Raw genomic sequence first — 55,260 nt, 5'->3', positions numbered from 1 at the left:
GCTCCACCTGGGTCCACTCGCGTTCCGCCGCCAGCGAGGTGAACTGGTCCCTGACCTCGGCGAACGGCACGGGCGTGGCGGAGTAGTTCGAGGTGACCCGGTTGATCTCGGCGAGCGTCTCGGCGCGGCGGTCCATCTGCCAGCGGCCCAGCCCGACGCAGGCCGCGGCAAAAATCGCGGCCAGCAACAGATACCCCAGCCACTTGCTGGAGAAGAGAAATCGGTACATTCAGCTTGCCCTGCCTGCCGGGTTCAGTGCCACGGTGTCCTTCCAGAGCCCGCGGGTCTGCAGATAATCCTCGAGCCAGGCCCGGTGCTCTCCGCAGGCGAGCCAGATCTTGCGCCGTTCGGGGGTATGGATCTTCGGGTTGTTCCAGAGCAGCTGCCACTCGGCTCCGGCCCGGCAGGCCTTACGCGAGCACACCGCTTCGGTGGTGCCCGGCGTCGGGCTCCCGCTCCCGCTCCCGGCAAGGTCAAACAGGTTCATGAAGCAGCCCGCCCGTGGTCGCCTTCATCGTCAGCAAGTCCGTCCTCTTCTTCGATCAGTTCGCCCTGCAACAGGGTCATGGCAGCATCTTCAGACGCGTCGGTCGCCGGGGCTGCGGAGGCTCCCGGCGCATCCAGTTCGGCCATCGGAACATAGTCCAGCAGGGAGTCACTATGAACCTCCGCCGTGTCGCCGCCGTTCGCGATGATCACAGCAATCCACGGCAGAAACACGGCCCCGATGACCGGGAGGATCTTGAACCAGCCGTCCACGACGAAAATCAGGATCAGGCACACCATGCGGATACCCATCGCCACGGCGTACTTGATCATCCGCTGGCGCATCTCTTCGGAGTGCGCGGCGGCGGCGTCCGTGATGCTGTGAACCTCGGCATCACCGGACGGTACGTCCGGGCTCCCGGGCACAGGTACACCGGGTCCGTTTTTCAGTGTCACGGCTGTCAGATCACGCTCCCAAAGGCTTACTCCAATTCTCTCACCAACGGGAGAGCCGCCCAAACGCGGCCGGCGCCGGGCGCTAAGATCGGAGGCAGGAAAATCCCGTCCCCACCGCGGCACCGCCCCGCCGCAGAATTCCGGAGCCCCACCATGTCTGAAACAGCAACCACCGGCCGCAGTGTCCTGATCACCGGGGGAAACCGCGGCATCGGCCTCGCCATCGCCGAGGCCTTCCTCGCCAACGGCGACAGGGTGGCCGTCACCTACCGCAGCGAGTCCTCGCTCCCGGCAGGCATCCTCGGCGTCAAGGCCGACGTCACCGATGAGGCCTCCGTGGACGCCGCGTTCACCGAAGTGGAAGCCGCCCATGGCCCCGTCGAGGTGCTGGTCGCCAACGCCGGCATCACCAAGGACACCCTGCTGATGCGCATGAGCGAGGACGATTTCACCTCGGTCATCGACACCAACCTCACGGGCGCCTTCCGCGTGATCAAGCGCGCCTCCAGGGGCATGATCCGGGCACGCAAGGGCCGCGTGGTCCTTATCTCCTCCGTCTCGGGCCTCTACGGCGCGCCCGGCCAGATCAACTACTCGGCATCCAAGGCCGGCCTCGTCGGCATTGCCCGCTCGCTAACCCGCGAGTTGGGCGCCCGCGGCATCACCGCGAACGTCGTGGCACCCGGCTTCATCAACACGGACATGACGGCGGAACTGGCCGAAGCAACCCAGAAGGACTACCTCTCCAAGGTTCCCGCCGGCCGCTTCGCCGAGGCCTCCGAGGTCGCCAACGTGGTCCGCTGGATCGCCAGCGACGAGGCCGCCTACATCTCCGGCGCCGTCATCCCGGTCGACGGTGGCCTCGGCATGGGCCACTAGCCCAGGCTCCCAAAGCTGCCGACGACGGCGGGAGCCGGAGCCGCGCGCTGTCCGTGCACCCGGCGGGGCGTGCCGGCCACGGTAGGACTTTCAGCCCTTAGCGCGGACCCTGCCGGCGTGTGTAATGGGTCTACAGCCCCTGACCACACCTCGGCAGGGGCATGGAAGCAGGAGGACAATCGTGGCTGAACTGAACAAGTGGGTCCCGTCGGACGTGCTGGATCCGATCAAGCGTTTCCTTGACGGGGACCTGACCATGACACCGTCCATCAAGGTCGAACAGTTTGTGGACGGCACCACCCTGGTGGTGCGGGCGGAGGTTCCCGGGATTGATCCCGACAGGGACGTCGACGTCTCCGTGAGCGAGGGTATGCTGCACATCCGGGCAGAGCGTGAGGAGAAGACCGAGCACAAGAGCAAGGACGGCTACCGCTCGGAATTCCGCTACGGCTCCTTCTCGCGCAGTGTTGCGCTGCCGCCAGGTGCCAGGGAAGAGGACATCACCGCCACCTACAAGGACGGCGTGCTTGAAGTGCGGGCACCGGCCCCCGTGGCAGCCCCCGACGCGACGGCCAAGAAGATCCGGATCGACCACATGTAGCAGTCGGCGCGGCCGGGCGGCGGACCACATCGGTCCGCCCGCCCCCGGTGTGCCACTAGGTGCCCTGCCCAGGCCCCAGCTGCCGCCACGCGCCTGAGGCCGTCGGCCCCGGCGTCAGCCCGCCGCCGCACGGGCCTCCCGCAGCCAGCCGGCAACCTCGGCGTCGAGCTCGCGCTCGTCATGCAGCTCCAGGTGGTGCATCCACACCCCGGGCGACGGGTTGACAATCTCCTTGAACCTGGCGGAATCGATGCGCCGGGGGAGCGCGATCGACAGCACGGCAGGCACCCCGGAATCCACGTACCGCCCCGGCCACCACAGGTACGCAAAACCGCGTTTCTCCCGGAAGGCCACCTGGCTTTTTGTTGCGCGGACCGCCGGCGGGGCGGGCACGGCCAGCAGCCTTCCGACGGCATGGAACAGCTCCAGGCCCCGGGGGGAGCCGCTGAAGACCTGCTCCGGGGTGGAGTCCTCACTCACGCCCCGCGGCACCGGGCCCCCTGATGCCCGGCCTTCTGCCCGGCCTTCCGGCACACACACCGCGCGGACGTTCCATGCCCGCGATCGTACGCCCGCGGACCGGGCGGGAACTAGCCGGCCGCGGCTTCTTTGTGGAACCCGGACAACGGAAAACAACGGCACCGCTGGCATGATGGATTGCAGACTCACCGTTTTTGGACGTTTGGAACAAAGGAGCTCGTATGGGACTGCTGGACAACAAGACTGCTATCGTGACCGGTTCGTCGCGGGGCATCGGCGCTGAAGTCGCCAAGATCCTCGCCGCCGAGGGTGCCGCCGTCGTCGTGAACTACCGCCAGAAGGCGCCCCGCGCCAACAAGGTTGTTACGGAGATCGAGGCGGCCGGCGGCCGAGCCGCCGCCGTCGGCGCCGACCTCACCACCCAGGAAGGCGTCCAGGCCCTGGCCAGCGCCGCGATGGAGAACTTCGGCTCGTTGGATGTCCTGGTCCTCAACGCCTCCGGCGGGATGGAATCCGGCATGGAGGAGGGCTACGCGCTCAAGCTCAACCGTGACGCGCAGGTGAACATGCTCAACGCTGCCGTGCCGCTGATGCCCGAGGGGTCCCGGGTGGTCTTCGTGACGAGCCACCAGGCGCACTTCATCAACACCGTGCCCACCATGGAGAACTACGAGCCCGTGGCCCGCAGCAAGCGTGCCGGCGAGGACGCACTGCGCGAACTCGTTCCGAACCTGGCCGAGAAGGGCATCTCCCTCGTGGTCGTCTCCGGCGACATGATCGAGGGCACCGTCACGGCCACCCTGCTGGACCGCTCCAACCCGGGCGCCATCGAGGCCCGCCGCGCCGAGGCCGGGAAGCTGTATTCGGTCACGGAGTTCGCCGCCGAGGTCGCCAAGATGGTCACCGCCGACGTCGAATCCGGCCACACCGAGTACGTCGGCGGGTCCGACTACTTCGACAAGAGCAGCAACTAACAGGCATCCGCGCGGGGCGCAGTACCAGGGCGTCGCGACGCGCTCATAGCGCAGTAGAACGGTGAAGGCCGGGGCAACCGCCCCGGCCTTCACCGCTGTTCCCGGTTGCCGGGAAAGGACTCAGACGCCGGCGATGTGCCGCACGGCGTCGAGATAGGGGATGTTCACGACGGCATCCGCAACCGCACGGACGGCCGGTTTGGCGTTGAACGCCACGCCGATTCCCGCAGCGCCCAGCATGTCCAGGTCGTTGGCGCCATCGCCCACAGCAATCGTGTGCTCCATCGGGATGCCTTCCCTGGCTGCCCATTCACGCAGATACTTTTCCTTCGCCGCCCGGTCAATCACTTCACCGATGACCTTTCCGGTCAGCGCACCGTCGAGGATTTCGAGTTCGTTGGCGATCCAGTATTCGAGTCCAAGGCCCTCCGCGATCGGCTGCAGGATCTGGTTGAAGCCGCCGGAGATCACCGCCACCACATGGCCCGCGGCGTGGAAGGCGGCCACGAGTTCCGCCGCACCGAGGCTCAGTTTCACCTCGGCGCGGACGGCATCGACGACGGCGGCCGGGAGGCCGGCGAGCACCGCCACCCTCGCGTGCAGGCTTTGCGCGAAGTCGAGTTCGCCGCGCATGGCGGCCTCGGTGACGGCGTGGACTTCCTCGCGTTTGCCGGCATGGGCGGCGAGGAGTTCAACTACTTCCTGCTGGATAAGGGTGGAATCCACGTCCATGATGAGGAACTTCCGCTGCGCGCGCCGGAGGGCGGCGGGGACGATCGCCGTGTCCACTCCGGCCGGGCCGTGATCTGCCGCTGCCCGGCGCAGTTCCGCCAACGCCGTCCCCCCGTGCTCCGTCCCGGCGGCCAGGTCAACGCTGCCGTCCGCCGCATAGACCTCGAAGCGGGCATCTCCGGTGCGGGTTTCCGCGTCCAGCGTTACTCCCGCCGCTGTGAGCAGCGAACGGAGCCGCTGCACCTCGGAATGGGTCAGTTTGGGGGCATAGCTCACGGCGGTCACGAACAGGTTCATGGCTGCAATCCTAGCGATCGGGCCGATGCGGGCCCGAATTCGTTGCGGTCCGGTGACGCCGGGGCAGGCGGGCGGCCGGCACGCTGCGCGGGCTTGACGCCGTCCCGGCGTTCCGGTTATCAGTCGTCCGCTGTTTTGTCCTAGTGTCTACTTCTATGAGTGATGTTCTTGAAATGGCCGCCGTCAGTGTTGTACGTGGGGCAAAGACCCTGCTGGACAAGGTCGACTGGCAGGTCAAGGAAGGCGAGCGTTGGGTGATTCTGGGCCCCAACGGCGCCGGCAAGACCACTTTGCTTCAGCTCGCGGCCGCCCGGATCCATCCCACCAGCGGCATGGCCGGCGTCCTGGAGGAGATCCTCGGCGCCGTCGACGTCTTTGAACTCCGGCCCCGGATCGGCCTGTCCTCGGCTGCGCTAGCCAACCAGATCCCGGAGCACGAGAAGGTCCTCAACGTCGTCGTAACGGCCGCCTACGGTGTTACCGGTCGGTGGCGCGAAGGTTATGAGAGGGACGACGAGCGCCGCGCCTTCGCCCTGCTTAATGAGTGGGGCATGGGACCGCTGCTGAACCGGCCGTTCGCCTCGCTGTCCGAGGGGGAGCGCAAGCGCGTCCAGATCGCCCGTGCCCTGATGACGGATCCCGAGCTCCTGCTCCTGGACGAACCCGCTGCCGGACTCGACCTGGCCGGCCGCGAGGACCTCGTGCACCGGCTCAGTGAACTCGCCCGCGACGACGCGGCCCCGGCCATCGTCCTGGTCACCCACCACCTCGAAGAGGTCCCCCCGGGCTTCACCCACGCCATGCTGCTGCGCGACGGCGGCGTGGTTGCCCAGGGCGCGATCGAAGGCGTCCTCACGGCCGAAAACCTGAGCCTGACGTTCGGGCTGCCGCTGGACGTCAGCGTCGCCGCCGGCCGGTACACGGCCACCGCGCGACGCTGACCGGGCCGCTGACCTGGCGTGGAGTTCCTCAATAGTGTCCTCATTTTCTTCGCCGGGCTTTGGGCCGGCACCATCAACAGTGTGGTCGGTTCCGGCACCCTGGTGACCTTCCCGGTGCTGATCGCCCTCGGCTACGCACCGGTCACGGCCTCCATCAGCAACGCCATGGGCCTGGTTGCCGGGAACGCCGCCGGCGCCTGGGGCTACCGCAAGGAGCTGAAGGGACGCGGCAGGCAACTGCTCAGGCTGCTGCCCGCCTCGCTGCTGGGCGGCATCTCCGGCGCCTACCTGCTGCTGCACCTGCCAGAGAAGGTCTTTTATTACGCCGCCCCCGTCCTGATCGTGCTGGCGCTGCTGATGGTCGCCTTCCAGCCCCGGCTGCAGCAGTGGGTCCGGGACCGCGAACAAAATCCCGAACACGCCATCCGGGACCGCCGCCACGGCGTGATCCTCGTGGTCCTCGTGTACTTCGCTGGCGTGTACGGCGGCTACTTCGTCGCGGCGCAGGGCATCCTGCTGGTCGGGATCCTGGGCATCTTCATGACCGGGACCATCCAGAACGCCAACGCCATGAAGAACATCCTCGTCCTTGCCGTCAACGTGGTGGCGGCAGCCTCCTACCTGCTGTTCGCCTTCGGCCGGATCGACTGGGCCGTCGTGGGCTTGATCGCCGTGAGCTCACTGATCGGCGGCGTGATCGGCTCCAAGGTGGGCCGCCGGCTGTCCCCGGTGGTGCTGCGCGGCGTCATCTTCGTCCTGGGCCTCGTCGCGCTGGGGTTCATGATCGCCAACCTGTTCAAGTGACCCGATCCTGTGACCGCACCGCCTCCCGCTGAAACGACCCGCCCGTGACCTTCCACCGCCTTGAATCCGCAGATGACCCCCGGGTCTCGGACTACACGCAGCTGACCGACGTGCACCTGCGCAAGCTCCGGGAACCCGCCGAGGGCATGTACATCGCCGAGTCCTCCCGGGTGCTCCGCCGGGCCCTCGCAGCGGGCCACACGCCACGGTCCTTCTTCCTCGCCGAGAAATGGCTCGCGGACCTCTCGGACATCTTTGCGCAGTACCCGGACGTCCCCGTGTACATCGGTTCCGCCGCGCTCCTCGAGGAGATCACCGGCTTCCACCTCCACCGCGGCGCGATGGCGGCCATGCGGCGCCCGGAACCCGTGCCGCTGCCCGAGCTTCTCGCCGGCGCCCGCCGGGTCGCCGTGCTGGAGGACATCGTGGACCACACCAACGTCGGCGCGATCTTCCGCTCCGCCGCGGCCCTGGGCATCGACGCCGTCCTCGTCTCGCCGCGCTGCGGGGACCCGCTCTACCGCCGCAGCGTCCGGGTCAGCATGGGGACGGTGTTCCAGGTGCCCTGGGCCCGGCTGACGGACTGGCCGGGGGACCTGCAGGTGCTTCGCGGGCAGGGCTTCACCGTGGCCGCCCTGGAGCTCACGGACGACGCCGTCGACCTCGACGCGCTGGCGGCGCGCCGGCCGGAGAAACTCGCACTGGTGCTGGGCACCGAGGGTGCCGGGATGAGCGCGGACACCCTCGCCGCCGTCGACCTCGCCGTGAAGATCCCGATGCGCGCGGGCGTTGACTCGCTCAACGTCGCGGCGGCGTCCGCCGTCGCCTTCTGGGAGTTGCGCCCGAGGGGCTGAACCGCTGCCCTGAACCGCTGCAGGGGACAGCGCCGCTGGTCACGCCGCGAAGGCGCTGACTTTCCGCTATGATTGATAGCTGGCCGTCCGGTGCATTCCGCCGGCCATCCCATTCATACCTGGCAACTGGCAAAATCCAGTTGTGCGAACAAAGGTCCAATTATGAAGTCTAATACTCACCCGAAGTACGAAGCTGTTGTTTTCAACGACCTGGCTTCCGGCGTCAAGTTCCTGACCAAGTCCACCGTGTCTTCTAAGAAGACCATCGAGTGGGAAGACGGAAACACGTACCCGATTATTGACGTCGAAATCTCCTCCGAGTCCCACCCGTTCTACACGGGCAAGCAGCGCATCATGGACTCTGCAGGCCGCGTCGAGCGCTTCAACGCTCGCTTCAAGGGCTTCGGCGGCAAGAAGTAACTACTTCTCTCCAAGGTCTTTTGGAAAAGCCCGCACCGGTGACGGTGCGGGCTTTTTGCGTCCGCCGCCGGTGCGCGTGGCAGGATTAACGCCATGACAACCCAACACCCGGTTCCCGGTTCCGGCAGCGCCGACGACGGCGGGGCCCGCCGCCACGGGGAGTACAAAGTTCCCGGCGGCAAACTCGTCGTGGCCGATTTCGACGTCGCCGACGGCGTCCTCACCAACGTCTCGCTCAGCGGCGACTTCTTCCTGGAGCCGGACGAGGCGCTGCTGGAGATCAACCGGGCGCTCACCGGCCTCCCGGCGGATGCAGGGGCGGCAGACATCTCCGCCGCGGTGGCAGCGGCCCTGCCGGCCGACGCCGTGCTGTTCGGCTTTTCCGCCGACGCCGTGGCCGTCACCGTCCGCCGCGGCCTCGCGAAGGCCACCGGCTGGGCGGACCACCACTGGAACATCATCGCGCCGTCCGTGCTGCCCACCCACCTTAACGTCGCGCTGGACGAGGTCCTGGCCGAAGAGGTCGGCGCCGGACGCCGCAACCCGACGCTGCGGTTCTGGGACTGGGAGGAACCGTCCGTGGTGATCGGCAGCTTCCAGTCCGTCCGCAACGAACTGGACCCCGCCGGCGTCGAACGCCACGGCATCAGTGTGGTCCGCCGGATCAGCGGCGGGGGAGCGATGTTCATGGAGGCCGGCAACTGCATCACCTACTCGCTGTACCTCCCGCAGACCCTGGTGGACGGCCTCAGCTTCGCCGACTCGTACGGTTTCCTGGACGCGTGGGTGATGGCAGCCCTCGAGAAGATGGGGATCAGTGCCTTCTATGTGCCGCTCAATGACATCGCCACCGAACACGGTAAGATCGGCGGCGCCGCGCAGAAGCGGCTCGCCAACGGCGGCATGCTGCACCACGTCACCATGAGCTATGACATCGACGCAGACAAGATGGTCGAGGTCCTGCGGATCGGCAAGGAAAAGCTCTCCGACAAGGGCACCAGGAGCGCCAAGAAGCGGGTGGACCCGCTCCGGCGCCAGACCGGCCTCGCCCGCACCGAGATCGTCGCGGCCATGATGGGGGTCTTCGCCGAACGCTACGCCGCGACCCCCTCGGAGCTCACCGAGGCCGAGCTTGCCACCGCGCAGCACCGGGTCGAGGCCAAGTTCGGCACGCCGGAGTGGCTGCACCGCGTCCCCTAAGCCCCCGCCACCTTCGTCGATTGCTCCGTAACTGCCGTTTAGAGCCCCCAAAAGGGCGGTTACGGAGCAGTCGATGCAGGGTTCGCGGCCAGGGTCTGCGCCGTGAGGGAACGGTGCAGGTGGCTGCGCTGTTCGATAATGATGCGGCGCAGCGCCCGCGGGGCGTCCGCGTGTTCAGCCAGCCAGTTGTCCGTCCGGACGATGACAGGGTGTGTGTCTGGAGTGCCGCCGTCCAGGTCCTGCCCCGCGGGGTAGAGCCCTCGGACGATCCGGCTGCCGATTTCGATACTGCGCCCGGCCCAGACCTCCTCCAGGCACTCGAAGTACCGGTCAATGAAGCCGCGCAGCAGCGGTGCCGGGCCGGTGTTGAAACCGGCGATGGTCGCGCTGAGCAGCTGGTTGGAGAGTGAGGTGCCGTGCACCGCTTCGGTCCAGGCCGCCTCCTTCACGGCAGCCTCGGGGCGGGCCGCGAGGGCGGTGGCGTGTCCCGATTTTCCGGCGGCGGTGTTGTCGCGGGCCAGCTCCCCGTCGAGCTGCGTAACGGTGGCCTCCCCGTTGGCGGCCAGGGCGTGCCAGAAGTTCCAGCGCAGCTCCGCATCCACGGCCAGTCCCTCAAGGACCGTGCTGCCGGCCAGGACGCCGCGGACCAGGTCCAGCCGGCTGCCGTCATAGCGGCTGGCGGCGGCGACCGTGCGCACCCACGCCAGCTGGTGGTCGGAACCCGGCGCGGCCCGCCGGAGCTCATCTGCCGCGAGGGACAGGAAACCGTGGCGGACAGCGGCCCGCTCGGCCACGGGGACGTACCGTTCGATCGCCGTGGCCGCGTTGCCCAGGACAGTGAGCAGCACGCCGATGCCGGATTCCGCGGACCCGAAGCGCTTGACGGCGTCCACGTACAAGGACGACGGGGTAACGGCGTCCCGGGCCGAGTCCCAGAGGGCGGTCCAGCACAGGGCCCGGGCCATCGGATCGCTGAGCGCGCTCAGGGACGCCCGGACGGTGGCTTCGGAGCGCGGGTCCAGCCGGACCTTGGCGTAGCTGAGGTCCTCGTCGTTGACCAGCAGCAGGGCCGGCCGCGCCTTCCCGGACAGGGCCGTCACCTCGGTCCGGGCCCCGCTGACGTCGGTCTCGATACTGTCGGTGCGGACCAGGGCGCCGGCGTCGTCCATTCCGTACAGGCCGATCCGCAGCCGGTGCGGCCGCGGCTCCTGCCGGCCCGTCGTCGGGTCCTCGGCGTCCTGGATGATGGTGACCGCGGCGAGGACGCCGTCGTGCTCCTCGATCTCGCTGGTGAGGGTGGAGATGCCGGAGGTTTGCAGCCACTGGCGGGCCCAGTCCGAGAGGTCCCGGCCGGAGGCGGCGCTGAGCGCGGCCAGCAGCTCCGCCAGGGTGGTGTTGCCGTAGGCGTGGTCCTTGAAGTACTGGCGCGAGCCGGCCACGAAGGCCTCGAACCCCACGTAGGCGACCAGCTGTTTGAGGACCGAGGCGCCCTTGGCGTAGGTGATGCCGTCGAAGTTCTGCTTGGCAGCCTCGAGGTCGGGAATGTCGGCGACGATCGGGTGGGTGGTCGGCAGCTGGTCCTGGACGTAGGCCCAGGCCTTGCGGTTGTTGGCGAAGTTCACCCAGGCGGTGGCCCAGTCCGTGGTGCGGTCCACGCCGAGGGTTCCCATGTAGTCCGCGAAGGATTCCTTGAGCCACAGATCGTCCCACCACTGCATGGTGACGAGGTCGCCGAACCACATGTGCGCCATCTCGTGCAGGAGGGTGTTGGCGCGGGCCTGGTACTGCGAATCGGCGGCCCGGGAGGTGAAGACGTAGCTTTCCGTGAAGGTCACCAGCCCGGGGTTTTCCATGGCGCCGAGGTTGTATTCGGGCACGAAGGCCTGCTCGTATTTCCCCCACGGGTACGGGAAGTCGAAGAGTTCGTTGAAGAAGCCCAGGCCGTTCCTGGTGAGGGTGAAGAGGGCCTCGGGGTCGAAGGACGGCGCCATCGAGGCGCGACAGTAGAGGGCCAGCGGCACGTCCAGCCGGGTGCCGTCGTCGAGCGTCCTGCTCCAGGAGTCCTCGGCCTTGAAGTACGGGCCGGCCAGCACCGTGGTGATGTACGTGGACATCGCCTTCGTCGGGGCGAAGTCCCAGCGGCTCGTGTCCGGGTCGCTGGTGAGGCGCGTGCGCTGCGTTTCGATGCCGTTTGAGGACACCTGCCACGCCGAGGGTGCCATGACGTGGAAGGTGAATTCCGCCTTGAGGTCAGGCTGTTCGAAATTGGCGAAGACCCGGCGGGCGTCGGCGGGCTCGTACTGGGTGTAGAGGTAGCACTGGCCGTCGGCCGGATCGAAGAAGCGGTGCATGCCCTCGCCGGAGGTGCTGTAGAGCGCCGTGCCCGTGACGGTGACCTGGTTGTCCGCCTGCAGGTTGTCCAGCCGGATCCGGGAGCCGTCCACGACGTCGGCGACCGCGAGTCCCTTGCCGTTGAGGAAGACGCTGTGCACCTCGCTGCCGATGAAGTCCAGGAAGGTCGAGGCCCCGGGTTCGCCCGCGGAGAAGGTGATCACACTGCGGCTCGTGTAGCCGGCGACGTCCGGATCCGCAGCCTGCCGGACGTCCAGGGAGACGTCGTAGCTGTGGGTGGTGATCAGGGCTGAGCGGGTTGCGGCTTCATCGCGGCGCAGGTTCTGGTTCGACACCCCGCTATCTAATCATGAGGAACGCGGCGCCCAGCCCCAGCCCGGCGATCAGCAGCCAGGACGCCAGCGCGGCCAGCAGGGCCCGCGCTCCGGTGTGCAGCAACTCGCCCACCCGCACCGCCGACCCGAGGCCAAAGAGCGCCATTCCCAGCAGCACGTCCTGGAGGACCGCGGCGGCGTCGAGGATGCCGGGGGAGAGCCAGCCCGTGGTGCGCAGGGCTGCCAGCGCGACGAAGCCGAGCACGAACAGCGGGACGATGGGCGGCCGCTTCAGTCCGGTGCCGGCGTCAGCGGTGCTGCGGTGGTGCAGCCCGGCGGCGGCGACCATGGGGGCCAGCAGGATCACCCGGGTGAGCTTGACGACGACGGCGACGGCGAGCGCCGACCCCCCGGCGGTCTGCGCGGTGGCCACCACCTGGCCCACGTCGTGCACGGACGCCCCGGCCCAGGCGCCGAAGACTGCGGGGCTGAGGCCCAGCGGCCGGATCAGCAGCGGCAGCACTCCGATGGCGAGGGTGCCACACAGGGTCACGAGGGCCACCGGGAGCACGGTGTCGTGCTGCCGGATCCGGCGGGCCGCGGCCATCGCCCCGATCGCGGAGGCCCCGCAGATGGAAAAGCCGGTGGCGATCAACAGCGCTACCGGCGGCGGCAGGCGGAACAGCCGGCTGATGCCGTAGGTTCCGGCGAAGGCGGCCAGGACCACGCCCGTGATCAGCAGCAGCGCGGCCCAGCCGAGTCCGAGCACATCGACGAGGCTGACCTTCAGGCCCAGGACCACGATCCCGGCGCGCATCAGATGCTTGCCGGCGAAGTCCAGGCCCGGCCGGCCCCGGCCCGCGGTCCATCCGGACAACCCCGGGACATTCGCGGCGAGGAGCCCGAACGCCACGGCCAGCGTCATGGCCGGGAGCACCGGCACCATGCTGTGGACGGCGAGGGCAAGCACGACGGCGGCGGCCGCGGACAACAGTCCGGGAAGCAGCCGCGGCAACGGATTAGCCCGGAGCAGCGGTGTGAGCGTAAACGGTGGCACGTGTCTACCTTGACGCAACCGCCGGGAAAAACTGTCACCGCCACGGCGGCCGCCGCCGGGAGCGCGCCGAAATGATTTCGCAACAAAAAGGTGATTGTCTAGTGACATGTCTGACCTATTCCAGGATTACTCAGTGGCCGCCGAACGCTCCGGTGCCTACGACGAGATGTTTACCCCCGAGCAACAGCCACGGCAGTCCTACGGGCAGGTCGCCGAAGCCCTGCGTGAACTCTCGCTGGCTGATGTCACCGCCCGCGCCGATTCGATGGCCCGGACCTTCCTGGACCGCGGTGTCACGTTCGACTTCGCCGGGGAGGAGCGTCCCTTCCCGCTGGACATCGTGCCCCGGGTCATCCCGGCCGATGAGTGGACCGTGCTGGAGAAGGGCGTGGCGCAGCGCGTCCGGGCCCTGGAGGCGTTCCTCAATGACGTCTACGACAAGATGACCGTGGTGGCCGACGGCGTTATCCCGCGCCAGCTCGTCACAACGAGCGCCCACTTCCACCGCCAGGTGCACGGCTTCGAGCCCGCTGGCGGGGTCCGCGTCCACATCTCCGGCATCGACGTTGTCCGCGACGCCGCCGGGACGTTCCGGGTCCTGGAGGACAACGTCCGTGTCCCCTCCGGTGTCAGCTACGTCCTGGAGAACCGCCGCGCGATGGCCAAGGGCCTGCCCGAGGCCTTCGGCCAGCAGCTCATCCGGCCGGTCGAGGAGTATCCCCGCCGGCTGCTGTCCGCCCTGCGCAAGACCGCACCGACCGGCGTCGACGACCCCACCGTGGTCGTCCTGACCCCCGGCGTCTTCAACAGCGCCTACTTCGAGCACACGCTGCTCGCCGGCCTGATGGGCGTGGAACTCGTCGAAGGACGCGACCTGATCTGCCGCGGCAACCGCGTCTACATGCGCACCACCGCCGGTGAACAGCGCGTGGACGTGATTTACAAACGCATCGACGACGAGTTCCTGGATCCGCTGCAGTTCCGCGCCGACTCCATGCTCGGCTGCCCGGGCCTGGTCAACGCGGCCCGCGCCGGCGGCGTCACCATTGCTAACGCCGTGGGCAACGGCGTCGCCGACGACAAGCTGGTCTACAGCTACGTCCCGGACCTGATCCGCTACTACCTCAATGAAGAACCCGTGATCGCCAACGTGGACACCTTCCGGCTCGAAGAAAAAGCAGCCCGGGAAGAAGTCCTGGACCGCCTGGACGAACTGGTGGTCAAGCCCGTGGATGGTTCCGGCGGCAAGGGCCTGGTGATCGGCCCGGACGCGACCAAGGACGAGCTGGAGGCCCTGCGCAAGCGCGTCATCGCGGACCCCCGCGGCTGGATCGCGCAGCCGGTGCTGCAGCTGTCCACGGTTCCCACGCTCAGCGGCGACAGGTTCGGCCCGCGGCACGTGGACCTGCGCCCCTTCGCCGTCAACGACGGCGACGACGTCTGGGTCCTGCCCGGCGGCCTGACCCGGGTGGCGCTCAAGGAAGGCTCCCTGATCGTCAACTCCAGCCAGGGCGGCGGCTCCAAGGACACCTGGGTGCTTGCGGATTCCCCGGAGGTTCCGGTGGAGGCCCTGCCGCGCCCGGCCATCACGGTCCGCGAACGGGTCTCGGTCTGGCCCGTCGAGAGCAACTGGCGCGACAGCCAGAAGGAGCAGCAGCAGTGACCCGCGGCGCCGTGTCGATCATTGCTCCGCTGACCTATTCTTTTCAGATTTCCGATGCGCTGGAGGTAACCGCGAATGCTTAGCCGTATCGCCGAGTCATTGTTTTGGATCGGCCGCTACGTGGAACGGGCTGACGGCACTGCCCGGATCCTCGACGTCCACCTTGAACGGCTCAACCACCTGCCCATGGAGGAACAGCGCAGCGTGGCGCAGGAACTCCTCGCCGTTATGGGCGCCCGGGCGCAGAGCGAGGATTTCGGCCTCCCCGAACTCCTGAATGCCCTGGCGTACGACAAGCAGAGCGCCACGTCCATTGCCGGTTCCCTGGGCGCCGCGCGGGAGAACGCCCGGCGCGCCCGGGAAACCGTGTCGTCCGGGCTCTGGGAGAGCCTGAACACCACCTACTACGGGCTCAACCAGCACCGCAAGGACGTTGTCGGCACCTACCGCTTCTGCAACTGGGTGCTGGAACGCACGGCTATGGTCAGCGGCCTCGCGGACACCACGGTGAGCCACGACGAGAGCTGGCAGTTCCTCGTGCTGGGCCGCTCGCTGGAACGCGCCGACATGACCGCGCGGATGCTCTCCACCCGGGACGTCCTCTCCGCGGGCATGTCGTGGGTGAACATGCTCCGCTGCGCCGGCGCCTACGAGTCCTTCCTGCGGACCCGCCGCGCGGCCTTCGGCGACCAGCACGCCGCCGAGTTCCTGCTGCTGGACCGGTTGTTCCCGCGGTCCATCGTCTATGCGCTGCGCGACGCCGACGAGTGCCTCGCCATGCTGGACCCGTCGGCCCAGCGCGTCGGTTTTATCAACGACGCCCGCCGGATCGTGGGCCAGGCCCGCACCTTCCTTGAGTTCCACCGCACCGATGACCTCATGTCAGAACTGCCGGAGCACATGGAGCGCGTGCAGAAGGCCGTCTCGCAGGCCTCGGACGCCATTTCCCGTAAGTACTTCAATCAGGCAGACGAACTGGCCTGGGTGGGAGAAGTTTCATGACCCGGCTGAGCATCATCCACAAGACGGCGTACAAGTACAACAAACGCGTCACCCTTTCCTACAACGAGGCCCGCATGACCCCGCTGACGGATCCCCAGCAGGTGGTGCTGGAGTCCTCCCTGAAGGTCTCGCCGTCCCAGGCCGCCCTGAGCAGCTACCGCGACTACTGGGGCACCCGCGTCACGGCCTTTGACATGCAGATGCCGCACGAGCACCTTGAGGTCCTGTCCACCACCACCGTCGAGGTGCACCGCTCGGAAAGGATCCCGGCGGAGGCTGACATCGTCGGCTGGGACGTCCTGGACGTCCCGGAGACCCTGAACAAATTCAGCGACTGGATCCCGCAGTCGCAGCTCACCGGGCCGGGCGCCGAAGTGCTCGGGATCATTCCCGGCGTCGTCGAGGGCCGCAACCCGCACGAGGCCGCGCTGGCGGTCTTTGACTGGATGCGCGGCGAAATGACCTACATGAAGGGCTCCACCGGCGTCACCACGAGCGCCGAGCAGGCCTGGAACCAGCGCCAGGGCGTCTGCCAGGACCTGGCGCACCTGGCCATCGGCGCGCTGCGCAGCCGGGGCATCCCCGCCCGCTACGTGTCCGGCTACCTGCACCCGCGGTCGACGGCGGAACTCGGCGAGACGGTCGCCGGGCAGTCCCATGCCTGGCTGGAATGGTGGGACGGCGAATGGCGCAGCTGGGACCCCACCAACCACAAGCCGGCCGGAGACTTCCACGTGACCGTGGCGAGAGGCCGTGACTACCGCGACGTGCCCCCGCTCAAGGGCATCCTGTCCGGCGGCGGCGGCTCCGCCCTCAGCGTGAGCGTGGAGATCACCCGCCTGGCCTGATTCCCCGATGCGCTATCACTTCCCGCTGTTCTGGGGCCCCAGAACAGCGGGAAGTGATAGCGCATCGACGGTTAACCGGGGGCTATTCGAGTCCGGAGCGGGTGGCGTCGTCCAGCGGTGTCCACCAGGTCAGCGGCGGGGCAACCTTGAACCGGCGACCCGTCACGGTGTCCGGGGTGATCCTGACGAAGTGCTCCTTCTTGCCGGCCTGCCACGGGAACAGCAGCAGCCCCACGGTGTCCAGGAGCTCCTCCTGGTTCTGCACCGGTGCGGCCTGCCCCTTGATCACCACACTCCAGGCGATGCCGCGCTCGGCGTCCACGCCGTCGGCCTCCACCGCCACTGGGGTGTCTGCCGTGGCCGCCTGGAGTTTAGTGCCGTCCGCCGTGCGGAACACCAGGGTACCGTGGTCCACCTTGTAATTAATCGGGAAAATGTCGGGATGGTCGTCCGCCCAGACCGCGAGCCTGCCGACGGAGACGCCGCGTAACAGACGCCAACATTCGTGGTGGTCGAGGTTCTCAACTTCAGGTGCCTGCTGGTTTTCTCCCGGCTTCGGATCAGTACTCATCCGGCGAGCCTACGTCAGGCACGCCACCGCGGGGTAGGGGATAAGGTCACAATCGGAAGCAACATCGTCCGACGTTTAGGGCCTTTGCCCCCGCTTCGGGGTATTCTGGCATCACTATCGTCAGCGCGGACGATCGTTGTGTTTGTTGTATCGAATTGGGGCCATGAGCATGTATTCAATGGGGGAACGACCGGACCAGACCGCCACTGAGCCACAACCCATGATCGACGGGGTCCTCAGGGGCTTCGTTTCCAGGGCCGAGGAATTGCTCCAGTCCCAGGAACGGATGGCCGGGCTGCTGGAGGCAGTCGTCGCCGTTGCCGAGGACCTCAGCCTCGATGCCGTGCTGGAACGCGTGGTGCAATCCGCTTGCCGCTTGCTTCATGCCCGTTACGGCGCCTTGGGGGTCATCGGGGACGACCACGCGCTCAGCCACTTCATCACGATCGGCATCGACCAGGAAATGGCCCACCGGATCGGGCCGCTGCCCACCGGCCACGGAGTCCTGGGCCTCCTGATTTCCGATCCCCGCTCCCTGCGGCTTCATGACCTGCACAAGCATCCGGAGTCCTACGGCTTCCCGGCGAACCATCCCCCCATGAAGTCTTTCCTCGGCGTCCCCGTGCGGGTCAGGGACGTCGTCTTCGGGAACCTCTACCTGACGGAAAAGGAAGACGGCAGCGACTTCACCGCCGAGGACGAGGGCCTGGCCGTGGCCCTGGCGGCCGCCGCGGGCGTCGCCATTGAGAATGCCCGTCTCTACGACGACGCCCGGCGCCGGGCCCGCTGGCTGGAAGCCTGCATGGACGTCTCCGGGCTGATGCTCAGCAGCGACCGCGACTACACCTCCGGCGGGCTGGATCCCATCGCAAGCCGGGCCTTGCAGGAATCCGGGTCGCAGCTGGCTTTGCTCGTGGCGCCCGCCACCGACGGGCGCGGCCATATCGTCGCCGGCGCCGCCGGCAAGCTCAGTCCGCAGTTCTCCGGCCGTACGCTGAGGCTCGATTCGCCGATGCTGGAAAGTGTCCTGGACGGCGGCGAGCCCGTGGTGCTTGAGAACGCCTCCGCCCTCTTCGGCGAGATCGACGGCGGGATCACCGGCCCGCTGCTGGCGGTGGCCCTGAGCACGCAGGGAGCGCACCACGGGCTCCTGCTGCTGATCCGGGACCCGAACGCGCTACGCTACGCCCGCACGGACATCGAGATGGGGGCCGTCTTCGGTTCCCATGTCGCACTCGCCCTGGAACTCGCCCGCGTTCACCGGCTCCGCGAGGAGCTGCTGGTCTTCACCGACCGGGACCGGATCGCCCGGGACCTTCACGACCTCGTGATCCAGCGGCTGTTCGCGGCGGGCCTCAGCGTCCAGAGCCTGACCCGTTTTACCAAGGATGAGCTTGCCACCGAGCGGATCCGCAACATCACCAACGAGCTTGACGAGGCGATCCGGAGCCTGCGGGACACCATCTACTCGCTCAAGAGCAGCAGCGGCGAAACGGAACTGCTCAGCGGACGGATCCGGCGGGTAACGCGCAGCTCGGCGAAGTCCATGCCGTTTACGCCGCGCCTGATCATCACCGGACCGGTGGACGCCGTCACGCCGGATAAGGCGGACAATGTCGTGGCCGTGGTCTCAGAGGGGCTCAGCAATGCCATCAGGCATTCCGGCGCGGACACCATTTCCGTGTCGGTGGGTGTGGTCAAGGGCCGCGTGACGGTCGTCATCACGGACAACGGAGCCGGCTTCGCCGAACCCGAAAAACGCCGGGGACTCGCCAACCTGGAGGACCGCGCCCGGATGCTGGAGGGCGAATGCACCATCACCAGCGCGCCGGACGCCGGCACGAGCCTTGAGTGGTCGGTGCCGCTGTAAGCCGCAGGGCACCGGCGGCGCGGCCTTCACGACATCAGCTGGCTGACCCTGCGGTTAGCGGACGCTGCGGCTAGCGGACACTTTGCGGGCGGCTGGTCTCGGCATGGCTTGCGGGCGGCACCGGTGAGGACGGCCCGGCGATGAAAACAGCGGCCTGGGTCCGGCGTTCGAAGCCCAGCTTGGCCAGCAGGGACGAAACGTAGTTCTTGACTGTCTTCTCGGCGAGGAACATTTCCGCAGCGATCTGGCGGTTCGTGAGCCCGCCGCCCACCAGTTCCAGCACCCGGCGCTCCTGCGGCGTGAGGGAGGACGTCCTGGGGTCCACCTCTTCGGCCTCGACAAGGCTGTCAACGATGCCGGCGGCGACCCCTTCCGCGAAGAGCGACTCGCCGGCGGCCGCCCGGCGTAGTGCCCCGATCAGGTCGGTGCCGCCGATTTCCTTGAGCACGTAGCCGCTTGCGCCCGCCAGCACGGCGCCGCGCAGGGCCTGCTCGTCATCGAAGCTAGTCAGGATGATGCAGTTCAGCGACGGGTCAACCGAGCGCACGTCCCGGCAGACCTCAATCCCGGTCCCGTCCGGCAGCCGGGCATCCAGAACACTGACGTCGGGATGGAGGGCGGGTATACGGCGGGCCGCCTCGACGGCGGAACCCGAACTCCCGACCACCAGGAAGCCCTCACCTTCGAGGAGCTCCTGCAGTCCGCGCCGGACGAGCTCGTGGTCATCCAGGATGAAGACACGGATGACGGCCGGCGCCCCGTCGGGTGCAGTGAGACCTGCGTCTGCCCAGGCAATCATGATTCTCCTGTCCGGCGGCTTGCGCTGCCATGAATGGTGAGGTGCTCCCCAGCCTGCTTTTCGCAGACGGCGCCTGCGGGTCGTGCCTGTTGAATCCATTGTCGCTGACCCAGGTGCCGCCGTCGCCGATATTGCGGCCCGGTCCCCGTTGTTACTTTGTCCCTTTGTTACATTGTCCACTCCGGGAGCCTGTTCCGTGCCTGCGACTGCAATTCTTCTCCGAGCAACGGGCTCCGGCAAGGGTCATTGGTCCCGCCGGGGCGCGCCGGCGGACTGTCCCCGATGACTTTCGGCCCTAGCCGCTTCCGCGGCCGGCACGGCACTATAGGCTGGACGCGACAGCCGTAAGACGAAGGGATCTGCCATGACCGAAGCCCGGGACATCCGGAACATTGTGGTGGGGGTTGATGGTTCCGATGCGTCGGTGGAGGCGCTTCGCCAGGCCCAAAGCCTGGCCGTGCCGCTCTCGGCGACCCTGGTGGCGATGGCCAGCTGGGACGTCCCTCCGGTGTACGACGACTACGTCGCAATGGGAATCGATGACTTCGATGTCCGTGCAGGGGAGATCCTGCAGGAGACCGTAGAGAAGGCCTTCGGGGCCGAAACGCCAGCCAACGTCGAGTCCCGCCTCGTCCAGGGACACCCCCGGTACACCCTGATCGAAGCCAGCCGGGACGCCGACATGATGGTGGTGGGACGCCGCGGACACGGAGGATTCGGTGGAATGCTGATCGGGTCCGTGAGCTCGGCCCTGGTGGCCCACGCCCATTGCCCCGTCCTGGTCGTTCATTCCCCGGCAGCCAACGCAGCCAAGTAGCGGTTCGAACGCGGCTCTATTCGAACGATGCCCGGCGGGGATCCGAAAGCCGGGTGCTCCACAGGTCCGGGTTGTTGACCGTAAACCGGCGCCCCGTCAGTGCCTTGGGGGCGAGCCGCACGTAGTAGCCCTTGTCGCCCGGCTGCCACGGTTCGAGCAGCAGGGCGTCGACGGCGGCTTTTTCCTCCAGGCTTTCGATCAACTCGGCCTCGCCACGGGCAACCACACTCCACGCCTGCTTTTCGTGGGCATCGTAGCCGTCGATTTCGAAGGCGATGGGTTTGCCGGTGATAGCCGCCCACAGTTTGGTGCCCCCGGCGGTGCGGAACACGATCGAGCGGCGCTCGAGCGCGAAGTTCACCGGAAAGATCTCCGGATGCTCGTCCACGATCAGGGCGATCCTCCCCACGACCTCGGTGTCCAGCATCACCCAGCACTGGTCGATGGACAGTCCGAAATCGGGCGCAGGGGTCGTCTCTGTGTTCATGTGGACCCACGTTACGTACTGTGCCGGGCACCCATTAGGGCCATTAGGCCTGTAGCCCCCGCCGGCCGGTACTGATAAGGCCGGTGCCTACCAGGGGCTCGGCTTGTAGTCCTTCAGGAAGACGCCGAACTGGTCCTCGCCCGACTCGCCCATGACGATCGGGTCGTACACCCGGGCGGCCCCGTCAACGAGGTCCAGGGGGGCGTGGAAGCCCTCCTCCATCAGCCGGACCTTGGTGTAGTGCGGGCGCTCATCCGTGATCCAGCCGGTGTCCACGGCGGTCATCAGGATGCCGTCTTCGTCCAGCATCTCCTGGGCGCTGGTCCGGGTCATCATGTTCAGCGCCGCTTTGGCCATATTGGTGTGCGGGTGGCCGGGGCCCTTGTAGGCGCGGGAGAACTGGCCTTCCATGGCGCTGACGTTCACGATGTACTTGCGCCGCGCGTCGGAGCGCTTCATCGCCCTGCGGAGCCGGCTGACGAGCAGGAACGGCGCGGTGACGTTGCACAGCTGGACTTCGAGCATTTCGAGGGGATCCACCTCGTCCACCACCTGGGTCCAGCTGTTGATGCTGGCCTGGTCGGGGACCAGACCACCGGCGTCAATGGCGGTGCCGGAGGCAATGCGCTCCAGTGAGGCGGAGCCGGTGGACAGCGCCAGCGAGGTGATGGCGTCCCCGGCCAGCACCGGGTGCTCCAGGACGGTACTGGCCAGGGCCAGCGGGTGCTTGTCGTGGGCGTGGCCAAAGGTCACGAGTTCCGGGCCGCCGTTGGCCGCCTGGAGAGCCGCGGGGAGCGGCTCGTCCTCGGCGTCGACCAGCGGCTTGTAGGCGTTGCCGGAGCGGCGCACGGTCTGGGCGGCGTTGTTGATGATGATGTCGAGCGGGCCGGCGGCGTCGAGGGAGTCGGTCAGTGCCATCACCTGCGAGGGGTCGCGCAGATCAATGCCGACGATCCGCAGCCGGTGCAGCCACTCGCCGCTGTCTTCCATCGCGGCGAAGCGCCGCGCGGCGTCCTTGGGGAAGCGGGTGGTGATAGTGGTGTGGGCGCCGTCGCGGAGCAGCCGCAGTGCGATGTACATGCCGATCTTGGCCCGGCCGCCGGTCAGGAGGGCGCGGCGTCCGCTCAGGTCCGTCCGGGCGTCGCGTTTGCTGTGGCTGAAAACGGCGCATTCCGGGCACAGCTGGTGGTAGAAGGCGTCCACCTGGGTGAAGTGCTGCTTGCAAATATAGCAGGGTCTGGACTTGATCAGGTGCCCGGCGATGCTCCCCGTCGTGGAGGGGGCGAGCTTGTTGCCGCGGGTTTCGTCGTCGATCCGGTCCGGGGCGGCCGTCGCCGTCTGGGCGATCACGGCGCGGTCGGCTTCAGCGATCAGGTCCCGCTTGCTGACCCGGCGGTGGCGCTTGACGGCTTTGAACATTTTACCGGTGGCACGGCGAACCGAAACGTAGTCCGGGTGCTCCTCGTCGTAGACGTGGATGCTGTTCAGGACCTTCAGGCAGGCCTGGATTTCCTCGGGGGTCAGATCGGAGGGCAGATCGGGGGAGCTCATTGCCCCAATTTTACAGCCTGCGGGGAGTCCGGCCCGACGCCGGGTCCGGACTCCCGCTGCAGTAGTTCAGTCAGGGTGCGTTGCCGGCCCGCGGAGCAGTGACGCCGACGGCGGCCGCCTGGACTTCCGCCACCTTATCCACTGACTCCCGCAGCGCGGGCCAGTGCTCCGTGGCGGCCTTGACCGCGTCCGGCACCAGAATCAGGTTGGCGGCCGACAGGGCGCGTTCCTCCTCGCCGGGCTCCGGGACGAGCTGGCCCTTGGACAGGACGGTGATGCCCGAGTCGGTGACCTTGAAGCCGCGGGCCCGGTCCAGTTCGGCGTCGAGCCCGATCGCCGCTCCCGCCGGGACCCGGACGTTCTTATCGATGATGGCCCGCTTCACGACGGCGCCCTCACCAATGTTGACCTTGTCCATCAGCACGGAGTCGAGCACCCGGCTGGATGTGCCGACATAGACGTCGTTGGACAGCACGGAGCCTTCCACGATGCCGCCGGAGATCACGGTGCCGCTGGCAACGATCGAATCCAGCGCCGTGCCGACCGTGTTTTTCTGGCCGCGGACGAACTTGGCCGGCGGGGAGATGCTCTGCCGGGTGTAGATCGGCCATTCCGAGTTGTAGAGGTTGAAGACCGGCACGGGCGAGATGAGGTCCATGTGCGCGTCGTAGAACGAGTCGATGGTGCCGACGTCGCGCCAGTACGTGCGGTCGCGTTCGGTGGAGCCGGGGATCTGGTTCAGGGTGAAGTCGTAAACCCCGGCCTCGCCCCTGTCGACGAAGTAAGGAATGATGTCCCCGCCCATGTCGTGCTTGGTGTCCAGGCGTTCGGCGTCGACATGCAGGGCCTCGACGAGGGCGTCGGCGTCGAAGACGTAGTTGCCCATGGACGCGAGGAACTGGGTGGGGTCGGCGGCCAGCCCCGGGGTCGAGGACGGCTTCTCGACGAAGGCGGCGATCCTGTCCGGGTTGTCCTGGTCCACTTCGATCACACCGAACTGGTCGGCCATGTGGAGCGGCTGGCGGACGGCCGCGACGCTCGCCTTGGCGCCGCTGGCGACGTGCTGGTCCACCATCTGGGCGAAGTCCATCCGGTAGACGTGGTCTGCGCCCACGACGACGACGATGTCCGGGTTGGCGTCATGGATGAGGTTCAGGGACTGGTAGATGGCGTTGGCGCTGCCCAGGAACCAGCTCTTGCCCACGCGCTGCTGCGCGGGGACCGAGGCGATGTAATTGCCCAGCTGCGTGGACATCCGCCAGGTTTCGGAAATATGGCGGTCCAGGCTGTGCGACTTGTACTGCGTCAGGACGACGATCTGCAGATAGCGGGAATTGACCAGGTTCGACAATGCAAAGTCGATGAGCCGGTAACTTCCAGCGAACGGAACGCCGGGTTTAGCCCGGTCCGCTGTCAATGGCATGAGCCGGTTTCCCTCGCCACCTGCGAGGACGATGGCCAGAACTTTTTTATTCGGCATGGTGATCGCTCCTGAACGCCTTTGTACTTCCCCAAAACAGTCCGGCACGCCCGAACGTCTTCACACTAGATCAGTTCCACCGTAACGACTACCTTGGGGTTTGTGCGTATAGACATTGTGACCAAAGAATTCCCGCCCGAAATCTATGGCGGCGCCGGGGTCCACGTGGCCGAACTCAGCAGGGTGCTCGCCCAGCACGTGGATCTGCAGGTGCGCGCCTTCGGCGCGCCCCGTGAACCCGGGTATCACGGGGCGACGGTGACGTCGTATTCCGTGCCCGAGGACCTGGGCTCCGTCAATGCCGCCATCCAGACCCTCGGGGTGGACCTGCGGATCGTTCCGGACATCGCCGGCGCGGACCTGGTCCACTCCCACACCTGGTACGCCAACATGGCCGGGCACATCGCCTCGCTGCTGCACGGCATCCCGCATGTGCTCAGCGCCCACAGCCTGGAGCCGCTGCGCCCGTGGAAGGCCGAGCAGCTTGGCGGCGGGTATGCGGTGTCGTCCTGGGTGGAAAAGACCGCCTACGAGTCCGCCGCCGCGATCATCGCCGTGTCGGAGGGGATGCGGCAGGACATCCTGCGCAGCTACCCGGACGTCGACCCGGCCAAGGTCAAGGTGGTGCACAACGGGATCGATGTAAGCCAGTGGAACCGGGATGAGGATGATGACATCATCCGCGGCCTCGGCATTGATCCGGAGCGGCCCAGCGTTGTCTTCGTGGGCCGGAACACCCGGCAGAAGGGCGTACCGTATCTGCTGCGGGCCGCCGCCAAGCTCCCGGCCGACGTTCAGCTGGTCCTCTGCCTGGGTGCCGCGGACACCCCGGAACTGGCGGCCGAGACGGCACGCCTGATCGAGGAGCTGCAGAGCCAGCGCAGTGGAGTCATCCTGATCGAGCGGATGCTGCCCCGCAACGAGGTCATCCAGGTGCTCAGCCACGCGACCGCGTTCGCGTGCCCGTCCATCTACGAGCCGCTGGGCATCGTGAACCTCGAGGCGATGGCCTGCGGCGCCGCCGTTGTGGCCAGCGCCACCGGCGGAATCCCCGAAGTGGTCCAGCACGGCGAGACCGGACTGCTGGTTCCGATCGAGCAGGTCACGGACGGCACGGGCATCCCGCTGGACGCGGAGAAATTCGTCACCGACTTCGCCGATGCCCTCATCGAGGTCGTCTCCGATCCCGCCCGGGCACGCGCCATGGGACAGGCCGGCCGGCGCCGCGCCGAGGAGCATTTCTCGTGGGAATCCATCACCGAAACCACCCTCGAGGTCTACCGCTCGGTGCTTCCCCAGGGTTCCTGACGCCCTGCACCCGACGAACAGAGGACGACGGCGCCGCCCCGGCTCAGGGGCGGCGCCGTCGTCGTATTACAGCCGGGTCAGGCGCCCGAGGCCCTGGTCCCGTGGCTCTTGCGGGCCAGCAGGATCTTCTCGTCCACCGGGGCATCGCCACTGGCGCGCTGCGTGCGGAAGTACTCCCGGGCCTCGTCCTGGCGGAGCCGCTCGGCGCCCGTGGCGATCTCGGCGCGGAGGTGTTCGGGGCCGAACCCGAAGGCGTCGACCAGGTCCAGGGCGTGCGGGCGGATTTTCACGAGCAGCCGGTTGATGTAGTCGCCCACGGTCCGTGCGCGCTGCATGGAGAGCCGGCCGTTCATCAGGTACCAGGACAGGTTGTCCTCGATCAGGGACAGTCCGAAGAGGTCGCGCAGCCAGGTCAGGACCTTCCGGGTGCCGGGGTCCGTGACCGTGCCCAGCGCTTCGGTGAAGGCCTCCCACTGCAGCAGCTCCGCGTGCGCCTGGGCAGCCTCGATGAGTTCGTTCTGGTGGCTGTTGAACAGGGCCGCGCCCTGCTGCTGCGGCAGCTTGCTGGCGCCCTTGAGTGCCGACCCGACCTCGGCGACCATGGTCTGCACCCGGTCCGTCAGCAGCGCGCGCTGGCTGGCTTCGTCCTTGATCGCGATGGCGGCCTTCTGCACGGACCCGGTATCGGCCATGAACTGAGCGACGCCGCGCAGCCCGGTCCGGTGGATGGCGGCGCCGGTGGCCTGGCCGACCACGTAGCGGGCCAGCACGCCGAAGTTCACCGTTCGGAATTCCTTGGCGTAATCGGCCAGCAGCCGCTTGGCGACGAGCTGAAGCAGGACCGTGTTGTCACCCTCGAAGGTGGCGTACACGTCCAGGTCGGCGCGCAGCGAGGCAAAGCGGTTCTCAATTAGGAAGCCGGCGCCGCCGCAGGCTTCGCGGCATTCCTGCAAAGTGTCGAGCGCGTGCCAGGTGCTGAGCGGCTTGAGCGCCGCCGCGAGGGTTTCCAGGTCCTGCCGGTCTTCGTCCGTGTCAGCCCGGCCGGAGAACACGTCGTCGAACTTCTGCAGCAGCTGTTCACTGGCGAACCCGGCAGCGTAGGTGGTGGCGAGGCGGGTGAACAACCGGCGCTGGTGCCGCTGGTAGTCCAGCAGCACTTCCTCCTCGGTCTGCGAGGAGGCGTTGAACTGGCGGCGTTCGGTGGCGTACTGGATTGCCGTCTTCAGGGCGAGCTTCGACGCGGTGACGGCGGCCCCGTCCAGCGAGACGCGGCCCTGCACCAGGGTGCCGAGCATGGTGAAAAAGCGGCGGCCCGGGCTGGCGATGGGGGAGCTGTAGCTGCCGTCGGCGTCGACGTTGCCGTAGCGGTTGAGCAGGTTGGTGCGCGGGATCCTGACGTGCGTGAAGTGCAGCCGGCCGTTGTCGATGCCGTTCAGTCCGCCCTTGACGCCGTCGTCCTCGCCGCCGATGCCCGGCAGGAATTGCTTCGTGTCGGGGTCGCGGAGGTCCATGTAGAAGGCGTGGACGCCGTGGTTGACGCCCTGCGTCACCAGCTGGGCGAAGACGACGGCGGCGACGCCGTCCACGGCGGCGTTGCCGATGTAGTCCTTCCACGCTGCCCGGAACGGCGTGTGCACGACGAATTCCTCGGTGGCGGGGTCGTAGGTGGCGGTGGTGGCGATGCTGGCGACGTCCGAGCCGTGCCCGGTCTCCGTCATCGCAAAACAGCCGGGAATGTCCAGGTTCATGATGCCGGGCAGCCACTTCTGGTGGTGCTGCCCGGTGCCGAGGTGGTTCACGGCGGAGCCGAACAGTCCCCACTGGACGCCCGCCTTGATCTGCAGCGAGGGGTCGGCGATGACGAGTTCCTGGAACCCGGCCACGTTGCCGCCGTGCTCGTCGGCCCCTCCGACGGAGGCGGGGAAGGCGCGGTGCACGGCGCCGTTGTCGACCAGGATCTTGAGCTGGCCGAAGGCGCGGCGGCGGTGCTCGGTGTGGGTCAGCCCCTCGGTCTTGTGCAGTTCCGGCTTGCCTGCGAGGGCCCGTGCGGCGCGGCGGGTGTCGGCCCACTTTCCGAGCAGCAGCTCGCCCAGCGCGGCGACGTCGACGGCGGGCGCCGCGGCAGCCGGCGCGCCGGGCGCGGCCACCGGGCGGGGGGATGTCGGCATCCTGGCAGGGGTCGCGGCGGTGCCCGCGGGGCGGTCGGCTAGTTCGGTCATGTCGATTCCTTCGTTGGTTCTGACAAGGTCGGTGCTGAGGTCGGTGCTGAAGTCGGTGGTGCCGTGCGCAGCTCGGGGGCGATGCCGAGGCACAGCCAGTCGGTGATCTGGCGGGCCATGGCCGCCTGGTCGGGTTTGGCGGGGGACGCCGGACTGGCCAGCCACTGTTCGCCGGCGTTCCGGACGAGTCCGATGGCCGCGTTCGGCCAGTAGCCGATGACTGCCTCGCGCCCGGCCGACTCGCCAAGGTGGCTGCGCATGGGCCGGGCGATCATATCGCTGATCGCCGCGAAGAAATGGCTTAGGGCACCGGCGGTGGCGATGGTGCCGCCCGTGGCGTCGCCGGGAGTGTAGCGCGTGACGAAGGTGTACACGTTGGGGCTGGTTTCCGCCATCTGCAGGTACGCGGACACCATCGCGAGCAGCCCCTCGCGGGGTGTCTGGGCGCTCTGGGCGGCTTCCTGGATGCGGCGCTGCATCTGGCTCAGCACGACTTCGCCCACGGCCTGCTGGAGCCCGGCTTTGTCGCCGAAGTAGCGGTAGAACACGGACTTGGAGGTACCCGCCGCGGCGGCGATGTCTTCCATGGACGCGTCACTGCCCAGCCGGTGCACGGCCTTGCGGGCTGATTTGATCAGCTCCCGGCGGCGCTCTTCACGGTGCGACTGCCAGCGCGAGGCGCGGCCGTCCACGCCGCCGGCGCCGGCAGGGGCGGAGCCGGCCGCGCCGCCGCCGGGAAGGTCAGTCTGGGGGATGTTCACGATACCCAGCGTATCAGGTACGCTGGGTATCGGTAACCGCTTTGATCAAAGGAGACAGCCCATGTCCGTCAACGGACAGTCCGCACCCGGACCAGAGGAATCAACCGCCCCGGCGACGCCCGGGGACGTCACGGCAGCCGCCTCCCCTTCCGCGGGGAGCCCCGCAGCAAACGCAGCAGAACCGGAAGGGCGGACAGGGCCGCGGCTGCGCCAGGCGGTCATCGTTGGCGGCAACCGCATTCCCTTTGCCCGGACCGGAGGCGCCTACACCAAGTCCTCCAACCAGGACATGCTGACCGCGGCCCTGGACGGGCTCATCGCCCGGTTCGGGCTGCAGGACGAGCGCATCGGCGAGGTTGCCGCGGGGGCGGTGCTCAAGCACTCCCGTGACTTCAACCTGACGCGTGAAGCCGTGCTGGGCTCCGCGCTGTCCGCCGAGACCCCCGCCTACGACGTGCAGCAGGCCTGCGCGACCGGGCTGGAAACGGTTCTCGGCCTCGCCAACAAGATCAAACTCGGCCAGATCGACTCGGCGATCGCCGGCGGCGTCGATTCCGCCTCGGACGCGCCCATCGCCGTGAGCGAGGGCCTGCGCGAAGTGCTCCTTGACCTGAACCGGGCCAGGACGCTGCCGCAGCGGCTGCAGGTCCTGAGCCGCCTCCGGCCCAAGGACCTCGCCCCGGACGCCCCCAACACGGGCGAACCGCGCACCGGCCTGTCCATGGGGGAACACCAGGCGCTCACCACGGCGCAGTGGAAGGTCACCCGGGAGGCGCAGGATGAACTGGCCTTCAACAGCCACCGCAACCTCGCCGCGGCCTACGACGCCGGCTTCTTCGATGACCTGCTCACCCCCTACCGCGGCCTCACCCGGGACTCGAACCTGCGGGCCGACACCAGCCTCGAGAAGCTCGCCGCCCTCAAGCCCGTCTTCGGCAAGAACCTGGGCTCCGCGGCCACCATGACGGCGGGAAACTCCACCCCGCTCACCGACGGCGCCTCCACCGTGCTGCTCGCGTCCGAGGACTGGGCGGACGCCCATGATCTGCCGAAGCTGGCCACCGTCGTCGACGGCGAGGCGGCCGCGGTCGACTTCGTTCACGGCAAGGATGGCCTGCTGATGGCTCCGGCCTTCGCCGTGCCGCGGCTGCTGGCCCGCAACGGGCTCGGCCTCGACGACATCGACTTCTTCGAAATCCATGAGGCGTTCGCCGGGACGGTGCTCAGCACCCTGGCCGCGTGGGAGGACGAGGCATTCGGCCGCACGCGGCTGGGCCTGGACGGGGCCTTCGGCAGCATCGACCGGTCCAGGCTCAACATCAACGGGTCCTCCCTTGCGGCCGGCCACCCCTTCGCGGCCACCGGCGGCCGGATCGTCGCCTCGCTCGCGAAGATGCTGCACGCCAGGGGCCGCGTAGACGGCCGCCCGGCCCGCGGGCTCATCTCCATCTGCGCCGCCGGCGGCCAGGGCGTCGTCGCTATTCTTGAAGCACTCTAGGGGGATCCGATGACCGACAAATACACCGAATTCGTGAGCCACGGCCCGGGCAGGGATATTGCCCGGAAACTCGGGCTGCCCCAGCCTGTGGTGCTGCGCCGCCACCAGCCGGGACAGCCGCTCGTGAGCGGGCCCGTCCTGGTCCAGGGAGGCGGCAGCGGCGCCGACGCGCTGGCCTCGACGCTCCTGTCCTGGGACCTCGATGTGCGCCGCCATGCGGTGCCCAAGGAGAAGCTCGGCGCGATCATCCTCGTACTGGACGAACTGGGCCGTCCGGAAGACCTGGAAAAGCCGGTGCTCACTGCAGCCACCTCCCTCCGGGACCTGGCAGCCAATGCCCGCGTCATCACCGTCTCCCGCGCGGCGGCGGACGCTGCAAATCCAGCCACCGCCGACCCGGCCGCCGCGGCGGCACGCCAGGGTGTGGACGGGCTCCTCCGCTCGCTGGCCAAGGAGCTCCGTGCCGGCACGACCGCCAACGGCATCCTGCTCTCCGGCGGCGCCGGCACCACCAGCCCCAGCACCCTCGGCGCGCTCCGCTTCTTCCTCTCCGGCCGGTCCGCGTTCGTCGACGGGCAGTTCCTCACGGTCGGCTCCGCCGAAGGGCAGCTGCCGGCCGACGCCGAGAAGCCGCTGGCGGGGAAGGTCGCCGTCGTGACCGGGGCCGCGCGCGGAATCGGCGCGGCGATTGCGCGCACCCTCTACCGCGACGGCGCCACGCTTGTCGTCGTCGACATCCCGGCCGCCGGTGACCACCTGGCCGCCGTGGCCAACGAGGTGCACGGCACGGCCCTGCAGCTGGACATCAGCCGCGAGGACGCCGGGCAGCGGATCATTGACCACGCCGTGGAACGTCACGGGCAGCTGGACATCGTGATCCACAACGCCGGCATCACCCGGGACAAGCTGCTCGCCAACATGGACCAGGGCCGCTGGAACTCGGTGATCGCGGTCAACATCGCCGCGCAGCTGCGGATCAACGAGGCCCTGCTGGCATCTGAGAAATTCCGGAGCTCCCCGCGGATCGTCTCCGTCGCCTCAACCAGCGGCATCGCCGGCAACCGCGGCCAGACCAACTATGCCGCCTCCAAGGGCGGGGTGATGGGCATGGTCCGGGCCACGGCTCCGCTGCTCGGCACGCACGGCGGCTCCATCAACGCCGTCGCCCCGGGCTTCATCGAGACGGAGATGACCGCGAAGATCCCCTTCGCCACCCGCGAGATCGCACGCCGGCTGAATTCCCTGCAGCAGGGCGGCCAGCCGGGCGACGTCGCCGAGGCCGTCGCGTTCCTGGCCAGCGACGCCGCCGGGGGCATCTCCGGCGAGGTACTGCGCGTCTGCGGGCAGAACCTGGTGGGGGCATGACCCTTTCGCAGCCCGTCATCCTGGGGGAGATGCCGTCGCTGTCCAAGCTCTACGTCAACGCGGCGGCCACCGCCGCCCGCCGGCGGGTGCTCGGCACCCAGGCGGGCGACGGACTCCCGGCGGCACGGCACGAGGTCCGCGGCGTCAAGGCGTCGGTGGAAAATCTCACGGCGTACCAGCACCTGATCGGCGAGACCGCAAGCGATGTGCTGCCGGCCGGCTTCATCCATGCGCTGACATTCCCGCTGGCCATGAGCGTGATGAACCGGGATGACTTTCCGCTGCCACTGCTGGGAATGATCCACCTGGACAACAAGGTGGTGCAGTCCGCGCCCCTCCGGTTCACCGAAGCGCTGGACATCCAGGCGTGGGCGGAGAACCTGCGCGGGCACCGGGCCGGCACCGCGCTGGATCTCGTCGCGGAGGTGCGCCGGGCGGGAGAGGACACCGTGAGCTGGCGCGGCGTCTCCAGTTACCTGGCCAAGGGCGTGTTCCTGCCCGGAATCGACAAGCCCACGGCCGCTTCGGCCGCGGCGGATTTCTCTGCGCCGGATCCGACCGCGTTGTGGCAGTTGGGCGTCGACACGGGGCGGGCCTACGCCGCCGTGTCCGGCGACTTCAACCCGATCCACCTGAGCGTGCTCTCGGCCAAGGCCCTGGGTCTGCGACGGTCGATTGCGCACGGCATGTACCTGGCGTCGAGGGCCCTGGCGGACGTGGGGGCCGCAAAGGGCGATGCCTTCAGCTGGAATGTGGCCTTCGAGGCGCCGGTGTTCCTGCCGGCCCGCGTGGCGCTGGGCATCAGCACGGGCCAGGACACTGACGGGGGGTGGAGACGCTCGGACTATGTGGCCTGGAACTCCCGGTCTGGGCGCAAGCACTTCAGCGGATCGGTTACCGCGCTTTAAGCCCGGTCCGCGGAGGCCTTCACCACGCGCAGCATCCGGTGCAGGCTCATCAGGATCGATTCCACGGCGCTGGGGGCGTCGGTTGCCGTTTCCTTGGCGCCGACGCGTGCCGTCAGGGCCCTGACGACGGCGTCGGCTTCTTCGCTCAGCTCCGACTGCCGGTCCGGGCTCTCCTTCTCGACCGATTCCAGGACGTTGCCGACGGCGGCCATGGCGTCGGCGAGCGGAGCGGCGTATTCATCCGGCACCACAAAGGGGGTGTCCTTCGCCCAGATGACGTCCGAGAGCACCTGCGTCACGTCCTGGACGTGGAAGGTCACGTGTTCCAGGTCCCGGAGGTTGCGGTAGTCCAGCTCGATGTCCCGCGGATGGAGCCGGCGCCGAGGGTTGGCTCGCCGGCTGGCGTCCGCCTTCTCCACGGCCAGCCGCACGGAGCGCGCGGATGCTTCGAGGGCGCCGGACCGCTTGGACCAGTCCTCATGTTCCGGCGGCCAGCTCTCCTTCAGCGCCTTGGCCATGTCCCAGAGTTGCTGGGCGAGCGCGAGGCGCAGTTCGGCGATGCTAAGCTCGGCGGCGCGGAAGTGCAGCGGCGGGAACACCAGAAGATTCACGAGGATGCCCACCGTGACCCCGGCCCCCATCTGGAGGAGGTAGCCGAAGGAGAACTGGTCGGGGTTGTGGCCGCCGACCAGCAGGACCAGGAGCGCCGCCGTCGGGATCCAGTCCCGGCCCGCGCCGATCTTCGGGAGTCCGGCCAGGACGACGCCGAAAGCCATCACGACACCGACGGTCAGCGGCGTCGGGCTGCCGAGAATGAACAGCACAAAGGCCAGCCCAACCCCGATGGCCAGCCCCGCGAGGGTCTGCACACCCTGCTTCATGGACCCGGCGACGTTCTCGTACATCGCCACCAGGGCGCCCAGCGGCGCGTAGTAGGGGTACTCGGCCGCGGAGCCGGGCATAAACGGGGCGATCGCGAAGGCAATGCCCGCGGCCAGTCCTGCCTTCAGGGCCAGCTGCAGCCGCGGCCACAGCACCGCCGCGCGGACGTTGCCGGCCACCATCCGCCAGAGCCGCCGGGGCAGGGAGGGGCCGGTGTGCGTGGCCTCGTCTGTAGTTATCACCCGGCTCACCCTAGGGCGGGGACGTTGCTGCGACAACTGGACGAACCACCGCCGCTGGCGCCGCTTAGTCCGCGCCGTGCCCGGGAGCGACTTCCTCCCCGGCCCGGACCGGGCCCGGCGGCGTTCCCCGGCCGAAGGGGCGACCGCCCAGGGCGTCGCGGCCGTGGGCGGTCAGCCAGTTGCCCAGCTCCGGACCCGCCGGAACGATCCCGGTGGGGTTGATGTCCTCGTGGACGATGTAATAGTGCTGCTTGATCTGCACGAAGTCGGTGGTGTCCCCGAACCCCGGGGTCTGGAACAGGTCGCGGGCGTAGGCCCACAGTGCCGGCATCTCGGTGAGTTTCTGCCGGTTGCACTTGAAATGCCCGTGGTAGACGGCGTCGAACCGCGCCAGCGTGGTGAAGAGCCGGACGTCGGCCTCGGTAATCGTGTCCCCCACGAGGTACCGCTGTCCGGTAAGGCGCTCCTCCAGCCAGTCCAGCGCGGTCCAGAGCCGGCTGTAGGCGGCATCATAGGCTTCCTGGGTGCCGGCGAAGCCGCAGCGGTACACGCCGTTGTTCACCTCGGTGAAAACTCTCTTGTTGACCACGTCGATCTCCCCGCGCAGTGCCTCCGGGTAGAGGTCCGGGGCGCCGGGGCGGTGGTACGCGGTCCACTCAGTCGCGAAGTCGAGGGTGATCTGCGGGAAGTTGTTGGTCACCACCTGGCCGCTGGCGACGTCGACGATGGCCGGCACGGTGATGCCGCGGGGATAGTCCGGGAACCGGCGGAAGTAGGACTCCTGGATCCGTTCCACGCCGAGCACCGGATCCTTGCCGTCCGGGTCCAGGTCAAAGGTCCAGGAGCGTGCATCATGGGTGGGGCCGGGCTGGCCGAGGGATATGGCGTCCTCGAGGCCGAGCAGCCGCCGCACGATCACGGTCCGGTTGGCCCAGGGGCAGGCGCGGGCCGCGACCAGCCGGTAGCGTCCCGGCTCCACCGGCCAGCCCGGCTCACCGTTCCGGCCGGGGGCGCCGTCGCGGGTGATCCGGTCCTCGATGTAGTTGGTGTCGCGGTTGAACTCCGCGCCTCCGGTGACGTAGGCGCCCTTGGTGCTGAATCCCGGGTTGTCCGTGTGTGTTGTGCTCATGGTCCCAGCCTATGCCGGGGTGCCGCCTTGTTCCGGCACGGGAAGCGACGGCAGCGTTGCGAACACCTGCGACATCGGCTGCCAGGCCACCCACCAGGCGGCGCCGACGACGGCGGCGAACAGCACGATCCAGACGGCGGCGGGGATGCGGGTGGCCCGGGAGAGCAGGTACGCGTCCGACGTCGCCAGCCGGTCCCGCCGCTTCAGGTGCACGTTGGCGAGCTTTCCGAGGTCCCGGACGGCGGCGACGAGGAGTGCCAGGCCCAGCGCGATCATGACATGGCCGTTGAATTCGGGCGGAACGAACAGCACGAGCAGTGCAGCGGCCAGGACCGCGGCGGCGGTGATCAGCAGCCCGATGCCGTTGCGGATGAACAGGACGGAGGCCAGCAGGATGAGGGTGCCGAGTGACATCGCCGCCGGTCCCCAGCCGTTGAAGCCGCTCCAGACCATCGCGGCGCCGACGACGGCCGGCACCGGATACCCCCAGAACGTGGACCAGACGGCGGCCAGGGGTCTGCGGCTGAACGTGGTGGTGGTGCCCGAGTGGTCCAGGCGCAGGTGGATGCCGCCGAGGCGCTGCCCGGTCATGAGCGCCGCGAAGGCGTGGCCGAGTTCGTGGGTCACGGTGGCCAGCAGCCCGAAGTACCGCCAGGACACCCGCGGCAGGGAGAGGGCGACGGCCAGGAGGATGACCAGACCCAGTTCAGTGCCGGTGACGTGCGGGACGGGGGAGTGGGTGAATCCGGCGACAATGCGGTTCCACCAGGTCTCGGCAGCGTCGGTCATGTTCTTCTCCGGCCCGGTGATCCCGCGGCGCCCGCCGGTCCGGCACTGTGCCGGATGCAGTACGGGGTCCAGGGCCGGGCGTCCAGCCGGCCCTCCGCGATGGGTTCCCGGCACACGGCGCAGCTGCCGTACGTGCCGGCGTCGATCCGTGCCAGGGCCGCCTCGATCTGCGCGAGGCCCTGGCGGCTCTGCTCCAGCAGGGCCGAGGCCTGGGAGAGCTCGAACGCGATCGTCGCACCCTCGGGATCGTGTTCGTCGTCGACATTGGAATCCCGCCGGGCGGCATTCACCGAGGAGATGTCCCGGCGAAGCGCGGGGAGGAGCACAAGTTTCCGGCGGCGCTCCTCCTGGAGGAGGATCCGGAACCGTTCGACGTCGACCATAGGCTGCAAGGCTAGCGCGGACGCTGCGGACGAGTCTAAAGCAGGCGTCGAAGTCCGCGGCAGGCCGGCTGCACCTGGCTGGGCCGAAAGGCCCGGTGCCCGGGAGGGTCTCCGCCGTACAGTGGGGAAGAGAGCGGGCATGCCCGTATCAGCGGACGTAGGAGACGCCATGGACCAGCCAGCGGCCAGCACCGCCAACAAGAACGCCGATGAGGACGCCGAGGCCCTGGCCGCGGTGGAGCAGCACCATGCGGGCATGCTCAAGCGCCTCAGCGCGCTGACGGCGACCCTGGTCCGCGCCGTCCGGACGGGTGACGCCGTGGCGGAGCACGACGCCCATGAAGTGCTGGTGGAGTGGTGCGAGACCGATCTCGTCCCGCATGCGCTCGCCGAGGAGGGGCCGCTGTACAGCGTGCCCCGGAACCTGCCGCAGGGAAAACTGCTCGTGGAGGGGATGCTGGCCGAGCACCAGGTGATCGTCGGACTGATCGAGGAACTGCGGGGGTCCACCGGGGTGGACGCCGCCGTGGCAGCCGGCTCCATCCGGAACATCTTCGCCCTGCACCTGGAGAAGGAGAACCAGCTCCTGATGCCGCTAATCGTGGCCTCCCCGGAGCTGTCCCTGGCGCGCGCCGTCGAGGGCCTGCACGAACTGGTCGGCGAAACCCACCTCCACCGACACAGCACGGGGCAGGGGGGCAGCGTCTAGAGGTGCCCCATGGCTGATGGAATGAACCACAACAACGGGCCCGGCGCAGCCACACTGCTACGGGAACTAGCTGCCGCCCACGGCGTTGGGACCTCCTACTGGGGCTGGGACGGCGTCGAACGCTCCGTCGAGGAGAGCACCCTGCGCGGCGTCCTGGCCGCGCTGGGCGTCCCGGCGGGGGAACCGGACGAAATGGAACGGTCGCTGGCTGAGGCCCGCCGGGCACCGTGGCGGCGCCTGTTGCCGGCGGTCGCCGTCGCCCGTGAAGGGCTGGAACTCCCCGTCAATGTCCACGTCCCGCACGGAAGCGCTGTCAGCGTCTGGATCGTCACCGAAGACGGCGACCGGTACGAGGCAACGCAGCGGGAGAATTGGGACGCGCCGGTCGACGTCGAGGGCGTCCTCACCGGCCGGGCGGTCTTCGCGGTCCCGGACCACGTGCCCCTCGGGTGGCACACGCTGCTGGCGGACAACGAGGGAACGGTGGCCCAGTGCCCGCTCATCGTCACACCGCAGAGGCTCCGCACGACCGAGGCGCTCGCCGGCCGGCGGAACTGGGGCCTGACCGCGCAGCTCTATTCCGTGCGGTCCTCCCGTTCCTGGGGGATCGGCGACTTCTCCGACCTCGCCGATCTCGCCGCCATGACCGGGCAAGAGGGGGCCGGTTTCCTGCTGGTCAACCCGCTGCACGCCGCCGAGCCCCGTCCGCCGGTCGAGGACTCGCCCTACCTGCCCACGACACGGCGTTACTTCAACCCGCTTTACCTCAGGGTGGAGGAGATCCCCGAATACGGCTACCTTGACCCGGCCGGCCGGGCCGAGGTGGAGCGGCTGGCCAATCAACAGCACGCCGCGAACCACGCCACCGGGCTGCTGGACCGGAACTCCAGCTACGGGGCCAAACTGGCTGCCCTGGAGCTGCTCTACGGCGTCCCGCGCGACCCCGCCCGCACCGTCGCGTTCGCTGACTTCTGTGCCGGGGAGGGGCGGGGACTGGACGACTTCGCCCTGTGGTGCGCCCTGGCTGAGAAGCTGGCCCCGGACGACCCCCAGTGGGCGGCGGAAGCCTCCTCGCCGGGCACCGCCTACTGCAAGGAGCAGCGTGCCCTGCTGGCGGGCCGGATCGAATTCCACCGCTGGCTGCAGTGGCTCTGCGACCAGCAGCTCGAAGCCGCCCAGCGCTCGGCCCGGCTGTCGGGCATGGAAATCGGCGTCATCCACGATCTGGCGGTCGGCGTGAAGCCCGGCGGCGCCGACGACTGGTCGCTTGCCGGGGTGCTGGCCCGGGACGTCACGGTCGGCGCCCCACCGGACATGTTCAACCAGCAGGGGCAGAACTGGACCCAGCCGCCCTGGCACCCCGGCCGGCTCGCCGAATCAGGCTACGCCGCCTACCGGGACATGCTCCGGACCGTGCTGCGTCATGCCGGCGGAATTCGGGTGGACCACATTCTGGGCCTGTTCCGGCTGTGGTGGATCCCGGAAGGGGCCGGGCCGGAGCACGGCACCTACGTCTACTACGACCACGAGGCGCTGATCGGCATCCTTGCCCTGGAGGCGCAGCGTGCCGGAGCGATCGTAATCGGCGAGGACCTGGGCGTGTTTGAGCCGTGGGTCCGGGACTACCTGGCCGAACGCGGCATCTTCGGCACGTCGATCCTCTGGTTCGAGCACGACGCCGACGGCCCGATCCCGCCGGAACGGTACCGCCAGCAATGCCTGACCAGCGTCAACACCCACGACCTGCCCCCGACGGCCGGCTACCTGGCCGGCGAACACGTCACCCTCCGCGAATCCCTGGGCCTGCTGCAGCGTCCGGTGGACGAGGAGCGCGCCGAGGCCGCCGCCGAGCAGCAGGCGGTGCTCGGGCTCCTGCAGGAACGCGGCCTCCTGCCGGAACACCAGGACGTGCAGGCCACCGTCGAGGCGCTCTACGCTTTCACCACGCTGACGCCCTCGTCCCTGCTGGGCGTCGCACTCGTTGACGCGGTGGGGGAGACCCGGACGCAGAACCAGCCCGGGACCAGCACGCAGTACCCCAACTGGCGCATACCGCTGGCCGGTCCGCGCGGACCCGTCCTGTTGGATGCGCTGCAGGCCGATCCCGGCTTCCGTTCGCTCGTCGCTACCATCCGGTCCGCGCTGCCTCCGGACGCCTAGGAGCGGCGGGGTCGCAGCGCGGAGCCTTGCCGGGAGGATGTGCGCAGCATTGTGCGGTGAGCCCTATCGATGACCTGAACCAGCGCCTCGCAGCAGAGCCGACAATTTGTGGCTGCGCTTCATGGTGCTGCTTCAGGGCGCGTTCTGCGAGGCCGCCGGCGTTATCGCCTAGGACCTGCGCTGCGTCCCGGCGGCAAGGTCCTTGACCCAGTCCGGCGTGGCCACGCCGAGGCGCCGGTCGGTGACGAGGCGGAGCCTGGCGGCTGCGATCCGCACGCCGGGGTCGCGGGAGGCGGCACGGTGTCCGGGAACGGCGGTTTCCGACGGCGGGACGACGGTCTGGCGGTCCGGGGCGCGGTCCAGCGGATCTTTCCAGGCCACCGTGATGATCTCCAGTTCCTCCGGGCTGGCCAGTCCACTGTCGGCGAGGACAGCCATGACCCCCAGTCCCAGTTCGGCCCGGCGCGGGTCAGCGGAGAGGGAGCTGTCCAGGGCCCACTGGGTACGGTTCCACCATTCGCTCCGGTTGTCCGCCTCCCGCTGCTGGGCCAGCGCGGCCGTGTCAGCGGCGGCGCGCTGCCTCAGGGTCCGCAGGCTGACGGCGGCACCGATGACCGCAGCGACCAGCACAGCCAGCGGACCCAGGGCCGCGAGGACCTGCCACCACTCGGCGGGGCCGGTCTGGACGAAGACGTCAATTGGAGCTGGGGAGGGCGTCACGGCACCAGCTTAGGCCCGGTCGCTGGGGCCAACGGGGAGGGCATCGGCAGCGGATGTCGGCGTCGGGCCTTTGGGCACACGAAGGGGATATAGACAACAACCGTCTGGAACGTCCTGGGCGAAAGCGGCGCTTCCAAGGCACTGACCCGCGACGACGGAAAGACGTTACGTTTCGCGGCGAGAACCGGCGACTGAGGCACGGACGTCGCCGTCATGCCCGCTCTTCTTTTTGCCGAACGGCAGTACTTTTAGCAGCGGGCCCACGATCGCCATGACAACGAGGCCCCAGGCGAGTCCAAGGACGGCAGAGCACAAGGTGTTCATGAGCCAGGCCAAAAAGCCGCCCACCGCCGGGATCCCGGCGAAGGGAGCCTCGAGGACATGGACTAAGTCATACGGCACGTGCCAGCCGAGGTCGTGTGCTCCCTGCAGCATGATGTGACCACCGACCCAAAGCATGGCAATCGTCCCGACGAGGGTTATCGCGGCCAGCACCGAGGGCATCCCCTTGACGAGCAGCTTGCCGAAGCGTTGGGTGCCTTCGGAGTCTTTCGTGGTCAGGTGCAGGCCGAAGTCGTCCATCTTGACGATGAGGGCGACGGCACCGTAAACGACTACCGTGATCACGAGAGCCACGATGACCAGGATGAGCGCCCGGACCCACAAGGACTCATCGGTCACCTCGTTCAACGAGATGACCATGATTTCGCACGACAGGATGAAGTCGGTGGTGATGGCACCCTTGGTGACCTTAGCCTCCGCCTCCGGGCCCCGTTCGACCGCCGGCGCCTTTTCGTCCGCGTGGTGGCCGCGAAACTTGTGCCAAACCTTCTCGGCACCCTCGTAGCAGAGGTAGGTGCCGCCCAGCATGAGGATGAACGGGATGAGCCCTGGAACGAATGCACTGACGAGCAGCAGTGCCGGCAGGATGATCAACAGCTTGTTCCGGAGCGATCCCCAGAAGATCCGCTTGATCATCGGCAGTTCACGGGACGGGTCCGCTCCCGACACGTACTGCGGGGTGACGGCGGCGTCGTCGATCACGACGCCGGCGGCCTTGGCCCCCGCTTTGGCAGCCCCGGCAGCGACGTCGTCCACCGAGGCGGCCGCTATGCGGACCAGGGCTGCGACGTCATCCAGCAGAGCGACGAGACCGCCGCTCACAAACCGCTCCCGCACAGATCGAGGGCGGGCTGCAGGGCAGGTAGGTCTCGGGTAAGGCGCGTGATCGGCATGCTCTGATTATACGGTGGCTGGCAGACCGTCGCCGGGGAGTGTCGTGCGTTCGCGGGGACGGCGCCGGCGGAATCGGCCAGCACGGGAACCGTGACCGCTGAGCTACGTCGAGCCGCCCTCTTCAAGGGTTCTGCGGGCCTTTTGCCCTCCTCACGGGAGAGCCCGCGGGGCCACGGCTGCGCCGGCCGATAGGATCCGGTTATGAAGATCACCCACGATTTTGTCGGCGGACCGCTGAATGGCCAGCATAAAGACCTCGATGAATCTGAGCTGCCGCTGATCGTGACCGGGGGGACGTACCGTCGCAGCGGTCCGGACGGCGGACCGGCCATCGCATTGTTTTGGCCCGACGCTGACATCAAACATGGCCCGGGCGACCCGATCGCCAAAGGTGAACCGTTCGCGATGGATCTCCACGAGGAAGGGGACTGCCCCGCCATGCAGGTCGACAGCAGCGGTGCATTCGTCTCCGTCTGCGTCTTGGATGAGGGCCACGGCGGCCCGCATGTGGCCTCAGACGGCGAGGTCATCGTCCAGGTCTGGAGCTGACTAGGGCACCGCATTCAATCGGGATGCCACCAAACCACTGTGCGGAGGTCGGGCCGGCGGGTGCCGCTTTTCAGCATCCGCGTGGGTGAAACGGGGCTCGCGTGGGCGGGGACAGAAAAAAACCCCTAGAATCCTTGGATTCTAGGGGTTTTCCCTTGTGCGCGGAGGGGGACTTGAACCCCCACCCCCTTTCGAGGACTAGCACCTCAAGCTAGCGCGTCTGCCATTCCGCCACCCGCGCAGGTGGTATTCGGTGTACCTTTTCGCCTTTCAGCGTTTCGGTTTTCTCCGAAGCAGCGAGAAAGACTCTAGCATGAACTTTCCTGAAACAAATAATCGGGGCCTGAACGGGCATGTGGGTAGGCTGAAGCCAGTAACAGAGCCGCCGCCACGAGGAGTGAAACATGACTGATATCAGGCCCGAGGACGAAGTCGTCAGGATCTGCCAGGAACTGATCCGTATCGACACGTCCAACTACGGCGACGGTTCGGGCCCGGGGGAGCGGGCGGCCGCCGAGTACACCGCGGGACTGATGACCGAAGTGGGGCTGGATGCCGAAATTTTCGAGGCCGCACCGGGCCGGGCCAGCGTGGTGACCAGACTGGCCGGGGAGGACCCCTCCGCCAGCGCACTCGTGGTCCACGGGCACCTGGACGTCGTTCCGGCACTCCGTGAGCAGTGGTCGGTGGATCCCTTCGGCGCGGAACTCGAGGACGGCATGATCTGGGGCCGCGGCGCCGTGGACATGAAGGACATGGACGCCATGATCCTCTCCGTTCTGCGGAATTTTGCCCGCACGGGACGCAAGCCCAAGCGGGACCTGATCTTCGCGTTCTTCGCCGATGAGGAAGCGGGCGGCACCTACGGCGCCCGCTACGCCATCGAGAAGCGGCCCGAACTCTTCGACGGCGCCACCGAGGCCATCTCCGAGGTCGGCGGCTTCTCCGCCACCATCGGCGGCCAGCGCACCTACCTGCTTCAGACCGCAGAAAAGGGCCTGTCCTGGCTGCGCCTCGTCGCCCACGGCCGCGCCGGCCACGGCTCCCAGATCAACACCGACAACGCCGTCACGCGGCTGGCCAGCGCGGTGTCCAGGATCGGGGAGTACCGCTGGCCGGTGGAGCTGACGCCCACCACGCGGCAGTTCCTGGACGGCGTGACGGAACTCACGGGCGTGGAGTTTGATCCCGATGATCCGGACAAGATCCTCAAGGAGCTCGGCACCGTGGCCCGCTTCGTCGGTGCCACCCTGCAGAACACCACTAACCCGACCCTGCTTAAGGGCGGGTACAAGCACAACGTGATCCCGGAATCAGCGGAGGCACTCGTCGACTGCCGGACCCTGCCCGGCCAGGAGGAGCACGTCCTCGAAATCGTCCGCGAACTCGCCGGCAAGGGCGTGGATGTGAGTTACGTCCACAACGATGTCTCGCTGGAGGTTCCGTTCGCCGGGAACCTCGTGGACTCCATGATCGACGCGCTGCACGCCGAGGACCCGGGAGCGAAAGTCCTGCCCTACACGCTGTCCGGCGGCACGGACAACAAGTCCCTGAGCCGCCTGGGCATCACCGGGTACGGCTTCGCGCCGCTCCAGCTTCCGGACGAACTGGACTTCACCGGGATGTTCCACGGCGTGGACGAACGCGTTCCCACCGACTCCCTGAAGTTCGGCGCCCGGGTACTGGATACCCTGCTCACCAACTACTGAAGCCGGAAAGCCCCCGCCCCATGAGCCCCGACCCTGCCCTGCCCGACGTCCTGCCCGATGCCCTGCTGGAACGGATCCGCGGGCGCGCCGCCGGCTACGACCGCGACAACGCCTTCTTCCACGAGGACCTGACCGAGCTGGCGGCGGCCGGCTACCTGAAAATCTTCGTTCCGGCGTCCGACGGCGGCCAGGGGCTCGGGCTCCAGGCCGCGGCGCAGCTGCAGCGGCGGCTGGCGACGGCGGCACCTGCCACCGCGCTGGCGGTCAACATGCATCTGGTCTGGACCGGCGTCGCGCACGTCCTGGCTGCCCGGGGCGACTCGTCACTTGATTTTGTCCTGCGGGAGGCCGGGCAGGGTGAGATCTTCGCGTTCGGGAACTCGGAGGCGGGGAACGACTCGGTGCTCTTCGACTCCCGCACCACGGCCGTTCCGCAGGCCGGCGGCGGCTATGCCTTCACCGGCCGCAAGATCTTCACGAGCCTCTCGCCGGCGTGGACCCGGCTCGGGATCTTCGGGAAGGACGCCTCGGCCGCGGGCGGCGAAGGGCAGCTGGTCCACGGCTTCCTCACCCGGGAGACTCCCGGGTACGAGATCCTGGCCGACTGGGACACCCTGGGCATGCGGGCCAGCCAGTCGAACACCACGGTCCTGGACGGCGCGGTGGTGCCGGCGGAGCGGATCTTCCGCCGGCTGCCCGTCGGCCCGAACGCGGACCCACTGATCTTCGCCATCTTCGCCTGCTTCGAGACGCTACTGGCCGCGGTCTACACCGGCATCGGCGAACGGGCCCTCGCCCTGGGCGTTGAGGCTGTAAAGCGGCGGACATCCTTCAAGAACGGCGGGCGCAGTTATGCCCAGGATCCCGACATCCGCTGGAAAGTGGCCGACGCGGCCATGGCGATGGACGCGCTGTACCCCCAACTCTCGAGCGTCGCCGCCGACGTCGACGCGCTGGCCGATCACGGCAGCCAGTGGTTCCCGAAACTCGTCGGGCTCAAAGTCAGTGCGACGGAGACCGCCCGCACCGTCGTGGACCTGGCCATCAGGGTATCCGGGGGATCGAGCTATTACCGCGGTTCCGAGCTGGAGCGCCTGTACCGTGACGTGCTCGCGGGAATGTTCCACCCCTCCGACGACGAATCGGCGCACAACACAGTGGCCAACGCGTGGCTGGGACCGCTCGAGACGCCCTAGACGGTCCGCTGGACCTGGGTGACCCGGCGGCGGAGCCAGAAGCGGCGGCCGCCGCCCAAATACAGCACGCTGCGCTCCAGTTCCCACTTGCCGTACTCGGAGTGTTCCACCAGGAGGCGGCGCGCTTCCGGCAGGGAATCTTCAGGACTTACCGTCAGTACGAGGTACTCGTACTGCCTCACATAGTCCCGTTCCCGCCGGACTGAACTGCTGAGAAAATGTTCCTTCATTGCTCTCCATTTTCTTCCTTTTCCGGCTAACGTGAAGTCATGAGCATCGATCCGCGTGTCGCGCTTGAAGCCCTGACGGCTGCCCTGGAAGAACACCTCGCCGCTGCGTCAGCACGCCGGGGACCCGGGGACCCCGCGGTCGAGGCAGCGTTTTTTGCTGTTGCTGATGCCTTTGAAGTCTACGACGACTCCCTCTATGAAGCGTACGGCGAAGTGACGGGACTTGGGGTCCTGGATGACGACGCCGATGACGACGAGGAAGAAGACGTCGACGACGAGGAAGACCTCGAAATCCTGCAGTGACCTAGTCCGGCCGGTTGCCACTCAGGCGGGGCTGGACACGTCCTCAAGGGCCTGGGCGATCTGCGGCGGAAGCGGTGCCAGCGTTGCATCCAGGATCTCCTTGAGCTGCACCGGCGTGCGGGGACCCACAATCGCCGTCGCCACGCCGTGCTGGGAGAGCAGCCAGCTCAGTGAGACGTCGAGGGCTGTCCGGCCCAGCCCCTTCGCCGCCATCGCCACGGCCTCCACCACACTGGATGCGGACCCCTCAAGGTACGGCTCCACATAGCCGGCCAGCCGCGCCTGGGCCGCCCGTGAATCCGCGGGAATGTGCCCGCGGTACTTACCGCTCAGCACCCCGCGCCCCACCGGCCCCCAGGCCATCAGGCCCAGGCCGGCGTCCTCGATGGCGGGAATGAGTTCAGCTTCGGGGGAGCGGTGCAGCAGGGAGTACTCCGACTGGTTCGCGACCAGCGGGAAACCCGCGACGGCTGCGGCCTTGGCCGTCTGCCAGCCGTTGAAGTTGGAGACTCCCGCATACCGGGCACGGCCCGAGCGGACCGCGAATTCGAGCGCGGACAGGGTCTCCTCCAGCGGGACGTTGGCGTCCCAGGCCTGGGCGAACCAGAGGTCCACGTAGTCGGTGCCCAGCCGGGCCAGGCTTGCGTCCAGGCCGGAGAGCATCCCGTTCCGGGACGTGTCGACGCCGCGTCGGCCGTCCGACACCGACAGTCCGGCTTTCGTGGAGATGACCACTTCGGAGCGGGCAACAACGTCGCCCAGCATTCCGCCCAGCATCGCCTCGGCCTGGCCGTCGCTGTAGGACGCGGCCGTGTCGATCAGGGTTCCGCCGCCGTCCACAAAAGTGCGGAGCAGCGCCGAGGCATCCTGCTCATCGGTTTCCCGGGCCCAGGACATCGTGCCGAGGGAAAGGGAGGACACGCGTAACCCACTGTTGCCGACATAACGCTGCTGCATGTCAGCAAGCTTACGGGGGTTCGGACGCCTTCATGACGTAGGGTCTATCTACGTGAACTGGTTTGAAGCGGCCTTTTTGGGCCTTGTGCAGGGACTGACAGAATTCCTCCCGATTTCCTCAAGCGCCCATCTGCGGATCGTTGGCTCCTTCCTTCCCAACGCTGCCGACCCCGGGGCCGCCTTTACGGCAATCACCCAACTGGGCACGGAAACCGCCGTCATCGTCTACTTCTGGCGCGACATTGTGCGGATTGTCAAGGCGTGGGCCGGATCGCTGACCGGCAAAGTCTCGCGGCAGCAGCCGGACGCCAGGATGGGCTGGCTGGTGATCCTGGGTAGCCTGCCCATCATCGTCCTCGGCCTGCTGTTCCAGGACCAGATCGAGTCCGTGCTCCGCAGCCTATGGGTCGTCGCCACCATGCTGATTGTCTTCGGCATGATCCTCGCGGTCGCTGACGCATGCGGACGCCAGGAACGTGAGCTGACCCAGCTGACCTATAAACACGGCATCCTGTACGGACTGGCCCAGGCCATGGCCCTGATCCCCGGGGTCTCCCGCTCCGGCGGCACGATCACCGCTGGCCTGCTGATGGGCTACACGCGCGAAGCAGCGGCCCGCTATTCCTTCCTGCTGGCAATCCCGGCCGTGTTCGGCAGCGGTTTGTACCAGCTCTACAAGGTGGTCTCCGCCGACGGCATCACCGGCCCCTACAGCCTCCCCGAAACTGCCCTGGCCACGGCCGTCGCCTTCGTGGTGGGCTACATCATCATCGGCTGGTTCCTGAAGTACGTCTCGACCCACGGCTACCGCCTCTTCGTCTGGTACCGGATTCTCCTGGGCCTGGCCCTGTACCTGCTGCTCGGTTTCAACGTCATCAGTGCCTAGCACTAGGCTTGTGCTGTGAAGTCTTGGATCTCCCGCCCCGTTCCCCAGCTCCCGGGCAGCATGCCTGCCCTGCGCCTCTTCGACACCGTTAGGGGCAGCGTCGCCACCCTCGGGGCAGCAGGCGAACAGTCGATGTATGTCTGCGGAATCACCCCGTATGACGCCACCCATATGGGCCACGCGGCCAGCTACGTCGCGTTCGACCTGCTCAACCGCGCCTGGCGGGACGGCCGCCAGCAGGTCTCCTACGTCCAGAACGTCACCGACATCGACGACCCCTTGCTGGAACGGGCGACCGCGACCGGCGTGGACTGGCGCGATCTCGCCGCCAGCCAGATCGAGCTCTTCCAGACAGACATGGAAGCCCTCAACGTGCTGGCGCCGGACCACTACGTGGGTGCGGTGGAAGTCATTCCGCTGATCGTTCCCGCGATCGAAGGCCTGGTGGAGCGGGGTCTGGCCTACCGGGTGGCCGGCACCGCCGGCGAGCCGGACGGGGACGTCTATTACGACGTCGAAGCGGCCGGCAAGCACTCCGCCGAGGCCACGGACGCGTGGACCCTCGGTGCCGTCTCCGGGCTGTCCGAGGCGGAGATGCTCGAACTTTTTGCCGAACGCGGCGGCGACCCCGGCCGCGCCGGCAAACGCCAGGCCCTGGACCCCCTCCTTTGGCGGGTCGCCCGCCCCGGCGAACCGAGCTGGCCCGGCGACGGGCTGGGCGAGGGACGGCCCGGCTGGCACATCGAATGCACCGTCATCGCCCAGAAGTACCTGCCCGCCCCGTTCACCGTGCAGGGCGGCGGCTCGGACCTGATCTTCCCGCACCACGAAATGGGCGCCGGGCATGCCTATTCCCTGACCGGTGTGCCGCTGGCTCAACACTTCGCGCACGCCGGCATGGTCGGGCTTGACGGCGAGAAAATGAGCAAGTCCAAGGGGAACCTGGTCCTGGTCTCCAAACTCCGCGCCGCCGGCGAGGACCCGGCCGCGATCCGGCTGGCCATCCTGGCCCATCACTACCGCAGCGACTGGTCCTGGACCGAGGCCGGCTTCGCCCAGGCCAAGGGACGGCTCCGCACCTGGCGGGCCGCCCTGGACGCGGCGCCCGCAGGCTCGGCCGCCGGGCTGGTGTCCCGGCTGCGCGCCGAACTCTCGAACGATTTGAACGCCCCCGGGGCTGTCGCCGCCACGGATGAGTGGGCAGCGGCGGCCCTCCAGGCAGCCCAGAACGGATCCGCCCCGGACGCCGCCCTGGTCTCCGACGCCGTCAACGCCCTGCTGGGCGTCGAGCTCTAGGGCTTGTCCTTGCCGCGGCGTTTGAGGTAGCGCTCGAATTCCCGGGCGATCGACTCACCGCTGGCCTCCGGAAGGTCTGCGGTGTCCTTCGCTTCCTCCAGCTGGCGCACATACGCCGCGATCTCGGGGTCCTCGGTGGCCAGTTCGTCAACGCCGCGTTCCCAGGCGTCGGACTCCTCGACGAGGTCCTGGGTGTCGAGCGGGACCTGGAGCAGCTCCTCGATCCGGTTCAGCAGCGCCAGCTGTGCCTTGGGGGAGGGCGCCTGGGCCACGTAGTGCGGCACGGCGGCCCAGAGTGAGACCGTGGGCAGCCCGGCCAGCAGCGCCACCTCGGCGAGGACGCCCACGATCCCCACGGGACCCTCGTACTGCGAGGCCTCGAGGTCCATCCGCTCGCGCAGCGCCGGGTCATCCGTCGACGTGCTCACCGGGATCGGCCGGCTGTGCGGCACATCGGCGAGCAGGGCACCGACCAGGATGACGTCGTCCACATGGAGTGCCTCGGCGTGAACCAGCAGTTCGGCGGTGTAGGCCCGCCACTTGTACGACGGCTCGGTGCCCTGGACGAAGATGACGTCCACGTTGGAGTCGGGAACGCTGGCTTTGAAAATCCGGGTGGAGGGCCATTTGATCTTCCGCTCACCCGAGGACGTGCGGCGGATCGTGGGCCGGGTGAACTGGAAGTCGTAGTACTCGTCGGCGTCGACCGAACCGACCTTCTTGCCGCCCCAGAGCTTGTTGAGGTAGCGCAGCGCATCGCTCGCAGCCTCCCCGGCGTCGTTCCAGCCTTCAAAGGCGGCGAGCATCACCGTGATGCGCCGGCCCTCGGGCACGGGCTGCAGCAGCCGTTCCGGCTCGGGCACGTCGCCCGTTTCCGCGGGGTCTACCTCGAAGCTATTCATCCCTTCACCCTACGTCCAAGGACCCGGCCCCCGCAGGGAATGAAGCGCCGGAAAACGGCGGTCCGCGGCCGATATTCGCCGTAGGCGTAGTATCAGGCCCCTCACAGGGCCGCCCCGTAGACTGGAAAGCATGCAATCCTCAGCTCCCCAGCCCCTGCTCAAAGCCGCGCTCTGGGACATGGATGGCACCATCGTCGACACCGAGCCGTACTGGATCGAGGCCGAACACGCCCTGGTTTCCGCGCACGGCGGGCAGTGGTCCCATGAGAAGGCCATGCAGCTGGTGGGCCAGTCGCTGGTCTTCTCCGCGGGCATCCTGCAGGATGCCGGGGTGGCGCTGGAGCGCCGGGAGATCATCGACATCCTGACGGCCCACGTCATCAGCCAGGTCCGCACCTGCGTGCCGTGGCGGCCCGGTGCCCGCGAACTGCTGGAGGAGCTTCACACCGCGGGGATCCGCTGCGCCCTGGTGACCATGTCGGAGGCCCCGCTGGCCCGGGAGATTGTGGCCAGCCTGCCCAGGCCCTACTTCGAAGTCCTCGTCACCGGAGACACCGTCACGCGGGGCAAGCCACACCCGGAGGCCTATCTCAAGGCGGTCGGGCTGCTGCAGGAACAGGACCCGGAACTGGGCCTGCAGCACTGCGTCGCGCTTGAGGACTCCGGTCCGGGCGTCGCGGCCGCCGTCGCCTCCGGCGTGCTGACGGTCGCCATCCCGCATATTGTGCCGTTGCCGGATGATCCGCGCCACGCCATGTGGGACACCCTGGCCGGGCGTACCGTGGCCGACCTCGAACAGCTCGTCGCCCTGCGCCACGAGTTCCCGGACGCTACCTTCGGCCTGGCCGGCGGCAACGGCGGCGTCCCCGGCGGCCTGCCGGAACACGGTGCGGCAACGGTGCCGGTCCATGACTGACACCGACACCCGCGGCCGCGGCGGGCAGGATCCGCAGAAGCAGGGCCGCAAAGAGGGAATCCCGCTGGGGCGGATCGCCGGCATCCCGGTGATCCTCGCCTATTCGTGGTTCATCATTGCCGCGTTCACCGTGATCGTCTACGGACCGGTGCTGCAGGCAAACAACCCCTACCTCGGCATCGGCGCCTACTTCGTGGCGTTCGCCTACGCTCTCCTGCTGCTGATTTCCGTCCTGGTCCACGAGCTCGCACACGCGCTGACCGCGAAGATCTACCGCTGGCCCAGCGAAAAAATCGTCCTCAACCTCTGGGGCGGCCACACCCAGTTTGAGAGCTTCACGGCGTCCCCCGGGCGTTCCGTCCTCGTTGCGATGGCGGGTCCGGCGGCCAACTTTGTCCTCGCCGCCGGCGGCTGGCTCCTGCTGACGGCCGGCGACCTCACCGGCGTCGCGGGGATCCTGGCCAACATCTTCGTCTGGGCCAACCTGCTGATCGGTATCTTCAACGTCCTGCCGGGGCTGCCGCTGGACGGCGGCCGGCTCGTTGAATCCGCCGTCTGGAAACTGACCGGCAGCCAGGAAAAGGGCACCGTGGCCGCCGGCTGGGGCGGGCGGATCATCGTGATCGGCCTTGTGGCCTGGTTCGTGGTCCTGCCCGTACTCAGCGGCGACCGGCCGGACATCTCCCTGATGCTCATCACAGTCCTTGTCGGCAGCTTCCTGTGGATGGGCGCCACCGCCTCCATTGAGCAGGCCCGGCTGCGGAGCCGGCTGCCGCTCGTGGCAGCCGGCGCGCTGGCCGAACCGGCAGTGGGCCTCCCGGAAGGCGCGTCCGTGGCCGACGTGCTCGCGCTGGCCCCGGATCCCGCCACGGGGGCGGGTCCCGCCGTCGTGCTCTACCGCCCGGACGGGCGGCCGGCTGCCGTCGTGGACGCCGGGGCCGTCGCCTCGGTCTCCGCGGCCGCCGCCGGCACAACGCCCCTCACGGCCGTGTCCTACGCCCTCGGGGAGGGTGCCTGGGTGCCGGAGTGGTCCAAAGGACAGGAACTGATCCAGTACCTGGCCCAACTCGACGGCCTGGAATACGCCGTCGTCGACCGCGACGGAACCGTGATCGGCCTGCTGCGCCAGGCCGCGGTCCTGGGCGCCCTGAGGGGCAAGAATCCCGGGTCCGGCAAGCGGATGTTCGGGCAAAGCCGGTAGAGTTACCTGCCGGTCGTGTATTTCCGGCCTGGGCGCACGGCCCTGGGCGCGAGCAGCCGGACCGCCGGCGATTTCCGCGGCCACACAGCTTTACAGGAGCGAGGAACATTTTCATGAGCAGCGACACCGCCGCCAGCATCAGCCCCGACGACGCCGTAACTGCCGACGGCGTTGCCGTTAGTCCGGCCACCAGCGCAGCCGCCCCGGCGGCCATCCCGGCAGCAGGTGCTGCCGCCGCACCCGTCGGCGCAGCCCGCCGCCGCGGACCGTTCCGGGAGGGCGAGCGGGTGCAGCTCACCGACGAGCGCGGCCGCATGAACACGATCAGCCTCGAAGTCGGCGGGGCGTTCCACACGCACCGCGGCTTCCTGAACCACGACGAGATCATTGGCAAGCCGGACGGCTCCGTGGTGGTCAACAACGTCGGCCAGCAGTACCAGACGCTGCGCCCCCTGCTCTCTGACTTCGTCCTCTCGATGCCCCGCGGCGCAGCCGTTGTCTACCCCAAGGACGCCGGCCAGATCGTCACCATGGCGGATATCTTCCCCGGCGCACGCGTCGTGGAAGCCGGCGTTGGCTCCGGCGCCCTGTCTATCTCGCTGCTCCGCGCGGTCGGCGACAACGGCTACCTGCACTCCTTCGAGCGCCGGGAAGAATTCGCTGACATCGCCCGCGGCAACGTCGAGACGATCTTCGGCGGCCCGCATCCGGCCTGGCAGATTTCCATCGGGGATTTCCAGGAGGAAGTGGTCCGCACCGAGGAGCCGGGCTCCGTGGACCGCGTGGTCCTGGACATGCTGGCGCCTTGGGAATGCCTCGATGCGGTTGCCACCGTCCTGGCCACCGGCGGCGTGTGGATCAACTATGTCGCCACCGTGACGCAGCTGTCCCGGACCGCGGAGGCGATCCGCGCCGACGGCCGCTTCACCGAGCCCGACGCCTGGGAATCCATGGTCCGCGGCTGGCACCTTGAGGGCCTGGCGGTCCGTCCGGACCACCGGATGGTCGCGCATACCGGCTTCCTGCTCGTGACCCGGCGGCTGGCCGACGGCGTCACGGGCATTTCCGTGAAGCGCCGCCCGTCCAAGACCGACTTCAACGCGGAGGACGTCAACGCCTGGACGCCCGGTGCCGTGGGTGAGCGCGCGGTTTCGGACAAGAAGTTGCGCCGGGCGGCCCGCGACGCCATTGCCGGAACCAACGTCAAGGACGATTCTGATATTACGAAGTAGTCCGCATTTCGGAAGTCTTCAGCGGGGTCCGGCTTCTTGGGGCTAATGTCTTAATAGAAGCGTAGGAAGGGGCTGATGCACGATGGAGACTCCGAACACCGATCCGGGCCAGACGCCGGCAGAGGACGCAGCATTCGCGGGTCAGGCGCACGCCGCCAGCGAACTGTCCGTGGCCGAGCGGCAGGTCAATATCCTCCGGGACAAGCTCCGGCATATTGACCGCCAGCTCGCCGCCGCGACGCAGAACAACTCCAAGCTCGTGGGCATGCTGGAAACCGCGAAAGCGGAAATCCTCCGGCTCAAGAACGCCCTCGACCAGGAGGGCCAGCCGCCGTACAGCTTCGGCACCGTGCTGCAGCTGAACCCGAAACGTCATGCCTCGGCCGGCAACGGCGGGCAGGCCGCCACCGAGGAATCGGTCGACATTTTCAATGCCGGCCGGAAGATGCGCGTCGGGATCAGCCCGCTGGTCAACATGAACCAGCTGGCGGTCGGCCAGGAGGTCCTCCTCAACGAGGCGCTGATGGTCGTCGCCGGGCTGGGCTACGAACGGGCCGGTGAGCTTGTCACGCTGAAGGAGATGCTGGGCACGGACCGTGCCCTGGTGGTCGGCCGGGCGGACGAGGAACGCGTGATCCGGCTCTCCGGCGCCCTGCTCGCGCAGAAGCTCCGGGTCGGCGACGCCCTCTCAATCGATTCGCGCACCGGCTACGCCCTTGAAAAGGTCCCGCGCTCCGAGGTGGAGAACCTCGTCCTCGAGGAGGTGCCGGACATCACCTACCAGGACATCGGCGGCCTGGGGCCGCAGATCGAGCAGATCCGCGACGCCGTGGAGCTGCCGTTCCTGCATCCGGACCTGTACCGCGAGCACGGCCTCAAGGCCCCCAAGGGCATCCTGCTCTACGGCCCGCCAGGCTGCGGCAAGACGCTCATCGCCAAGGCGGTCGCCAACTCCCTCGCCGCCCGGGCCGCCGAACGCACCGGCAAAACGGACATGAAGAGCTACTTCCTGAACATCAAGGGACCGGAGCTGCTGGACAAGTACGTCGGCGAGACCGAACGGCACATCCGGCTGATCTTCGCCCGCGCCCGGGAGAAGGCCTCCGAGGGCAGCCCGGTGGTGGTGTTCTTCGACGAAATGGACTCCCTGTTCCGCACCCGCGGCACCGGCATCTCCTCCGACGTCGAAACGACCATCGTCCCGCAGCTGCTCAGCGAGATCGACGGCGTGGAGCGGCTCGACAACGTGATCGTGATCGGCGCCTCCAACCGTGAGGACATGATCGACCCGGCGATCCTGCGGCCGGGCCGCCTGGACGTCAAGGTCAAAATCCACCGCCCCGATGCGGAGGCCGCGGCGGACATCTTCAACAAATACATCACCGCCGACCTTCCCTTCCACGAGTCCGATCTCGCCGAGCACCACGGCGATGTCCAGGCCACCGTGGATGCGATGGTACAGCGCACAGTCGAGGCCATGTACTCCACCGACAAGTCCAACGAATACCTTGAGGTCACCTACGCCAACGGCGACACCGAAATGCTCTACTTCAAGGACTTCAACTCCGGCGCGGTGGTGCAGAACGTCGTGGACCGGGCCAAGAAGTACGCCATCAAGGACCTGCTCACCGTCGGCCAGAAAGGCATCCGGATCGACCACCTGCTGCGCGCGGTCGTCGACGAGTTCCGCGAGCACGAGGATATGCCGAACACCACCAACCCGGACGACTGGGCACGGATCTCGGGCAAGAAGGGCGAGCGCATCACGTACATCCGCACCATCGTCCAGGGCAAGGCTGGGCAGGAACCCGGCAAGTCCATTGAGACGATGCCGAGCACGGGCCAGTACCTGTGACGTCGGCTGCTGTACCGGGCAAGCCGGCCGGCGTGTCGGGCGGGCTGCCGGTCGGCGGCGCCATGCGGGTGATGGGCTCGGAAACCGAGTACGGCATCCACGCCCCGTCCGCGCCGGGCGCCAACGCCACGATGATGTCCGCCCGCGTGATCCAGGCCTACGCCCAGGTGACCCGGCAGCGCGCCGCCGGCGGGGCCGAGACGCGCTGGGACTACACCGACGAGGAACCCCTGCATGACGCCCGCGGCTGGACGCTGGAGCGCAGCCAGGCCGAACCGGACCAGCTGACCGACCAGCCGCCCGTCCTCGACGCCGAGGCGGTCGCCCTGGCATATGGCCGGCAGGAGCTGGAAGCCGACGGCGAGGATGAGTCCGGCACGCTGCTGATGAACATGGTGCTCGGCAACGGTGCCCGGCTGTACGTCGACCATGCCCACCCCGAGTACTCCAGCCCGGAGGTCACCAGCCCGCGCGACGTCGTCGCCTGGGATGCCGCCGGTGACCTCGTGGCCCTCGCCGCGGTGCGGCGGCTGGCCGCGGATCCCGAGCTGCCCCCGGTCAATCTGTACAAGAACAACACCGACAACAAGTCGGTCTCCTACGGCTCCCACGAGAACTACCTCATGCCCCGTGCGGTGCCGTTCGGCGACATCGTCCGCGGCCTGACCCCGTTCTTCGTCACCCGCCAGATTTTCTGCGGCGCGGGCCGGGTCGGCATGAAACAGGACGGGTCCCGCCCCGGCTACCAGATCAGCCAGCGGGCGGACTTCTTCGAGACCGAGGTCGGCCTCGAAACCACAATCCGCCGCCCCATCATCAACACCCGCGATGAACCGCACGCGACCGCGGACAAGTACCGGCGGCTGCACGTGATCATCGGCGACGCCAACCTCAGCCAGACCGCCAATTACCTGAAATTCGGCACGACGGCCCTGGTCCTGAGCCTGATCGAGGCCGGCCTGGCCCCGAAGCTCGAAGTCCATGAGCCGGTCGCCGCGCTGCAGGCCGTCAGCCATGACACCTCGCTCACCGCCACCCTGCGGCTGCTCGACGGGCGCCGGATCACCGCCCTGGACCTGCAGTGGATCTATTTCGAAGCCGCCGCGAAGCATGCCCAGGACACCGGCGTCGCCGATGCCGTGGACGGGGACGGCCACACCCACGAGGTGCTGGAACGCTGGTCGGCGACCCTGACCGAGCTGGGCAACGACCGGGCTGCGGCCGCGTCCTCCGTGGAATGGCTGGCGAAACTTTCGCTGCTGGAGGGCTACCGGGACCGCGACGGACTGGAATGGGGCCACGCGCGGCTGGGTCTGGTGGACCTCCAGTGGGCGGACATCCGGCCCGAAAAGGGGCTCTACTACCGCCTGCTGGCACGGGACCGGATGCGGCGGATCGTCGACGACGGCGTGATCCAGCGGGCGGTCACAGAGCCGCCGTCGGACACCCGGGCCTATTTCCGGGGACGCTGCGTCAGCCGCTTCGGGGCCGACGTTGTCGGCGCCAGCTGGGACTCCGTGATCTTCGATGTGCCAGGCCGCGGCAGGCTGCAGCGGGTCCCCACCCGGGAACCGCTGCGCGGAACCGAGGCCCTCACCGGAGGCCTCTTCGGACGGCACCGGGAAGCCGGACCGTTCCTGTCCGAGCTGCTCGGACTCCCTCCCGGTTCCTAGTGGCAAAGAGTCCCGCAGGGGCTCCGGGCGTGGCAATATGGCTTACATGAAGTCCCTTGCAAAGCAGGGACGGACAGAAGGAGAGAACAATGGCAGGCCAGGAGCAGCAGC

54 protein-coding genes and 1 tRNA gene (2 of these 55 only partly in view) are annotated in these 55,260 nt (G+C 68.2%); 31 read left to right on the top strand and 24 right to left on the bottom strand.

Annotation, left to right across the window (positions count from 1 at the left end; all coding sequences use genetic code 11):
* The 3 genes in view from ACZYZ5_RS12330 to ACZYZ5_RS12320 are tightly spaced (each overlapping or abutting the next) and all read right to left on the bottom strand, a layout consistent with a single transcriptional unit that may run on beyond the window.
* Positions 1–229, bottom strand: the 5' end (the start) of a protein-coding gene (locus tag ACZYZ5_RS12330; protein ID WP_463902015.1) for an SURF1 family cytochrome oxidase biogenesis protein. Its footprint begins 656 nt before the window's first position; 229 of the gene's 885 nt are visible here — the first part of the coding sequence; it begins with the start codon at positions 227–229; its stop codon lies beyond the left edge, outside the window.
* Positions 230–487 carry a hypothetical protein gene (locus ACZYZ5_RS12325; protein ID WP_463902014.1) on the bottom strand — a complete coding sequence of 86 codons (258 nt, stop codon included), beginning with the start codon at positions 485–487 and terminating at the stop codon, positions 230–232.
* Positions 484–942: a DUF3099 domain-containing protein gene (locus ACZYZ5_RS12320; RefSeq protein WP_463902013.1), complete on the bottom strand. Its 459-nt coding sequence runs from the start codon at positions 940–942 to the stop codon at positions 484–486. The genes ACZYZ5_RS12325 and ACZYZ5_RS12320 overlap by 4 nt, the downstream gene beginning before the upstream one ends.
* 153 nt (positions 943–1,095) lie before the next feature.
* Between ACZYZ5_RS12320 and fabG the strand changes: the two genes are divergently transcribed.
* Entirely contained in the window at positions 1,096–1,821 is a 726-nt protein-coding gene (fabG, locus tag ACZYZ5_RS12315; protein WP_463902012.1) for a 3-oxoacyl-ACP reductase FabG, read from the top strand.
* 181 nt (positions 1,822–2,002) lie between these two features.
* The gene (locus ACZYZ5_RS12310) at positions 2,003–2,422 is read left to right on the top strand and encodes an Hsp20/alpha crystallin family protein (protein WP_463902011.1); all 420 of its coding nucleotides are present in this window, start codon (positions 2,003–2,005) and stop codon (positions 2,420–2,422) included.
* 114 nt (positions 2,423–2,536) lie between these two features.
* On the opposite strand, the gene ACZYZ5_RS12305 is transcribed toward ACZYZ5_RS12310, so the two are convergent.
* Positions 2,537–2,902, bottom strand: a complete 366-nt coding sequence (locus tag ACZYZ5_RS12305; protein WP_463902010.1) for a DUF5655 domain-containing protein — start codon at positions 2,900–2,902, stop codon at positions 2,537–2,539.
* A 221-nt stretch (positions 2,903–3,123) separates the two neighbouring features.
* On the opposite strand from ACZYZ5_RS12305, the gene ACZYZ5_RS12300 reads away from it, so the two are divergent.
* On the top strand, positions 3,124–3,876 hold the full coding sequence (locus ACZYZ5_RS12300) for an SDR family oxidoreductase (protein ID WP_463902009.1): 753 nt from the start codon (positions 3,124–3,126) through the stop codon (positions 3,874–3,876).
* Positions 3,877–3,996: 120 nt separating this feature from the next.
* On the opposite strand, the gene serB is transcribed toward ACZYZ5_RS12300, so the two are convergent.
* A complete protein-coding gene (gene serB, locus ACZYZ5_RS12295; protein ID WP_463902008.1) occupies positions 3,997–4,905 on the bottom strand; it encodes a phosphoserine phosphatase SerB in 909 nt (302 codons plus the stop codon).
* Between the two features lie 155 nt (positions 4,906–5,060).
* On the opposite strand from serB, the gene ACZYZ5_RS12290 reads away from it, so the two are divergent.
* The 5 genes from ACZYZ5_RS12290 (at position 5,061) to lplAB (ending at position 9,124) form a co-directional block, all read left to right on the top strand.
* A complete protein-coding gene (locus ACZYZ5_RS12290; RefSeq protein ID WP_463902007.1) occupies positions 5,061–5,846 on the top strand; it encodes an ABC transporter ATP-binding protein in 786 nt (261 codons plus the stop codon).
* A gap of 18 nt (positions 5,847–5,864) precedes the next feature.
* A complete protein-coding gene (locus tag ACZYZ5_RS12285; protein WP_463902006.1) occupies positions 5,865–6,650 on the top strand; it encodes a sulfite exporter TauE/SafE family protein in 786 nt (261 codons plus the stop codon).
* Positions 6,651–6,694: 44 nt separating this feature from the next.
* Positions 6,695–7,504: a TrmH family RNA methyltransferase gene (locus ACZYZ5_RS12280; RefSeq protein WP_463902005.1), complete on the top strand. Its 810-nt coding sequence runs from the start codon at positions 6,695–6,697 to the stop codon at positions 7,502–7,504.
* A gap of 162 nt (positions 7,505–7,666) precedes the next feature.
* Positions 7,667–7,924 carry a type B 50S ribosomal protein L31 gene (locus ACZYZ5_RS12275; protein WP_463902003.1) on the top strand — a complete coding sequence of 86 codons (258 nt, stop codon included), beginning with the start codon at positions 7,667–7,669 and terminating at the stop codon, positions 7,922–7,924.
* Between the two features lie 93 nt (positions 7,925–8,017).
* Entirely contained in the window at positions 8,018–9,124 is a 1,107-nt protein-coding gene (gene lplAB, locus ACZYZ5_RS12270; protein ID WP_463902002.1) for a lipoate-protein ligase LplAB, read from the top strand.
* Between the two features lie 59 nt (positions 9,125–9,183).
* Here the strand turns inward: lplAB and pepN are convergent, their stop codons facing one another.
* Positions 9,184–11,811: an aminopeptidase N gene (gene pepN / locus ACZYZ5_RS12265; protein ID WP_463902001.1), complete on the bottom strand. Its 2,628-nt coding sequence runs from the start codon at positions 11,809–11,811 to the stop codon at positions 9,184–9,186.
* A 4-nt stretch (positions 11,812–11,815) separates the two neighbouring features.
* Positions 11,816–12,847, bottom strand: a complete 1,032-nt coding sequence (locus tag ACZYZ5_RS12260; protein ID WP_463902000.1) for a YeiH family protein — start codon at positions 12,845–12,847, stop codon at positions 11,816–11,818.
* Between the two features lie 106 nt (positions 12,848–12,953).
* Here ACZYZ5_RS12260 and ACZYZ5_RS12255 point away from each other — a divergent pair, with 106 nt between their 5' ends.
* The 3 genes from ACZYZ5_RS12255 to ACZYZ5_RS12245 all read left to right on the top strand — a co-directional run bounded on the left by ACZYZ5_RS12255 (position 12,954) and on the right by ACZYZ5_RS12245 (position 16,360).
* On the top strand, positions 12,954–14,510 hold the full coding sequence (locus ACZYZ5_RS12255) for a circularly permuted type 2 ATP-grasp protein (RefSeq protein ID WP_307464945.1): 1,557 nt from the start codon (positions 12,954–12,956) through the stop codon (positions 14,508–14,510).
* A 75-nt stretch (positions 14,511–14,585) separates the two neighbouring features.
* Positions 14,586–15,512, top strand: coding sequence for an alpha-E domain-containing protein (locus tag ACZYZ5_RS12250; protein ID WP_226762129.1), 927 nt, complete (start codon positions 14,586–14,588; stop codon positions 15,510–15,512).
* On the top strand, positions 15,509–16,360 hold the full coding sequence (locus tag ACZYZ5_RS12245; RefSeq protein WP_463901999.1) for a transglutaminase family protein: 852 nt from the start codon (positions 15,509–15,511) through the stop codon (positions 16,358–16,360). Before ACZYZ5_RS12250 ends, ACZYZ5_RS12245 begins: the two co-directional genes overlap by 4 nt.
* Before the next feature lie 82 nt (positions 16,361–16,442).
* Here ACZYZ5_RS12245 and ACZYZ5_RS12240 read toward each other — a convergent pair whose 3' ends face one another.
* Positions 16,443–16,931, bottom strand: a complete 489-nt coding sequence (locus tag ACZYZ5_RS12240; RefSeq protein ID WP_463901998.1) for a pyridoxamine 5'-phosphate oxidase family protein — start codon at positions 16,929–16,931, stop codon at positions 16,443–16,445.
* 178 nt (positions 16,932–17,109) lie between these two features.
* Between ACZYZ5_RS12240 and ACZYZ5_RS12235 the strand changes: the two genes are divergently transcribed.
* On the top strand, positions 17,110–18,801 hold the full coding sequence (locus ACZYZ5_RS12235) for a GAF domain-containing sensor histidine kinase (protein WP_463902031.1): 1,692 nt from the start codon (positions 17,110–17,112) through the stop codon (positions 18,799–18,801).
* Between the two features lie 70 nt (positions 18,802–18,871).
* Here ACZYZ5_RS12235 and ACZYZ5_RS12230 read toward each other — a convergent pair whose 3' ends face one another.
* On the bottom strand, positions 18,872–19,600 hold the full coding sequence (locus tag ACZYZ5_RS12230; protein ID WP_463901997.1) for a response regulator: 729 nt from the start codon (positions 19,598–19,600) through the stop codon (positions 18,872–18,874).
* 364 nt (positions 19,601–19,964) lie between these two features.
* On the opposite strand from ACZYZ5_RS12230, the gene ACZYZ5_RS12225 reads away from it, so the two are divergent.
* A complete protein-coding gene (locus tag ACZYZ5_RS12225; protein WP_463901996.1) occupies positions 19,965–20,417 on the top strand; it encodes a universal stress protein in 453 nt (150 codons plus the stop codon).
* 16 nt (positions 20,418–20,433) lie between these two features.
* Here the strand turns inward: ACZYZ5_RS12225 and ACZYZ5_RS12220 are convergent, their stop codons facing one another.
* From ACZYZ5_RS12220 to glgC, 3 genes are all read right to left on the bottom strand, one after another.
* Positions 20,434–20,904, bottom strand: coding sequence for a pyridoxamine 5'-phosphate oxidase family protein (locus tag ACZYZ5_RS12220; protein ID WP_463901995.1), 471 nt, complete (start codon positions 20,902–20,904; stop codon positions 20,434–20,436).
* Between the two features lie 87 nt (positions 20,905–20,991).
* On the bottom strand, positions 20,992–22,455 hold the full coding sequence (locus tag ACZYZ5_RS12215; protein ID WP_463901994.1) for an SDR family NAD(P)-dependent oxidoreductase: 1,464 nt from the start codon (positions 22,453–22,455) through the stop codon (positions 20,992–20,994).
* Positions 22,456–22,525: 70 nt separating this feature from the next.
* A complete protein-coding gene (glgC, locus tag ACZYZ5_RS12210) occupies positions 22,526–23,941 on the bottom strand; it encodes a glucose-1-phosphate adenylyltransferase (protein WP_463902030.1) in 1,416 nt (471 codons plus the stop codon).
* Between the two features lie 96 nt (positions 23,942–24,037).
* Between glgC and glgA the strand changes: the two genes are divergently transcribed.
* Entirely contained in the window at positions 24,038–25,243 is a 1,206-nt protein-coding gene (gene glgA, locus ACZYZ5_RS12205; RefSeq protein WP_463901993.1) for a glycogen synthase, read from the top strand.
* A gap of 77 nt (positions 25,244–25,320) precedes the next feature.
* Here the strand turns inward: glgA and ACZYZ5_RS12200 are convergent, their stop codons facing one another.
* Positions 25,321–27,462: an acyl-CoA dehydrogenase family protein gene (locus ACZYZ5_RS12200; protein WP_463901992.1), complete on the bottom strand. Its 2,142-nt coding sequence runs from the start codon at positions 27,460–27,462 to the stop codon at positions 25,321–25,323.
* Entirely contained in the window at positions 27,459–28,217 is a 759-nt protein-coding gene (locus ACZYZ5_RS12195; RefSeq protein WP_463902028.1) for a TetR family transcriptional regulator, read from the bottom strand. Before ACZYZ5_RS12195 ends, ACZYZ5_RS12200 begins: the two co-directional genes overlap by 4 nt.
* 67 nt (positions 28,218–28,284) lie before the next feature.
* Here ACZYZ5_RS12195 and ACZYZ5_RS12190 point away from each other — a divergent pair, with 67 nt between their 5' ends.
* Genes ACZYZ5_RS12190 through ACZYZ5_RS12180 form a run of 3 tightly spaced genes read left to right on the top strand, consistent with a single transcriptional unit; the run spans position 28,285 to position 31,994 of the window.
* Complete coding sequence (locus tag ACZYZ5_RS12190; RefSeq protein WP_463901991.1) at positions 28,285–29,721, top strand: acetyl-CoA C-acetyltransferase; 1,437 nt, start codon at positions 28,285–28,287, stop codon at positions 29,719–29,721.
* Between the two features lie 9 nt (positions 29,722–29,730).
* Entirely contained in the window at positions 29,731–31,086 is a 1,356-nt protein-coding gene (locus ACZYZ5_RS12185) for a 3-oxoacyl-ACP reductase (RefSeq protein ID WP_463901990.1), read from the top strand.
* Positions 31,083–31,994: a MaoC family dehydratase gene (locus ACZYZ5_RS12180; RefSeq protein WP_463901989.1), complete on the top strand. Its 912-nt coding sequence runs from the start codon at positions 31,083–31,085 to the stop codon at positions 31,992–31,994. Before ACZYZ5_RS12185 ends, ACZYZ5_RS12180 begins: the two co-directional genes overlap by 4 nt.
* Here ACZYZ5_RS12180 and ACZYZ5_RS12175 read toward each other — a convergent pair.
* The 4 genes from ACZYZ5_RS12175 to ACZYZ5_RS12160 all read right to left on the bottom strand — a co-directional run bounded on the left by ACZYZ5_RS12175 (position 31,991) and on the right by ACZYZ5_RS12160 (position 35,419).
* Positions 31,991–33,118: an FUSC family protein gene (locus ACZYZ5_RS12175; protein ID WP_463901988.1), complete on the bottom strand. Its 1,128-nt coding sequence runs from the start codon at positions 33,116–33,118 to the stop codon at positions 31,991–31,993. The two genes, ACZYZ5_RS12180 and ACZYZ5_RS12175, sit on opposite strands and share 4 nt — an antisense overlap.
* A gap of 64 nt (positions 33,119–33,182) precedes the next feature.
* Positions 33,183–34,247, bottom strand: a complete 1,065-nt coding sequence (locus tag ACZYZ5_RS12170) for a glutathione S-transferase family protein (RefSeq protein ID WP_463901987.1) — start codon at positions 34,245–34,247, stop codon at positions 33,183–33,185.
* A 9-nt stretch (positions 34,248–34,256) separates the two neighbouring features.
* Entirely contained in the window at positions 34,257–35,036 is a 780-nt protein-coding gene (locus ACZYZ5_RS12165) for a M50 family metallopeptidase (protein ID WP_463901986.1), read from the bottom strand.
* Positions 35,033–35,419 (bottom strand): TraR/DksA family transcriptional regulator, encoded by a 387-nt coding sequence (locus tag ACZYZ5_RS12160; RefSeq protein ID WP_463901985.1) that lies wholly within the window; start codon positions 35,417–35,419, stop codon positions 35,033–35,035. Before ACZYZ5_RS12160 ends, ACZYZ5_RS12165 begins: the two co-directional genes overlap by 4 nt.
* Positions 35,420–35,588: 169 nt before the next feature.
* Between ACZYZ5_RS12160 and ACZYZ5_RS12155 the strand changes: the two genes are divergently transcribed.
* Positions 35,589–36,128 (top strand): hemerythrin domain-containing protein, encoded by a 540-nt coding sequence (locus ACZYZ5_RS12155; protein ID WP_463901984.1) that lies wholly within the window; start codon positions 35,589–35,591, stop codon positions 36,126–36,128.
* 9 nt (positions 36,129–36,137) lie between these two features.
* On the top strand, positions 36,138–38,288 hold the full coding sequence (gene malQ, locus ACZYZ5_RS12150) for a 4-alpha-glucanotransferase (protein ID WP_463901983.1): 2,151 nt from the start codon (positions 36,138–36,140) through the stop codon (positions 38,286–38,288).
* A gap of 168 nt (positions 38,289–38,456) precedes the next feature.
* Here malQ and ACZYZ5_RS12145 read toward each other — a convergent pair whose 3' ends face one another.
* Entirely contained in the window at positions 38,457–39,008 is a 552-nt protein-coding gene (locus ACZYZ5_RS12145; RefSeq protein WP_463901982.1) for a hypothetical protein, read from the bottom strand.
* A 165-nt stretch (positions 39,009–39,173) separates the two neighbouring features.
* Positions 39,174–40,172, bottom strand: coding sequence for a DUF808 domain-containing protein (locus ACZYZ5_RS12140; RefSeq protein WP_463901980.1), 999 nt, complete (start codon positions 40,170–40,172; stop codon positions 39,174–39,176).
* Between the two features lie 273 nt (positions 40,173–40,445).
* Between ACZYZ5_RS12140 and ACZYZ5_RS12135 the strand changes: the two genes are divergently transcribed.
* Complete coding sequence (locus ACZYZ5_RS12135) at positions 40,446–40,793, top strand: hypothetical protein (protein WP_463901979.1); 348 nt, start codon at positions 40,446–40,448, stop codon at positions 40,791–40,793.
* A 158-nt stretch (positions 40,794–40,951) separates the two neighbouring features.
* Here the strand turns inward: ACZYZ5_RS12135 and ACZYZ5_RS12130 are convergent.
* Positions 40,952–41,034, bottom strand: a tRNA-Leu gene (locus ACZYZ5_RS12130).
* A gap of 163 nt (positions 41,035–41,197) precedes the next feature.
* Between ACZYZ5_RS12130 and ACZYZ5_RS12125 the strand changes: the two genes are divergently transcribed.
* Together ACZYZ5_RS12125 and ACZYZ5_RS12120 are read left to right on the top strand one after the other, a co-directional pair.
* Complete coding sequence (locus tag ACZYZ5_RS12125; protein WP_463901978.1) at positions 41,198–42,502, top strand: M20/M25/M40 family metallo-hydrolase; 1,305 nt, start codon at positions 41,198–41,200, stop codon at positions 42,500–42,502.
* 20 nt (positions 42,503–42,522) lie between these two features.
* Positions 42,523–43,698 (top strand): acyl-CoA dehydrogenase family protein, encoded by a 1,176-nt coding sequence (locus ACZYZ5_RS12120; protein WP_463901977.1) that lies wholly within the window; start codon positions 42,523–42,525, stop codon positions 43,696–43,698.
* On the opposite strand, the gene ACZYZ5_RS12115 is transcribed toward ACZYZ5_RS12120, so the two are convergent.
* Entirely contained in the window at positions 43,695–43,928 is a 234-nt protein-coding gene (locus ACZYZ5_RS12115) for a DUF5703 family protein (RefSeq protein ID WP_307464900.1), read from the bottom strand. The two genes, ACZYZ5_RS12120 and ACZYZ5_RS12115, sit on opposite strands and share 4 nt — an antisense overlap.
* A 39-nt stretch (positions 43,929–43,967) precedes the next feature.
* Here ACZYZ5_RS12115 and ACZYZ5_RS12110 point away from each other — a divergent pair, with 39 nt between their 5' ends.
* The gene (locus ACZYZ5_RS12110; RefSeq protein ID WP_463901975.1) at positions 43,968–44,231 is read left to right on the top strand and encodes a hypothetical protein; all 264 of its coding nucleotides are present in this window, start codon (positions 43,968–43,970) and stop codon (positions 44,229–44,231) included.
* Positions 44,232–44,252: 21 nt separating this feature from the next.
* Here the strand turns inward: ACZYZ5_RS12110 and ACZYZ5_RS12105 are convergent, their stop codons facing one another.
* The gene (locus tag ACZYZ5_RS12105; protein ID WP_463901974.1) at positions 44,253–45,188 is read right to left on the bottom strand and encodes an aldo/keto reductase; all 936 of its coding nucleotides are present in this window, start codon (positions 45,186–45,188) and stop codon (positions 44,253–44,255) included.
* Between the two features lie 52 nt (positions 45,189–45,240).
* Here ACZYZ5_RS12105 and ACZYZ5_RS12100 point away from each other — a divergent pair, with 52 nt between their 5' ends.
* Entirely contained in the window at positions 45,241–46,074 is an 834-nt protein-coding gene (locus ACZYZ5_RS12100) for an undecaprenyl-diphosphate phosphatase (RefSeq protein WP_463901973.1), read from the top strand.
* 15 nt (positions 46,075–46,089) lie between these two features.
* Positions 46,090–47,370: a cysteine--1-D-myo-inosityl 2-amino-2-deoxy-alpha-D-glucopyranoside ligase gene (mshC, locus tag ACZYZ5_RS12095; RefSeq protein ID WP_463901972.1), complete on the top strand. Its 1,281-nt coding sequence runs from the start codon at positions 46,090–46,092 to the stop codon at positions 47,368–47,370.
* Here the strand turns inward: mshC and ACZYZ5_RS12090 are convergent.
* The gene (locus ACZYZ5_RS12090) at positions 47,367–48,272 is read right to left on the bottom strand and encodes a PAC2 family protein (RefSeq protein WP_463901971.1); all 906 of its coding nucleotides are present in this window, start codon (positions 48,270–48,272) and stop codon (positions 47,367–47,369) included. The two genes, mshC and ACZYZ5_RS12090, sit on opposite strands and share 4 nt — an antisense overlap.
* A gap of 130 nt (positions 48,273–48,402) precedes the next feature.
* On the opposite strand from ACZYZ5_RS12090, the gene ACZYZ5_RS12085 reads away from it, so the two are divergent.
* The 6 genes from ACZYZ5_RS12085 to ACZYZ5_RS12060 all read left to right on the top strand — a co-directional run.
* Positions 48,403–49,188, top strand: coding sequence for an HAD family hydrolase (locus tag ACZYZ5_RS12085; RefSeq protein WP_463901969.1), 786 nt, complete (start codon positions 48,403–48,405; stop codon positions 49,186–49,188).
* A complete protein-coding gene (locus tag ACZYZ5_RS12080) occupies positions 49,181–50,389 on the top strand; it encodes a site-2 protease family protein (protein ID WP_463901967.1) in 1,209 nt (402 codons plus the stop codon). The genes ACZYZ5_RS12085 and ACZYZ5_RS12080 overlap by 8 nt, the downstream gene beginning before the upstream one ends.
* Positions 50,390–50,502: 113 nt before the next feature.
* On the top strand, positions 50,503–51,621 hold the full coding sequence (locus ACZYZ5_RS12075; RefSeq protein WP_463901966.1) for a tRNA (adenine-N1)-methyltransferase: 1,119 nt from the start codon (positions 50,503–50,505) through the stop codon (positions 51,619–51,621).
* Positions 51,622–51,703: 82 nt separating this feature from the next.
* On the top strand, positions 51,704–53,476 hold the full coding sequence (arc, locus tag ACZYZ5_RS12070) for a proteasome ATPase (RefSeq protein ID WP_463901964.1): 1,773 nt from the start codon (positions 51,704–51,706) through the stop codon (positions 53,474–53,476).
* Between the two features lie 62 nt (positions 53,477–53,538).
* On the top strand, positions 53,539–55,149 hold the full coding sequence (gene dop / locus ACZYZ5_RS12065; protein ID WP_463902027.1) for a depupylase/deamidase Dop: 1,611 nt from the start codon (positions 53,539–53,541) through the stop codon (positions 55,147–55,149).
* Positions 55,150–55,238: 89 nt separating this feature from the next.
* Positions 55,239–55,260, top strand: the start of a protein-coding gene (locus ACZYZ5_RS12060; protein WP_211881074.1) for a ubiquitin-like protein Pup. 182 nt of this gene lie beyond the right edge of the window; only the first 22 of its 204 coding nucleotides appear in the window; the start codon lies at positions 55,239–55,241; its stop codon lies beyond the right edge, outside the window.

Source organism: Pseudarthrobacter ribosi (genome assembly GCF_055412865.1).
The sequence above is the reverse complement of the archived record's forward strand: the minus strand, read 5'-3'. Positions and strand labels throughout refer to the sequence as shown.

What these genes read in the sequence shown, in the direction of transcription:
- serB (WP_463902008.1), bottom strand. Translation starts at nt 4,905, where the DNA reads ATGAACCTGTTCGTGACCGCCGTGAGCTATGCCCCCAAACTGACCCAT.
- ACZYZ5_RS12165 (WP_463901986.1), bottom strand. Translation starts at nt 35,036, where the DNA reads ATGACCGACGCTGCCGAGACCTGGTGGAACCGCATTGTCGCCGGATTC.
- ACZYZ5_RS12160 (WP_463901985.1), bottom strand. Translation starts at nt 35,419, where the DNA reads ATGGTCGACGTCGAACGGTTCCGGATCCTCCTCCAGGAGGAGCGCCGC.
- ACZYZ5_RS12125 (WP_463901978.1), top strand. Translation starts at nt 41,198, where the DNA reads ATGACTGATATCAGGCCCGAGGACGAAGTCGTCAGGATCTGCCAGGAA.
- ACZYZ5_RS12080 (WP_463901967.1), top strand. Translation starts at nt 49,181, where the DNA reads ATGACTGACACCGACACCCGCGGCCGCGGCGGGCAGGATCCGCAGAAG.
- ACZYZ5_RS12250 (WP_226762129.1), top strand. Translation starts at nt 14,586, where the DNA reads ATGCTTAGCCGTATCGCCGAGTCATTGTTTTGGATCGGCCGCTACGTG.
- ACZYZ5_RS12300 (WP_463902009.1), top strand. Translation starts at nt 3,124, where the DNA reads ATGGGACTGCTGGACAACAAGACTGCTATCGTGACCGGTTCGTCGCGG.
- ACZYZ5_RS12235 (WP_463902031.1), top strand. Translation starts at nt 17,110, where the DNA reads ATGGGGGAACGACCGGACCAGACCGCCACTGAGCCACAACCCATGATC.
- lplAB (WP_463902002.1), top strand. Translation starts at nt 8,018, where the DNA reads ATGACAACCCAACACCCGGTTCCCGGTTCCGGCAGCGCCGACGACGGC.
- ACZYZ5_RS12275 (WP_463902003.1), top strand. Translation starts at nt 7,667, where the DNA reads ATGAAGTCTAATACTCACCCGAAGTACGAAGCTGTTGTTTTCAACGAC.
- ACZYZ5_RS12220 (WP_463901995.1), bottom strand. Translation starts at nt 20,904, where the DNA reads ATGAACACAGAGACGACCCCTGCGCCCGATTTCGGACTGTCCATCGAC.
- fabG (WP_463902012.1), top strand. Translation starts at nt 1,096, where the DNA reads ATGTCTGAAACAGCAACCACCGGCCGCAGTGTCCTGATCACCGGGGGA.
- dop (WP_463902027.1), top strand. Translation starts at nt 53,539, where the DNA reads ATGCGGGTGATGGGCTCGGAAACCGAGTACGGCATCCACGCCCCGTCC.
- ACZYZ5_RS12240 (WP_463901998.1), bottom strand. Translation starts at nt 16,931, where the DNA reads ATGAGTACTGATCCGAAGCCGGGAGAAAACCAGCAGGCACCTGAAGTT.
- ACZYZ5_RS12290 (WP_463902007.1), top strand. Translation starts at nt 5,061, where the DNA reads ATGAGTGATGTTCTTGAAATGGCCGCCGTCAGTGTTGTACGTGGGGCA.
- ACZYZ5_RS12245 (WP_463901999.1), top strand. Translation starts at nt 15,509, where the DNA reads ATGACCCGGCTGAGCATCATCCACAAGACGGCGTACAAGTACAACAAA.
- ACZYZ5_RS12105 (WP_463901974.1), bottom strand. Translation starts at nt 45,188, where the DNA reads ATGCAGCAGCGTTATGTCGGCAACAGTGGGTTACGCGTGTCCTCCCTT.
- ACZYZ5_RS12120 (WP_463901977.1), top strand. Translation starts at nt 42,523, where the DNA reads ATGAGCCCCGACCCTGCCCTGCCCGACGTCCTGCCCGATGCCCTGCTG.
- malQ (WP_463901983.1), top strand. Translation starts at nt 36,138, where the DNA reads ATGGCTGATGGAATGAACCACAACAACGGGCCCGGCGCAGCCACACTG.
- ACZYZ5_RS12110 (WP_463901975.1), top strand. Translation starts at nt 43,968, where the DNA reads ATGAGCATCGATCCGCGTGTCGCGCTTGAAGCCCTGACGGCTGCCCTG.
- ACZYZ5_RS12215 (WP_463901994.1), bottom strand. Translation starts at nt 22,455, where the DNA reads ATGAGCTCCCCCGATCTGCCCTCCGATCTGACCCCCGAGGAAATCCAG.
- ACZYZ5_RS12255 (WP_307464945.1), top strand. Translation starts at nt 12,954, where the DNA reads ATGTCTGACCTATTCCAGGATTACTCAGTGGCCGCCGAACGCTCCGGT.
- ACZYZ5_RS12225 (WP_463901996.1), top strand. Translation starts at nt 19,965, where the DNA reads ATGACCGAAGCCCGGGACATCCGGAACATTGTGGTGGGGGTTGATGGT.
- ACZYZ5_RS12155 (WP_463901984.1), top strand. Translation starts at nt 35,589, where the DNA reads ATGGACCAGCCAGCGGCCAGCACCGCCAACAAGAACGCCGATGAGGAC.
- ACZYZ5_RS12230 (WP_463901997.1), bottom strand. Translation starts at nt 19,600, where the DNA reads ATGATTGCCTGGGCAGACGCAGGTCTCACTGCACCCGACGGGGCGCCG.
- ACZYZ5_RS12090 (WP_463901971.1), bottom strand. Translation starts at nt 48,272, where the DNA reads ATGAATAGCTTCGAGGTAGACCCCGCGGAAACGGGCGACGTGCCCGAG.
- ACZYZ5_RS12170 (WP_463901987.1), bottom strand. Translation starts at nt 34,247, where the DNA reads ATGAGCACAACACACACGGACAACCCGGGATTCAGCACCAAGGGCGCC.
- ACZYZ5_RS12115 (WP_307464900.1), bottom strand. Translation starts at nt 43,928, where the DNA reads ATGAAGGAACATTTTCTCAGCAGTTCAGTCCGGCGGGAACGGGACTAT.
- ACZYZ5_RS12325 (WP_463902014.1), bottom strand. Translation starts at nt 487, where the DNA reads ATGAACCTGTTTGACCTTGCCGGGAGCGGGAGCGGGAGCCCGACGCCG.
- ACZYZ5_RS12185 (WP_463901990.1), top strand. Translation starts at nt 29,731, where the DNA reads ATGACCGACAAATACACCGAATTCGTGAGCCACGGCCCGGGCAGGGAT.
- ACZYZ5_RS12085 (WP_463901969.1), top strand. Translation starts at nt 48,403, where the DNA reads ATGCAATCCTCAGCTCCCCAGCCCCTGCTCAAAGCCGCGCTCTGGGAC.
- ACZYZ5_RS12190 (WP_463901991.1), top strand. Translation starts at nt 28,285, where the DNA reads ATGTCCGTCAACGGACAGTCCGCACCCGGACCAGAGGAATCAACCGCC.
- ACZYZ5_RS12200 (WP_463901992.1), bottom strand. Translation starts at nt 27,462, where the DNA reads ATGACCGAACTAGCCGACCGCCCCGCGGGCACCGCCGCGACCCCTGCC.
- ACZYZ5_RS12075 (WP_463901966.1), top strand. Translation starts at nt 50,503, where the DNA reads ATGAGCAGCGACACCGCCGCCAGCATCAGCCCCGACGACGCCGTAACT.
- arc (WP_463901964.1), top strand. Translation starts at nt 51,704, where the DNA reads ATGGAGACTCCGAACACCGATCCGGGCCAGACGCCGGCAGAGGACGCA.
- ACZYZ5_RS12180 (WP_463901989.1), top strand. Translation starts at nt 31,083, where the DNA reads ATGACCCTTTCGCAGCCCGTCATCCTGGGGGAGATGCCGTCGCTGTCC.
- ACZYZ5_RS12135 (WP_463901979.1), top strand. Translation starts at nt 40,446, where the DNA reads ATGAAGATCACCCACGATTTTGTCGGCGGACCGCTGAATGGCCAGCAT.